At 37.4% G+C, this 50,304-nt stretch carries 41 protein-coding genes and 3 pseudogenes; 22 read left to right on the forward strand and 22 right to left on the reverse strand.

All coding sequences use genetic code 11. The features are described 5' to 3' along the window. Positions 1 to 791: 791 nt before the first annotated feature. The 4 genes from AN486_RS10550 to AN486_RS10565 form a co-directional block, all read right to left on the reverse strand. A complete protein-coding gene (locus tag AN486_RS10550) occupies positions 792 to 2,375 on the reverse strand; it encodes an HlyD family efflux transporter periplasmic adaptor subunit (RefSeq protein WP_053540063.1) in 1,584 nt (527 codons plus the stop codon). A gap of 364 nt (positions 2,376 to 2,739) precedes the next feature. Continuing rightward, entirely contained in the window at positions 2,740 to 5,733 is a 2,994-nt protein-coding gene (locus AN486_RS10555; RefSeq protein ID WP_053540062.1) for a peptidase domain-containing ABC transporter, read from the reverse strand. A gap of 56 nt (positions 5,734 to 5,789) precedes the next feature. Continuing rightward, on the reverse strand, positions 5,790 to 6,494 hold the full coding sequence (locus AN486_RS10560) for a peptidylprolyl isomerase (protein ID WP_039200663.1): 705 nt from the start codon (positions 6,492 to 6,494) through the stop codon (positions 5,790 to 5,792). Between the two features lie 512 nt (positions 6,495 to 7,006). Beyond that, a complete protein-coding gene (locus AN486_RS10565) occupies positions 7,007 to 7,771 on the reverse strand; it encodes a COP23 domain-containing protein (RefSeq protein ID WP_053540061.1) in 765 nt (254 codons plus the stop codon). A 667-nt stretch (positions 7,772 to 8,438) separates the two neighbouring features. On the opposite strand from AN486_RS10565, the gene AN486_RS10570 reads away from it, so the two are divergent. The 3 genes from AN486_RS10570 (at position 8,439) to AN486_RS10580 (ending at position 11,367) form a co-directional block, all read left to right on the forward strand. Further along, on the forward strand, positions 8,439 to 9,254 hold the full coding sequence (locus AN486_RS10570) for a type 1 glutamine amidotransferase (protein ID WP_053541328.1): 816 nt from the start codon (positions 8,439 to 8,441) through the stop codon (positions 9,252 to 9,254). A 179-nt stretch (positions 9,255 to 9,433) separates the two neighbouring features. Beyond that, positions 9,434 to 9,997: a GAF domain-containing protein gene (locus AN486_RS10575; protein WP_053540060.1), complete on the forward strand. Its 564-nt coding sequence runs from the start codon at positions 9,434 to 9,436 to the stop codon at positions 9,995 to 9,997. Positions 9,998 to 10,251: 254 nt separating this feature from the next. Beyond that, complete coding sequence (locus AN486_RS10580) at positions 10,252 to 11,367, forward strand: RRXRR domain-containing protein (protein ID WP_053540059.1); 1,116 nt, start codon at positions 10,252 to 10,254, stop codon at positions 11,365 to 11,367. Between the two features lie 114 nt (positions 11,368 to 11,481). Here the strand turns inward: AN486_RS10580 and AN486_RS10585 are convergent, their stop codons facing one another. The 7 genes from AN486_RS10585 to AN486_RS10615 form a co-directional block, all read right to left on the reverse strand. Further along, positions 11,482 to 14,046 carry an AAA family ATPase gene (locus AN486_RS10585; RefSeq protein WP_053540058.1) on the reverse strand — a complete coding sequence of 855 codons (2,565 nt, stop codon included), beginning with the start codon at positions 14,044 to 14,046 and terminating at the stop codon, positions 11,482 to 11,484. Next, positions 14,046 to 14,438 (reverse strand): hypothetical protein, encoded by a 393-nt coding sequence (locus AN486_RS10590; RefSeq protein ID WP_053540057.1) that lies wholly within the window; start codon positions 14,436 to 14,438, stop codon positions 14,046 to 14,048. The genes AN486_RS10585 and AN486_RS10590 overlap by 1 nt, the downstream gene beginning before the upstream one ends. Before the next feature lie 239 nt (positions 14,439 to 14,677). After that, complete coding sequence (locus AN486_RS10595) at positions 14,678 to 14,848, reverse strand: hypothetical protein (protein WP_168636574.1); 171 nt, start codon at positions 14,846 to 14,848, stop codon at positions 14,678 to 14,680. 290 nt (positions 14,849 to 15,138) lie between these two features. Then, on the reverse strand, positions 15,139 to 17,304 hold the full coding sequence (gene topA / locus AN486_RS10600; RefSeq protein ID WP_290600542.1) for a type I DNA topoisomerase: 2,166 nt from the start codon (positions 17,302 to 17,304) through the stop codon (positions 15,139 to 15,141). A gap of 928 nt (positions 17,305 to 18,232) precedes the next feature. Further along, positions 18,233 to 18,373: a hypothetical protein gene (locus AN486_RS10605; RefSeq protein WP_168636572.1), complete on the reverse strand. Its 141-nt coding sequence runs from the start codon at positions 18,371 to 18,373 to the stop codon at positions 18,233 to 18,235. A 111-nt stretch (positions 18,374 to 18,484) separates the two neighbouring features. Then, the gene (locus AN486_RS10610; RefSeq protein WP_053540055.1) at positions 18,485 to 19,324 is read right to left on the reverse strand and encodes an FAD-binding domain-containing protein; all 840 of its coding nucleotides are present in this window, start codon (positions 19,322 to 19,324) and stop codon (positions 18,485 to 18,487) included. Positions 19,325 to 20,107: 783 nt separating this feature from the next. Then, positions 20,108 to 20,692 (reverse strand): hypothetical protein, encoded by a 585-nt coding sequence (locus AN486_RS10615; RefSeq protein ID WP_168636570.1) that lies wholly within the window; start codon positions 20,690 to 20,692, stop codon positions 20,108 to 20,110. A gap of 693 nt (positions 20,693 to 21,385) precedes the next feature. On the opposite strand from AN486_RS10615, the gene sipA reads away from it, so the two are divergent. The 9 genes from sipA (at position 21,386) to AN486_RS10660 (ending at position 32,478) form a co-directional block, all read left to right on the forward strand. Continuing rightward, positions 21,386 to 21,628, forward strand: a complete 243-nt coding sequence (sipA, locus tag AN486_RS10620) for a regulatory protein SipA (protein WP_039204971.1) — start codon at positions 21,386 to 21,388, stop codon at positions 21,626 to 21,628. Positions 21,629 to 21,680: 52 nt separating this feature from the next. After that, a complete protein-coding gene (locus AN486_RS10625) occupies positions 21,681 to 22,238 on the forward strand; it encodes a peroxiredoxin (protein ID WP_290600545.1) in 558 nt (185 codons plus the stop codon). Between the two features lie 78 nt (positions 22,239 to 22,316). Beyond that, positions 22,317 to 23,186, forward strand: a complete 870-nt coding sequence (locus AN486_RS10630) for a polyphosphate kinase 2 family protein (RefSeq protein ID WP_053540052.1) — start codon at positions 22,317 to 22,319, stop codon at positions 23,184 to 23,186. A 200-nt stretch (positions 23,187 to 23,386) separates the two neighbouring features. Next, positions 23,387 to 23,980, forward strand: a complete 594-nt coding sequence (locus AN486_RS10635; protein ID WP_290600548.1) for a chemotaxis protein CheB — start codon at positions 23,387 to 23,389, stop codon at positions 23,978 to 23,980. A 218-nt stretch (positions 23,981 to 24,198) separates the two neighbouring features. After that, the gene (locus tag AN486_RS10640; protein ID WP_290600550.1) at positions 24,199 to 26,097 is read left to right on the forward strand and encodes a CheR family methyltransferase; all 1,899 of its coding nucleotides are present in this window, start codon (positions 24,199 to 24,201) and stop codon (positions 26,095 to 26,097) included. Positions 26,098 to 26,176: 79 nt separating this feature from the next. Beyond that, on the forward strand, positions 26,177 to 27,562 hold the full coding sequence (locus tag AN486_RS10645) for a cobyrinate a,c-diamide synthase (protein ID WP_290600552.1): 1,386 nt from the start codon (positions 26,177 to 26,179) through the stop codon (positions 27,560 to 27,562). Between the two features lie 175 nt (positions 27,563 to 27,737). Continuing rightward, positions 27,738 to 30,683: a UPF0182 family protein gene (locus tag AN486_RS10650; RefSeq protein ID WP_290600554.1), complete on the forward strand. Its 2,946-nt coding sequence runs from the start codon at positions 27,738 to 27,740 to the stop codon at positions 30,681 to 30,683. A 356-nt stretch (positions 30,684 to 31,039) separates the two neighbouring features. After that, entirely contained in the window at positions 31,040 to 31,360 is a 321-nt protein-coding gene (locus AN486_RS10655; protein ID WP_053540047.1) for a muconolactone Delta-isomerase family protein, read from the forward strand. 722 nt (positions 31,361 to 32,082) lie between these two features. Beyond that, a complete protein-coding gene (locus tag AN486_RS10660; protein WP_053540046.1) occupies positions 32,083 to 32,478 on the forward strand; it encodes a hypothetical protein in 396 nt (131 codons plus the stop codon). Positions 32,479 to 32,626: 148 nt separating this feature from the next. Here AN486_RS10660 and AN486_RS10665 read toward each other — a convergent pair. Beyond that, positions 32,627 to 32,803: pseudogene (locus AN486_RS10665) on the reverse strand (carotene isomerase); the annotation flags it as partial. A 363-nt stretch (positions 32,804 to 33,166) separates the two neighbouring features. On the opposite strand from AN486_RS10665, the gene AN486_RS10670 reads away from it, so the two are divergent. The 3 genes and pseudogenes from AN486_RS10670 to AN486_RS10680 all read left to right on the forward strand — a co-directional run bounded on the left by AN486_RS10670 (position 33,167) and on the right by AN486_RS10680 (position 34,801). Next, positions 33,167 to 33,568 carry a hypothetical protein gene (locus tag AN486_RS10670; protein ID WP_053540045.1) on the forward strand — a complete coding sequence of 134 codons (402 nt, stop codon included), beginning with the start codon at positions 33,167 to 33,169 and terminating at the stop codon, positions 33,566 to 33,568. A gap of 285 nt (positions 33,569 to 33,853) precedes the next feature. Beyond that, positions 33,854 to 34,141: pseudogene (locus AN486_RS10675) on the forward strand (transposase); the annotation flags it as partial. A gap of 321 nt (positions 34,142 to 34,462) precedes the next feature. Then, entirely contained in the window at positions 34,463 to 34,801 is a 339-nt protein-coding gene (locus AN486_RS10680) for a metalloregulator ArsR/SmtB family transcription factor (protein WP_053540043.1), read from the forward strand. Between the two features lie 1,230 nt (positions 34,802 to 36,031). Here the strand turns inward: AN486_RS10680 and AN486_RS10685 are convergent. Together AN486_RS10685 and recR are read right to left on the reverse strand one after the other, a co-directional pair. Further along, positions 36,032 to 36,652, reverse strand: coding sequence for a tetratricopeptide repeat protein (locus AN486_RS10685; RefSeq protein WP_168636563.1), 621 nt, complete (start codon positions 36,650 to 36,652; stop codon positions 36,032 to 36,034). A gap of 23 nt (positions 36,653 to 36,675) precedes the next feature. Further along, complete coding sequence (recR, locus tag AN486_RS10690) at positions 36,676 to 37,275, reverse strand: recombination mediator RecR (protein WP_081424264.1); 600 nt, start codon at positions 37,273 to 37,275, stop codon at positions 36,676 to 36,678. 59 nt (positions 37,276 to 37,334) lie between these two features. Here recR and AN486_RS10695 point away from each other — a divergent pair. Next, positions 37,335 to 37,795 (forward strand): annotated as a pseudogene (locus AN486_RS10695) (DUF4351 domain-containing protein); the annotation flags it as partial. Here AN486_RS10695 and AN486_RS10700 read toward each other — a convergent pair. The 6 genes from AN486_RS10700 to AN486_RS10725 form a co-directional block, all read right to left on the reverse strand. Next, entirely contained in the window at positions 37,792 to 38,391 is a 600-nt protein-coding gene (locus AN486_RS10700; protein WP_039201206.1) for a tRNA isopentenyl-2-thiomethyl-A-37 hydroxylase MiaE, read from the reverse strand. The pseudogene AN486_RS10695 and the gene AN486_RS10700 overlap by 4 nt on opposite strands. An 87-nt stretch (positions 38,392 to 38,478) precedes the next feature. Continuing rightward, on the reverse strand, positions 38,479 to 39,240 hold the full coding sequence (locus AN486_RS10705) for a sterol desaturase family protein (protein WP_290600559.1): 762 nt from the start codon (positions 39,238 to 39,240) through the stop codon (positions 38,479 to 38,481). A 148-nt stretch (positions 39,241 to 39,388) separates the two neighbouring features. Next, positions 39,389 to 40,936, reverse strand: coding sequence for a mercuric reductase (locus AN486_RS10710; protein WP_190384017.1), 1,548 nt, complete (start codon positions 40,934 to 40,936; stop codon positions 39,389 to 39,391). Positions 40,937 to 41,209: 273 nt separating this feature from the next. Continuing rightward, positions 41,210 to 41,890, reverse strand: a complete 681-nt coding sequence (locus AN486_RS10715; protein ID WP_290600562.1) for a TVP38/TMEM64 family protein — start codon at positions 41,888 to 41,890, stop codon at positions 41,210 to 41,212. A gap of 9 nt (positions 41,891 to 41,899) precedes the next feature. Next, on the reverse strand, positions 41,900 to 42,586 hold the full coding sequence (locus AN486_RS10720; RefSeq protein WP_053540037.1) for a TIGR04283 family arsenosugar biosynthesis glycosyltransferase: 687 nt from the start codon (positions 42,584 to 42,586) through the stop codon (positions 41,900 to 41,902). A gap of 273 nt (positions 42,587 to 42,859) precedes the next feature. Further along, entirely contained in the window at positions 42,860 to 43,084 is a 225-nt protein-coding gene (locus AN486_RS10725) for a DUF6737 family protein (protein WP_053540036.1), read from the reverse strand. 289 nt (positions 43,085 to 43,373) lie between these two features. Here AN486_RS10725 and AN486_RS10730 point away from each other — a divergent pair, with 289 nt between their 5' ends. Further along, a complete protein-coding gene (locus AN486_RS10730) occupies positions 43,374 to 44,735 on the forward strand; it encodes an NAD(P)/FAD-dependent oxidoreductase (protein WP_039200825.1) in 1,362 nt (453 codons plus the stop codon). Between the two features lie 122 nt (positions 44,736 to 44,857). Here AN486_RS10730 and AN486_RS10735 read toward each other — a convergent pair whose 3' ends face one another. Next, positions 44,858 to 45,262: a type II toxin-antitoxin system VapC family toxin gene (locus tag AN486_RS10735; RefSeq protein ID WP_290600565.1), complete on the reverse strand. Its 405-nt coding sequence runs from the start codon at positions 45,260 to 45,262 to the stop codon at positions 44,858 to 44,860. A gap of 5 nt (positions 45,263 to 45,267) precedes the next feature. After that, positions 45,268 to 45,564, reverse strand: coding sequence for a hypothetical protein (locus tag AN486_RS10740; protein WP_168636556.1), 297 nt, complete (start codon positions 45,562 to 45,564; stop codon positions 45,268 to 45,270). Between the two features lie 248 nt (positions 45,565 to 45,812). On the opposite strand from AN486_RS10740, the gene AN486_RS10745 reads away from it, so the two are divergent. The 5 genes from AN486_RS10745 to AN486_RS10765 all read left to right on the forward strand — a co-directional run bounded on the left by AN486_RS10745 (position 45,813) and on the right by AN486_RS10765 (position 49,627). Then, positions 45,813 to 46,232: a hypothetical protein gene (locus AN486_RS10745; RefSeq protein WP_234413220.1), complete on the forward strand. Its 420-nt coding sequence runs from the start codon at positions 45,813 to 45,815 to the stop codon at positions 46,230 to 46,232. Between the two features lie 320 nt (positions 46,233 to 46,552). After that, positions 46,553 to 47,902 (forward strand): tetratricopeptide repeat protein, encoded by a 1,350-nt coding sequence (locus AN486_RS10750; RefSeq protein ID WP_290600567.1) that lies wholly within the window; start codon positions 46,553 to 46,555, stop codon positions 47,900 to 47,902. Between the two features lie 72 nt (positions 47,903 to 47,974). Continuing rightward, the gene (locus AN486_RS10755; RefSeq protein ID WP_053540032.1) at positions 47,975 to 48,334 is read left to right on the forward strand and encodes a DUF433 domain-containing protein; all 360 of its coding nucleotides are present in this window, start codon (positions 47,975 to 47,977) and stop codon (positions 48,332 to 48,334) included. 4 nt (positions 48,335 to 48,338) lie between these two features. Further along, a complete protein-coding gene (locus tag AN486_RS10760) occupies positions 48,339 to 48,701 on the forward strand; it encodes a DUF5615 family PIN-like protein (RefSeq protein ID WP_053540031.1) in 363 nt (120 codons plus the stop codon). A gap of 116 nt (positions 48,702 to 48,817) precedes the next feature. Beyond that, positions 48,818 to 49,627 (forward strand): Rpn family recombination-promoting nuclease/putative transposase, encoded by an 810-nt coding sequence (locus tag AN486_RS10765; protein WP_053540030.1) that lies wholly within the window; start codon positions 48,818 to 48,820, stop codon positions 49,625 to 49,627. The last annotated feature ends 677 nt before the right edge of the window (positions 49,628 to 50,304 follow it).

A 50,304-nucleotide genomic window follows, 5' to 3' on the forward strand; every position in this document is an offset into this window, starting at 1 on the left:
TCCATATAAGTATCTGTTACCATGTTCTCATTTTTCTGTTGATTTAAAACGTTTTTTTAGTTTTTTATAGTCATTGAGGATAAAGCTTTCAATGATTCTGGACTAGGTTTTCCATTACAATCACCTCAGAATCAAAATTTCGTACTTAGTCGTTTTATTGACTATATATCTGCTTTAATAGTAATTATTCCTATTTAGCCTCAATAAATTTTAATCACCCCTCACAGGTATTAGTTCTTATGTACTAAATATATCGGTTTTCTTGGGGTGTGACACTTGGGGGTGCGGAATGTGGGTTAGACATCTCCCAAAAAAGATGTAGAGCCGAGAATCCCTACCCATGGAACGTCTCTACAAGGGTTTTAGGTCAATTGGTGTCAACTTAAGCTAAAGATGGCTTATTTGTTGGCTTCCACACCCACCCAGAAATGATAGTGTAGCGTGGCGTTAGCCATATTTCCGGGCTAATAGTGAAAGTATACTCAAAACGGCTTGATTGTTTGATTCTAAACGAGGGGTAAAGCAAGAGCTTCATAGGTGTCAACTTAAGCTCAAATCCCCACCACATCTCGTTCCTAGTCTCTGACTAGGAATGCAGTTGATGAGGCTCTGCCTCTAATATTATTGAAGGCAGAGCCTTCTAGAATTCATTCCCAGTCAGAGACTGGGAATGAGACGAATGAGACAAAAAAGTCCAAGTTTTAACCGTTTTGAGTATAGACATCTCCAAAAAAGATGTAGAGACGTTCCATGGAACGTCTCTACAAGGGTTTTAGGTCTTTTAAAAATCCCTAACGGACTTCGTTCAAACTCTCCACTTGCTTGGTAAACATCTCTGTAAATAAACTCATGACTGTCCGTTCTTCTCGGACTTTAATATTAGCAGTAATAGACATACCGGACTGTAAGGATATCTTTCTATCTTGATTGGTGAGACTTAATTGTTGTCTATCTAACTTGATTTTGGCGGGGAATCTATAAAATTGATGGTTTTGGTCGGGAGGTAAAGCATCTGAACCAATATCAATTACTTTACCCTTGATATCACCAAATTCACTAAAGGGAAAGGAATCAATTCTCACATCTACATTCATACCTTTCCTCACGAAACCAATATCTTTATTGGTGATGAAAACTTCGGCTATGAGGCTATCTTTGGGGACAATTTGTAGTAATTTTTGGGTAGAATTGGCAACAAAACCCGGATTTTTAGCTTGAAGATCAAAAATTACACCTCCTACAGGAGCGCGAAGTTCTTGATATTTAACGTTTAATTGTGTTTGGGAGATTTTACTATTAATATCTGCTAAACGCTGTTCATTTTCTAGAATAATTTTCATGAATTGACTATCAATTTCTGCAATCCGTTGTTTGTTAGCACCGATTTTTTCCAAAATAGTTTTATCAGAACTAGCAACTGTATTGGTTAATTGCTCTTTTCCTTTATCAATATCGAATTGTAGACGTTTTGCCTCTTCTTGTAATTGTGATATTTCTGCGGAAAGCGTTTGTACCTGTTGTTTTTGATTCAGATATTGCAGTTTAGAAATACCACCTTCTTCAGCTAAGGTTTTAAGACTAGCTAAAATCTGACTTTGAATTGCTAAACCATTTTTAGTATCTTGCAGTTTAAATATGGTTTGAGAAAGTTGTTTTCGGGTTTTTTCAACTTCTAAATCTGCGGCTTTAGAACGGGATTTTAATTCTGTTTTAGCAACTGCTAATAATTGTTGTTCATCAATTCCTGTACCTGCTGCTCCCGGTGAATTTCTTAATTGAGAACGTAATAATTCATTTTCTGCTACTAAGGAAGCGCGGCTTTTAAGCAGAAAAGCTGATTCTCCTGGGAGTCTACTGCGTAAAAATGCTATTTCAGCATCTATTCCGGTACTTGCTCCCATTAAGCGACGATAGATATTGTTTTCTTGAATTAAAGCTATCCGAATCTTATTCAATGAATTTAATTCGGCTAGGGTCGCAATGGAATCAAAGGTTAATAATAAATCTCCTGGTTTTACCTCTTTACCATCTTTTACATACAGTGATTTTACAACTCCATTTATAGGAGCTTGTACGTCTTTGACTGTTCCTTCTGGTTTTAATTGTCCTGTGGCGGGAACTACTTGCTCAATTTTCGCTAAACAAGCCCAAATAATCCCAAAACAAGCTAATCCCATGAGGGTGAGCATGATAGTTCTTGACCAAATTGGGGATTGGCGTAAGACTACAGATTGGTCGAAGTTATTAAAATTAAAATCGGGTTTTGGCTGTTTAGGAGCGGGTTTGGGTGGTGTTAATACTTGTGCATCTCTATAAGATCCGTTACCGTTTCCGTTACCGTTACCGTTGCTGTAACTACCATTAAGTTGAGTCATAATAATTTGGGATTTGGGATTTTAGATTGAATATTTAGTGGTGTGTGATTTTAGAGTTTGAAAAGTTTAATGTATTACTGCCTTTTTTCGTTTTCTCGTTCCATACTCTGTACTCTGTATGGGAATGAATTTATAAGAAACTTCAAATTAAAAAAATATCCCAAAATTTCTTGTGATGCAGTCCGAAAAGCCCGCTAATAATGCAAGGACGGGCAAGATGCCCATCCCACAAGATTGGACATTTTTTTTGTGGAGTTCTCTAACGGCTTTAGGCAGAGCCTCTGTAATGGCATTCCCAGTCAGAGACTGGGAACGAGATGAACAGGGTAAAGCATGAGCTAAACCCTTACAAATAACTGACAAATTACAAATTTACTTCCTGTTGTTGATAAAGATAGAAATAATGACCTTTAGCTGCCATGAGTTCTTGATGACTACCTTGTTCTATCATTCTACTGTTATCCATGACGACGATAGTATCGGCATTACTAACAGTATTTAAACGGTGGGTAATGAAGAAGACTGTGTTGCCTTTGAATGCACGAGCTAAGTTCAGACAAATTTGCCTTTCTGTCGGATAATCTAGAGCGCTGGTGGCTTCGTCTAAAACTAAGATTTTAGGTCTTTGTAATACAGAACGAGCGATCGCAATTCTCTGTCTTTGTCCACCAGAAAGGGCTGATCCTCTTTCCCCAACTCGTGTATTATAACCATTGGGTAAGGTCATAATAAATTCATGAGCAACAGCAATTTGAGCCGCTTCAATAATTTCCTCAGTTGTGGCATCAGGATTTGTTAAGGCAATATTTTCTTGAACTGTGCCATCAAATAAGAGCGTATCTTGGGGAACTACACCAATTTGCCGCCGCAGCGAATAAAGTTCGACTTTGGCAATGTCATAACCATCAACTAAAATTCTGCCAGATTCTGCGTCATAAAGTCTGAGCAGTAATTTCATCATTGTACTTTTGCCTGAACCACTTTGTCCGACAATGCCCACAAATTTACCTGCGGCAAATTCGACGCTGACATTGCTGAGTTGTAGTGGTCCGCTGGCAGCAAATCGGAAGGAAACGTTTTCATATTTAACAGCACCGCTAACAGCAGGAAGGGGAATATTATTCCGATCTATTTCTGCTTCTTGTGGTGTGTCCACAATATCACTTAATCGTTCTAAAGATAAACCAGTTTCTTGGAAGTTTTGCCAGATTTGCGCCAACCGTAAGATTGGGGTAGTAACGTAACTAGAAATAATCCGAAAAGCAATTAATTCTCCTAATGTTAATTCTCCTTTCAAAACTAAATAAGCTCCCACCCATAAAACTAGTAAACTGCTAAGTTTACTGAGAAACTGACTGGTTGAATTCGCTAATGTGGAAGTGAGAACAGTTTTAAAACCGGCGGCGACAAACTTGGCATATTTCTTTTGCCAAGAAAACCGGGAGCGTAATTCAATATTTTGGGCTTTAACTGTTTGAATACCTGACATAACCTCAACCAAATATGATTGAGTTTCGGCATTCCGTTCAGCTTTAGTTCTTAATTGTCTACTCACGGTGGGAGCAGCGACTAATGTCACCACCACAAACAGAGGAATTGTCCCTAATCCGACGAGAGTTAGTTGCCAACTGTAAAACAACATGACAACTATATAAACGACGGAAAATAGGGCATCTAACACTACTGTTAAAGCCGTACCGGTGAGAAACTGACGGATATTTTCTAATTCATTAATTCTGGTGGATAGTTCACCAACTGGTCTTTTATCGAAATAGCGCAGTGGTAAGCGTAGCAAGTGGTCAATAATTTGTGACCCCAAACTCATATCAATGCGGTTGGTGGTATCTACAAATAAGTAAGTCCGCAAGGTGGTTAATACTGCTTCAAATACACCCACTGCTAATAGTAATACTCCTAGAATATTCAGGGTACTAATACTATTTTGGACGATGACTTTATCAATAATTAGCTGAATAACTAGAGGATTAGCGAGGGCAGCTAGTTGGACGAAGAAGGAAGCAATAAATACTTCTATCAGTACCCGGCGGTAACGTGATAAGTAAGGAACAAACCAAGATAACCCAAAGCGTTCTTTCGGTGTTTCTTTGGTTGCACTCAGTAATAAAACTCTAACTTGTGGTTGAAGATTAGCGTCATCAGTTTCTAATTCTTCTACCAATTGACTAATTTGGCAGTTGATAATGCCTTGAGATGGTAAACCCAAAACTACTGTTTTTCCATCTACCGCATAGAGGACAGCAAAACTGTCACGATAGCGAATTAATGCTGGTGTAGGAATCCGATTGATGGAAACAGCAGGAACATCAACTAGCTGGGATTTAAGTCCAATTAGTTCTGATAAATAAGCGCAAACTTGAAAAGATATACTCCCTTGACGCTTAATTTGGTCGGTTAAAATCCGCCGCACTACTTCTTTCCGAAAGGGCATTTCTAAATGCTTGGATAGCATTTGAAAACAAGCCAGAGTGGCATCTAATTCTCCTTGTCCCCGGAAAAATGGATAGTTTTGATTTTTAAATTGCTTGTTTGATGTGGTGGGGGGAACAAATTCTGGTTCTTGGGCGTAGGGAATTTCCGAATCTACTCTGCTATCTGATATAGTTTCTAATGTTTCGGATTCAATGGTAACACCATCAAGTAATGATAGGTCTTGAGGATTAATGCCCAATAAGCGGAGAGGAATGTTGCCTTTAACTTCAATTACGTCGGTTTCTAGACGAGAACAGGGTGGGAAATTGGGCAGGGAACTACGACCACTCACAAACCAAATGCGATCGCTATCTAATTCTCTTAAAGCCGTTTTTCCTGGTGATAAATAATGAATTTTTGCTTCTAATTGAGCCTGTTGGGTAATGTCTTTGAGGTTGTGATTTACTAAAGCTTTTTGCGCTACCTGGGAACTCAAAATATCAAATATTTCAATTGGGTGACTTATGTGTTGACGAGCTTGAGCAAAGGCTGGATTGCGGTTGATAAATTGCAAATAATCTGCGGCTTTCCAGGTTAAACAGATGACTTCGGTGGAAGCGATCGCTGTTTCACAAGGAAGTTCACGCAACCAAGCAATTTCGCCAATTGTTGCCCCTGGTTGCAGTAATTTTAATGTAATTGGTAATTGGTTTTGGGGATTATATCCCAATAGTCTGACGTTGCCTTGATAAAGAATGGCGATCCTTTCTGGTAGTTGTTCTTTACCAATAATTTTTTGTCCTATGCGATAACGCAAAGGCTGGAGAATTTGTGACGATAAGAGGTTATTAATTTCCTCTTTCGATAATTGATCAAATCCTTCAATACTGGCAATGAATTCTTCAAAGGTACTCTGAATATAAGTCATATTGATTGAGTTATTTATTTCACTTCATTTTGGCGAAAAGGTTGATATTTGGCGATTTATATGGTCTGAATCTGACATTTTTGTTCTGTCATTTGTGTTTGTAACCACTGATTAAATCGTTCATTTAGTAATCGTTGTCGCATGGGACGATCTAGTTGGGCTGGGAGTATTTTTTCTAATCGGACAATTACTAGGACGTTATTGATTTGAGTCGGTGGTGATAGTTGTTGTGGTTGACTTTTGGAGAGGATATTCACCAATGTGGGATGGAGGGATTGTAAATCTATGGGTCCGACTAAGCCATCTGTTTGGGATTCTGGTCCTTGGGCGTATTCCCGTGCTAATTCCGCAAAAGATTGTTCACCCTCTTGAATACGGAAGTAAATTTCTTGAGCGATACCAAGTTCTGAGGTGGTAATTAGGGAATAAATCACTCTATCTAACTGGGTTTTCCGTTGAAAAAAGTAGGAGTTTAAATCCCCTCCCCAGGTTTCCTCTTTGAACTTTTCTAGTTTTAATTGTCGTACCGCCATGATTTTCAGTTTTTGGAAACTTTCGCTCTGTGGTTCTAGTCCTTGATATTGTTGGGCTAATTGTTCGCAGGCTAGTTGTTCTTCTTCTGGGGTACAGACAATTTCTGCGATCGCTTGATCAATGAATATTTCCTTAATTAATAGCGGTAATAGCTGGTATTCCGACAATAATGATAAAACTTCTGTAGGCTGGAGGGTGCGATCGCCCAATTGTAGAACTTGATTCATATTATTTGTAATCAGGTTTGTCACCATTGTTAATTTCTCTTCAAAAGATAGTAGAACTAGATTGTCACCAAGTTATATTTTGGTTAAATTATACAATTTATGACAACTTTACTCTGCTTTGGTTTCAGTGTAGTATTTAAATACTAATTATTTGCCAATAACCAAAAGTTGATTTCTGGGCATTTAAGTAGTCAGAGTGTTGATATTTGGATATTATCGTACCAACTTACCATAAATTAATAAATTTGTCATATCAAACTTACTTTGTAGGAAATGGGGAATAATGACGAATTAGCAGCCTAAATTAGATAACCAGTCATTGCGGTTATTGCGTATTCTTCACTTACCCACTAATCTTCAAAAACCAATCCATCCTGAGAAATAATTACAACACCTAATAAGTTAATACAGGACAAAATTATATAAAGGGTAAATTTAATTTCTCTAAAAAGGTAAATATAATCACAAAAATACTGTAGGGGCAAACCCCCTGTGGTTGCCCGGAATCATAATTAACGAAATCTGCCCGGATTTAGCCGATTGGGGCTTTGGCGTGTGGTACTACCTTTAATTGCTACTCCATTTCTCAGTTTTCCACCAGTACCACCATCTTTAGGATCAAGGTATGGTTTCAAATTAATCCCACCTTTAGTAGAAGTAACTTGATTCTTGCTACCACCTAAAAGCGTTTGTCCGAGACTGTATAAGCTATTACCATTACTGCTATTACGATTAGTGTAAGTATTGACAGCAATAGTTTGTTGTCCACTATCAGCAGTAGTTAAATTTTGGAATACACTATTGCGAATAGTATAAGGATCTTTGCCACGAGGGACTGTTAAGACAATTCGACAACTGGGTTGGGCTTCGGTGGTGACACAGATAATATTTTCGCTATTTTCTACGGCTATTTGCAGTTCTTGTAATCCATCTGGGCGATATGATTCTAAACGGGTGGCGATCGCTTGACAACGTTTCTGAGCATCCCACCCGCCTCCTAAACTCTGAGGTGCAGCCCAAGCAAAGTATTGTCCTGGTTGACTTTGGGGCTGATACATGACTGTAAACTGTCCATTGTTAGACTGGCAACTAAATCTGGCGCTACTGTCAACTGTGGTGGAAGTTGGGATGGTGGTTGATGAACCTGATGGTACTGTAGTAGATGAACCTGATGGTATTGTAGGAACAACAACTTGAGCAAAAGCCACAGTGTTACCAAAAAATAAAGAACAGCCCAAACTACTCAACAATAAAACCCGAAGTGATTGTAATGACATAAATATAACCTCTGTGAGAAACAGGTAAATAGTTGATATCTCTATTGACGGAGAATATATTTTTTTGATTCATTAACAATACCTATTTTTTTGTTTTTAGTATACATAGCAGAAACCGCTACAAGCTACGAAGGATTATCAGCAGCTTACAGCGGTTTCTTGATTAGGTTGTGGTTCAATACAAAAATAATAGAAGTGGACTTGACAAGCAATCAATTAAATTCGATTTAAACCACGCTTCCCTTATTTCTAATGGGCAGGCACTTCTGGCTGCGAGTTCAACACCTCCAATAACAATTTGGTGAGATTTAGGCGAAAAAACTTTGACAGGAAGCTAAAATCTAAAATTGATTGCCGATACATTAGAGCAGGAGGCACAAACTCTAATGAAAAGTTTGGATTTAAGGTTTGACTTTTAACCTTTTTGTACCATACCCTTAATCTAGCATGAGTTTTTTTATTTGTGTTGTCTGTTTACTAAACTTGAAATTTATTAATATATTGCAACAATTCGGAATGGGCGCAGACCTCACAATTCGGAATGGGCGCAGACCTCACAATTCGGAATGGGCGCAGACCTCGCAATTCGGAATGGGCGCAGACCTCACAATTCGGAATGGGCGCAGACCCTGCGCCCCTACTTGACTCCTGCTATAGTAGAGGTTTTATAAGTTATAAACCGATGGAAATTATTATTGGTTGGCTATATCCCAAGTTGATGAGTACCTATGGCGATCGCGGAAATGTGATCACTATCCAACGTCGCGCTCAATGGCGGGGGTATAATGTCATTGTTTTACCCTTAGACCAAGAGTCCACCACAGAAGATATAAAATCAGTAGATGTGATTGTTGGTGGGGGCGCACAGGATCGTCAGCAAGAAATTGTCATGAGGGATTTGCAAGGGGCAAAAGCTGAGGCAATGCGTGATAAAATCGAACGTGGCACGCCGGGAGTTTTTACCTGTGGTTCTCCCCAACTGCTGGGAAATTATTATGAACCAGCCTTTGGACAAAGAATTGAAGGTTTAGGAATCTTAGATTTAGTTTCTATTCATCCTGGTGAAAATACTAAAAGATGTATTGGTAATTTAGTGATAAAAGTTACAGCTTCCCGGTTAGCGCAAGAACTAGAAGCAATGACAGGGACAAAACCTTATTTGGTCGGGTTTGAAAATCACGGTGGCCGGACTACATTAGGAAAAGTGGAAGCTTTAGGGCGTGTGGTGTATGGTTTGGGGAATAATGGAGAAGATGGAACAGAAGGCGCGTTTTATCAAAATGCGATCGCTACCTATTCTCACGGTCCATTATTACCAAAAAATCCTTTTGTTGCCGACTGGTTAATTCAAACTGCGTTAAAGTTGAAATATCAGCAAGAAATTAAACTTTCACCTTTAGAAGATACTTTGGCAATGCAAGGACGGGAAGCGATATTGAAACGCTTAAAAGTTAATTTGCCCAGTGTGGCTGGAGTTAGGTAATAGGTGATGGGTAATGGGTAATGGGTAAAACATTCTTCCCAATTACCAATTACCAATTACCAATTACCAGCCTAATAAACTACATTATTTCTTTATTAAATAAGAATAATTTTCTGTACAATGTCTGATAAATTTCTATAGAAGCGTGAAATTGTGTAATTAGTTATTATTTTAAATCTGTGCAACTTCCTTTCGACTCCGCTCAAGGTAAACCTTCTTCCCCAGAATTTGAAAATCGCTCAAATTGTCACCCTGATGAGGGGTTGCAAAAATTACTTAATCGCCTTGTTATCAGAATAGAACGCGATGAATTAGTGCGAAAAACGACAAATCACCTGAGAGAATCACTTCAGGCTAATCGTGTAGTATTGTATTATTTCTATGAACAATGGCAAGGGCAGGTAACATTTGAATCATTGAGTGCTGATGAATATTCGATTCTTGGTTTTACCGGACCAAGCGGTTGTTTTAACCATGAATATGCTGCTTTGTACTTAGAAGGAAGAGTAAGAGCGATCGCTGATATAGAATTAGAACCAATTCAGGATTGTCACCGTGATTTTCTTCGCAGTATGCAAGTTCGCGCCAATTTGGTAGTACCAATTCTCATACCGCGAGGATTATGGGGACTATTAGTAGCGCATCATTGTCAAAATTCCCGTAATTGGACATTAACAGATATTGAACTAATGCAAACGGGAGCGCGAACTTTAGCAACAGATTCTAATATTTTAGAAAGTTAATAAATTATAATTGTATTCAAATCGAATACCCTCTAACATTGTCAATAACTCAGCCCTAAAGGGACTGAGCTTGTAAGAAATCAAGACTTACGTGTTTGACTAGCTCATTGAGACGTAATTTGGTACGAACTTCCAGATACTTCCCTAGTCTGGATTATCTTCAAGCTATCTTGTAATAGCGTTGGTTAAAGCCAAGACATCTTGATTGCGTTGAGCAAAGGGACATTAAACTTTACTCGAAGGATTATCTCTTTATGCGAGTACCCGTAATTTCAGTAGACAATACGCCATTAATGCCAACTAAACCAAGTCGAGCAAGACGATGGATCAAAGATGGTAAAGCAATCGGCAAATTCGACAAACTTGGCATTTTCTATGTCCAGTTATTAGCCGAACCAAGTAATACCGAAACGCAAGAAATAGTTATTGGTTTAGATCCTGGTAAACTTTTTTCAGGTATAGCGGTTCAATCCAAAAAGTTCACCTTGCAGATGCTACATTTAGTTTTGCCATTCAAAACAGTCAAAGACCGGATGGAGCAACGATCAATGATGCGACGTAATAGGCGCGGAAGGCGAATCAATAGGAAACTGTCTTTCAATGTCCGTAATCATCGCCAAGCAAGACTTGATAATCGTCGTGGCTCAAAATTGCCTCCAAGTATTAGGGCAAACAAAGATTTAGAATATAGAGTAATTAGTTTACTCCTCCAACTTTATCCAATTAAAACTATTGTTATTGAAGAGGTTGAAGCACGCGGTAATAAAGGCTTTAGTCCCGTTATGGTTGGTCAAAGATACCAAATTAGCCGACTATCAAAACTTACAAATGTCGTTTTGAAGAAGGGCTGGGAAACATCAAACCTTCGTAAGCATCTGGGATTGCATAAAGAAAAATCCGATAAATCTTTGCAAATACCAGAAACGCACGCTGTTGATGCAGTAACGTTAGCTTGCTCTGAATTTGTTAAATACCAGACATGGAAAGGAGCTAAAAATCATGGTGCATCTTGGGTAGGAGGCGTAGATGTCACTGAATCCCAATTCACTATTGTGCGTCGCCCACCAATTAGCCGGAGGCAATTACATTTAATGACCTTTAGTAAAGGTGGTAATCGTCGGAAATATGGTGGATCTACAACTCGTCATGGATTTAGAAAAGGTGACTTTGTGGAAGCAAGTCAGGGCAATAAAACATTCTTTGGTTGGGTTAGTGGAGATACTGAAAAACAAGTCTCTGTCAGTGACGCTAATTGGAAAAGACTAGGACAATGCACTGTTAAAAAAGTTAAGTTGATACGAAGATCAACAGGTCTAATTACCACTGCGGTTAAAACCGCCCGTGTCGCTTCCCTCTCAGCACTAAAGTGACTGAGTTTCCCACTTACCGCGAGGTCTTATGAAATAAATGTTGGGTTGACGTAAGAAAACCCAACCTACTTGCTAACACACTTTTTTAGGGTCTCATTTTTTATGTAGAAGGTTTTAATTACCTGAATCTTTATGAGGATATTTACGATTATATTTCATTCTCAATGATGATTTAAACAAGCGGCCAACTCGTAGTTCGCCAGTATACTTAGGACGATCTTCAAACATTCCCACTCTCTTCATACTCTCAATCGCATTCCTGATTTTTGATTTATCTATCTGTGTTTTTTCAGCTAGTTCAGAAATACATTGATCTAACTTAAAAGGTGTTTTCAGTCCATCAAATGCACTAAGTAAAGACCTAATTTTTTGTTCATTTTCAGACATATGATCTGCAAGATTAATTAGATAGTTTAGTTCAGAACGCAACTGCCCTAAATAATCTTTTGCTGCTGCTTCATGAGCTATAACAATGAGTGAAGGATCGATTTTACCATCTTCAATTTGTTTACCTGTAAAAGAACCTACATCAGTAGATGTGGGATTTGCAATTACTTGAATAAATTTATCGAAAATACGTGGATAGTAACGAAGTTTATCAGTGGTGCTACCTTCTGGTGTTTCGCTGGCACTATCTGCAAAATATGTTTTCAGAAATGTTTTAGTAGCCAGATTATTTCTCCGCAGTTTTTCTGGGAAAGCCATTAATAATAAATTTTCGCATTCTTCAGTAGATAAAACACCTCTCTGAATATCTTCGCGTTTTTCTTCTATTCTTTTTATTAAGTCTGGAAAATTTTGTCGATACCAGTTAATATTACGTATTCGAGATAATATAAAATTAAATATTTTTTGGGTATCCCAATTCAGATAAATTACCTTTCCAAATATTTGTTGCTCAATGTTCTGATAGCCTCTTTCAGCTAAATCAGTTCTTAAGAAAATTTTAAACTGTAAACGATTTGATAGTCTATCATCAGATTCAATAGTTTGAATAAATCTAAAAAGGCTTTCAATATATGTAAAAGTAAGTTTAGCATCAAAAGCAGTTTCTAAGCCATCAAGAAGAAAAGTACGCTTTGGACTTTGATTTAATTGATCAATAATTAAATTTATAATAGTTCCATTAAAATTCTGCTCTAGTTTTCGAGAAAAATTTTCTCTTAACAATTCTCTTGATGTTGTCTTTGTTTCTAGGGCAGCCAAAAGTAAATTCCACCATAAATTCTCAGGCGTATCTCGATAACGCTCAATAGCTGTCGATAGTTCTGGACTAGGAGATTTCAAACCTTTGTCTTCTGCATTATCAGCAGTTACAAGTAATGGTTCACCAATTTCTGCTTTGGCTAGTTCTTTTAATAATCGAGTTTTACCTGTACCTTTTCTACCAAAAATATATGAAATTGAATTGTCAGGTATAAGAAGTTGTTGGAGAGCATCTGTCTGGATCAAATCTCCTTCATCTGTAGCTCCACTTGGGGTAAGTATATTATTTTGAATCTGCTTTTTAGAAGCTATATTTAAAATACTGCGTAGACTATTAAGTTTATCAAAATTTTTGGGTGCTAGTTGATTTTTATCTGGTAATCGGCTATATCTAAAAGCACTGTCATAAGGCCAAATAATCCAATGATCTCTAACTTCAACAGCAGAAAGTTCTGAATCTTCATCCTCTGATTCTTGAGATATTATCTCTGCCAGCATATCTAGTAATGTTTCAATTTGTTGATTATTCCTGTTTATATATGATTCTTCATTCTCATTATCTGGCTGCCAAGAAACAAAAACTCCAGGATTAGAAATATGTGTTCTCAAGACAGATTCTATGAATTGTTTAGCGGGTAGCCATTGATCATCAAGACGAACACATACAACTGTTGGTCCTGGAAGTGTAGTCATCCAGGGTAAAGTTACTGGTGAAAGTCCTGCTCGATGATCGATTAAAATGATATCGTATTTTTCAGCCGCAAATTCAGAGATTCGCCTAGCTGCATTCTCAATTATCATTGGTTCAAGAGCAGAGCGCAGAGCAAATGCCGCAGCATCAATATTAAAATCTGGCGAAGTTGGCCGACAGGCTAATAAATCTACATATCCAGCTAAAGGTATCGACTTAACACGCTCAGGTTTTATTTCTGCAACAGACTGAACTACTCCTAGCAAAGTTCCTGAAATAGAACCGGAAGTTCGTCCATAAATTACGTCTAATGATGGGGCTTCAATGTCACTGTCTATAACAAGAACTTTCCACCCATCTTCAGCTAAAACTGTAGACATGAGTCCAAGTAGAGTGGAACGTGCTTGTCCACCTTTATATCCATAAAAATGGACAATTTTTAGTTCTTTTGAAACCTGATCATTAACAACTGATTTTTGAAATTGCTGTTCGATAAGAGAACTTAACCAATGATGTCCTCTTTCTCGTGGACGATTTTCAGGATATTCTAGTGCAAATTCCTCTGAGGTAAGAAGTCTTAATGATAGCAGGGAATTAAGGAGTGTAGTCCTTAGTTCTGCCACACTTATATTAATATCCTGAGCAAAAGATATTTCACGTTCTTCATCATCAATATTTTGAAACTTGGGAGACAGATAGATAATATGAACGTAAGGAAATCTAAATATGGTTTGTATTTCTCCGAGCTTTTTTGCTTCTTTGAGTAGTTGAGCAGCATTCATTACAGAGATACTCCTTTAGTTCTTAAACTTGTCTTGATGTCTCTAATAGTTTCTAACGCATCTCTAATTTGAGTATCCGTAGAGGTTCCTGGAAAGTCCCCTTCATGTCTAATGTATCTAATACCGGGGTAATTGTCACCGTCCACAGGAACAGCATTTCCGGTTATATCGGTACAACGCAACACACCAAGTTGTGATCGTAGTTGCTGTGCAAGTGAAGTCTCACCTAAATCATTAACCCAAGTAATTATTGTATGCCCCTTTTTCCAGGGTGGATTAAGATGATCTTTAATAGCAAGTTCCAGAGCTACAAGTGAACAATACAACGATAATAGATAATTGCTGCTGTCTGCACCAGTGGTAAATGCGGCTCTGTTATAAGCATGAGTCATATTTGACACTAAGTATTAAATTAAAAAAATAGTTAGGCTGATTGTATCATATGATGTTGATATTAAATTTAACTAAAATAAAGCTCGCATGAGCAAGTAAGTTTTAAAATTCTGGAATTATCTACAACCTATTCCTCAACAGTTAGGGACTTCCAAATAAAAAAATACTCAACCACCTAACGCAAAAATCTCTCAAACCCTTATTCCTCTGTGTCCTCTGCGCCTCTGTGGTTCGTTAATCAGGATAATTTATTTCTTGGAAGTCCCTTACCCTTCTTTGAAACTGGTTGAACTTCCTGTTGTAGTGATTCTAGCAGTGATTGTACCAATTGCCAGCGATAGCGAAGCGCTCCGGAGGAATCGCTCATTGGTAATTTTAGCACTTGTTTTTGCAATTCTTGTAATGTCATGAGAGGATATTAAAATCTATTTCGTCTCAATTATACAGCATATTTTATGTAAGTGAAGTACACCAATAGCATTGTGTTTACAGAATAAATGTTGATTGGATATTGTCAGAATCAGGATATCCAGGATTAAAGGATTTACAGGATTGTGATTTCTAGATTTTCTGTAAATATTTAAAAACAAAAAATGATAATTACAATAACAGTATATTCTCTATCATTCAAAAATCGCTATTTTTCATCAACAATAAAAAATAACATCCTGTACATCCTTAAATCCTGGGAATCCTGATTTAGACATTTAAATTCCCAAATTTAGGACTCCACCATCCTTTGGCAGTATGAAAATAAGCCACATCCTTATGTTTCGTATCCTTCCATGAATCTTGACCAGAACACCGCAGCATAGTTTTATTTTGCCCATCTTTGAGGTAACTGTATTCCTCCAAAGGTTTCTTGCATACAGGACAGGGATATGCAGTGATTTTTGCTGAAGGTTTGGGAGCATTTTCATCTGCAGATGTTTTAGGTTTCGGTGCTTCCCACTTTTTGTTAAAATCACTCCAAAATAGGACAATGTTTTCGCAACCACTCACACATTTAAGAAAGTATTTCTTTTTAACTTTACTGCTGGGAATTTTAGCTAAACACTCCTTACAATCAGGACAACGAGTTTTAGAAGTTTCATATTTTCTTTCAACAAAATTATTATTTTTACCTGTAGTTGATGAATTAGTAACTACAGTTTTAGCTTTGGAAAGTGCAGGAACAAAATAACTTTGATTCCAAGTAGTTAGGTAATGTTGCCAAGAGTTTTTTCCTTCAGAAATTGCATCTAGGGCATCTTCCATTTTAGCAGTAAATTCGGCTTCTAATAAATCGGGTAAAGCCTTTTGTAAAAATTCATCTACTCCTAAACCCAAAGCTGTGGGTTGAAGATTATCTTTTTTCAACTCCACATAATTGCGTTTCTTTAAAGTAGCAATTGTCGGAGCATAGGTACTAGGACGACCAATTCCTTTACGTTCCATTAATTGGACAAGTTTGGGTTCGCTATATCTGGGTGGTGGTTGGGTTTGTTTTTGATCATGTCCCGCTTTGGCTAAATTCAGTTTTTGTCCCTGTTGTAATAAAGGCAAAACTGCATCTTTGCTCAGATTCAGCCAATATTTTGCATAACCGTAAAATTCAATTACCTGCCCTCTAGCTTGCCATAAGATATTACCTGATTTCGTAATTACTAGAGTTTTACGAAGTTGAGCCGGACGACATTGAGAAGCGATCGCTCTTTTCCAAATCATCACATATAGGTTAAACTCATCTTCAGGTAATTCTGCCCGTAATTGCACTGAAGGACGAAAGACATCTGTGGGACGAATGGCTTCATGTGCCTCCTGAGCGGTTTTACTACTGCGCTGCTTGGCTACTTGCTGAGGCACATTTTCAGGGTCATTTTGTTCCAACCATTGACGAGCGCTCGCACAAAATTCAGGACTCAACATGACTGAATCTGTTCGCATATATGTAATTAATCCTGCCTCATATAACTTTTGTGCCACCTGCATGGTTTTATCGGGGGAAAATTTCAACTTTGAACCGGCAGCTTGTTGGAGGGTGGAGGTGGTAAATGGTGGAGGGGGTTGACGATAAACCAGTTTCCCTTCTAGGTGAATAATTTGATGAGGATGACGTTTTGCTTCTTCAACTAATCTGTTTGCTTCTGCTTCCGAAAGAACACGCTGAGATTCGGGTTTTTCTGGGTTGTTACTAGCTGCATCATCGTGAGTTTCCGTTTCTGGTTCTGATGTTTCTTTCTCAGTATTTGCCGTACCTTTGTAAAAAGCCCGAAATCCTTCTTGATAATCTACCCACACACTCCAATAATCTTGGGGGACAAAAGCCAGAATTTCTCTTTCCCGCTGACAAATTAGATGTAATGTGGCGCTTTGAACTCTACCTACACTTTTTGCCCCGTTATTTAATGCCCAAACTAGGGGACTACCTTTGTAACCTACCAGTTTATCAAGACAATCTCGACATAATCCGGCACCGATTAAATTAGTGTCAAGTTTTCTGGGATGGGCGATCGCATTTCGCACTGCTGATGGTGTAATCTCAGTATAAACTACTCGTTTGGGGTCTCTTAATCCTAACGTTTCTTTAAGATGCCAAGCAATGGTTTCTCCTTCTCTGTCTGGGTCTGTAGCTAAAACAACTTCATCAACTTGCCTAACAGCGGCTTTTAATTGTTGAATTGTTTCTTTTGCCCTTTGGTCACGGGGGACATAATTGCAGCTAACAGTATTACCATCCATTGTAAATCCTAGTGAATCATCACCGTCGTTACTGAGTTCGCGGATATGTCCACAACTAGCGCGGACAATCCAATCTGCACCGAGAATTTGACTCAATTTTTTGACTTTTCCGGGAGATTCGACCACTAGGAGGCGTTTAGGCATGGCGCTTGTTTTTGATATGCTTTATCTAGGATAATTGAGAACGAGTGTATTTACCATTCATAGCACAAAGAAAAATTAAGTAATTGGACAAAAATATTTATACTCAACACGGCTTAATAATTTGATTCTGTGGGTAGGGGTAAAGCAAGAGCTTCATTGGTGTCAACTTAAGCTCAAATCCTGATGATATCTCGTTCCCAGTCTCTGACTGGGAATGCTATTACAGAGGCTCTGCCTCTGTTTTCATAGAAGGCAGAGCCTTCTAGAATTCATTCCCATACAGAGTATGGGAACGAGAAATTCATTCCCAGGCGGGCTATGGGTTTTACGTTAATACTATTAGGGACTTCCAAGAAATAAATTATCTTGATTAACGAACCACAGAGGCGCAGAGGACACAGAGGAATAAGGGTTTGAGAGATTTTTGCGTTAGGTGGTTGAGTATTTTTTTATTTGGAAGTCCCTTAGACTGGGAATTCATTCCCAGGCGGGCTATGGGTTTTACGTTAAGTTGACACCAATGAAGCTCTTGCTTTACCCCTACAAATCTAGGTTTTTCGTAATTTTGTAAAAGTCCATGTCTCAACCGTGTTTAGTATACGGTCATTGCGAGCGAAGGGAAGCAATCACAACCCTTGCGATTGCTTCATTTCACTTCGTTCCATATGGCTAACGCCACGCAGCGCTTACGCAATGGCATTGTGTAATTAATTTTGCCTCACTACTTAGAGCCGCTTTAAAATCCTTAAATTATACTGTAAAAAATCAATTGGGAAAGGACTATTTAGCTCATATCACAGCAATTTTCTCATTAAAACAAGGTATAAACATCTAAAAACCCGATCAAGGTTGACCGGGTTCTAATGAATTTGCAGGTTTCAAATGATTAAAGTGAGTAAGTGAATTTAAGTTACTAAGGGTGGACTTTCTAAAACGCAAATACAGCATCTCCACGTCTTTCCGCTCTGGGATTTGGCCTCGCCACCTCATCTAGAGTTTGGCTAGTTGCCACTTCGTCATCAATAACGCTGTAATTGTCGGGCTGATGATAGGGGACACACTGAATCATTTACCCTTTCTTTTAGTTGGTTTTTATTTGCTTGGTGTCCTATGCTTTTAAGATATCATTTGATTTTTGAGATAGGACTTATTCTTTACATTTATTAACAAATTGGTGGGCTTATCTTCGATGATTGCCTTTTTGCCAACTTTGACTATTAGGCTGTTTGCTGAATTTAGCTTGAGGAAAAAGTCGCTGTTCTATTTGTTCATAACTGCCTTCAAAGTCGCATTTACCGAAATGGGGACATTGACGACAATAAACGCCTTTGCTGTAACGTTCTAGATTCTCACGGTTGAAAAAATAGGGTTTATGACTAAATGTACTTGCTACCCATTGCCATGACATATTGTTACTTGCTGGATCACCGTCGAGTAAATGTTGAAGAAACCATTTTGCGCCGGCTTGCCATTGAATATGTCGCCAATGGATAATATAAGCTGCTAACCACATTCTTATATGGTTGTGTAGGTAGCCTGTTTCTCGTAGTTCCTGACTAAAGCTGTCAATGCAAACTAGTCCTGTCGTTCCGGTTGTGATATCTTCAGGTAGTTGGGCTGCGTAGTCTGTTGATTGATAACCGGTTTTGAATTCTTCTTGATTTTGCCAAATCTCGTTTCCTAGTTTGACATATAATCTTTGCCAATAATCACGCCAGCCTAATTCGTTAATTAGTTTATTAGCATCCTCTGGATTCTCAATTCGGTTCAGTATATATTCTCGAACTTCCCGCAAACTCAAGACTCCATGACGAAGGTATGGTGACAATTTGGTAATGTCACCAGTTAGGAAGTTGCGGGTTTTTGCGTAAGCTATGGGGTCAATTTTTTGTAGCGCTTGTTGTGCGGCTTTCCTTCCTCCGGGAATATCGCTAATGTGATCATCTTGTGCTGCGGCTTGGGGGAACTGTTCCTTGAGATATGCGACTAATTCGGCTCGATTTTGGAAATCACGTAACATAAAATTTGTATATGTAGGTGAACACAATAAAACCAAACTGTGTAAAGAAACGTAAAATCGCCCAAACCCTCTTCACTCTTGCCTCTTGCCTCTTGCCTTTTGCCTTGCCATAACGACAATTTTCAACGCCAACCTACTTATGTCAATTTAAGATTTTAAGAATAATTAAACGCAGATAAACGCAAATAAATGCAGATAAGGAAGGATGAGTCAATGTATTTTATGATTCTGTGGAGATTCACGTAAAATTGGTATTAGTAGTTTACAATCAGATGTGGTTTTATCCCCTAACTAATTGGTCTATATCCTAACTCATTTTACCTATTATAGTAGGTTGGCGTTGAAAATTGTCGTTATGGCAAGGCAAAAGGCAAGAGGCAAGAGGCAAGAGTGAAGAGGGTTTAGGCGATTTTACATTTCTTTACACAGTTTGGTTTTATTGTGTTCACCTACTTATACTCAAAACGGCTTGATTGTTTGATTCTAAACGTAGGGGTAAAGCAAGAGCTTCATTGGTGTCAACTTAAGCTCAAATCCCTACCACATCTCGTTCCTAGTCTCTGACTAGGAATGCAGTTGATGAGGCTCTGCCTCTAATATTATTGAAGGCAGAGCCTTCTAGAATTCATTCCCAGTCTCTGACTGGGAATAAGATGAACAGCATTAATATTTAAAATGAGTTCGTAGGGGCGCAGGGCCTGCGCCCAAATAAGGACTGCGCCCAAGCAAGGAATGTACCCAAACAAGGACTGCGCCCAAAATATTATGCGCTCAACATCGTATTTATCTTGAAGATACATTAAAGGAATTTAAAAACCCTTCTATACTCTTAGTTAAAAACTTCTGTCTTTTTTTGGTAGTTTCCGCACTTACTTGATATAACCGGGTTTTAACTAAATATATTCTTAGTTTGACAATGTTTACTCCTGGTTTACTATAGCTAATTTCCCTGCCAAAATAAGAACCTAATCTAATTTTTTGTTCACTAATTAAAGTTCCTTTGGCTTTTTTAACCACATTATTGCGTCCGTTATCTAAAGCCTTTTCAACCAGCTTTTTGCGATTTAATAATTCAATATATTCAGAGGAATAATCAACATAACCAACGGCATAATTAACTTCCTCTTGTTGGCGTTCAACACTAAACAGATTTAATTTAATTTTCCCCGATTTTGTATTTACTGTTTGTTTAGTCTCTCTGGGATTCCCTGGCATTAAAATCCGAAAACTACCGTCAGCAGGAGAAAACAACTTCCAGATAGATTTCGCTACTTTTACCTGTTGGTTAGCGGCTATAGTTGGAGTAATTGTATATCCGCCACATAAAACCACCAGCGCAAGAGAATAATTGAGAAATCTTATTTTCATGATTATCGAATTTAAGTAGGTGAACACAATAAAACCAAACTGTGTAAAGAAACGTAAAATCGCCCAAACCCTCTTGCCTCTTGCCTCTTGCCTTTTGCCTTTTGCCTTGCCATAACGACAATTTTCAACGCCAACCTACTTAATGCTATGAAATTTTATAAGAAAATAGGCTAAAAACCCTTGAGGGCAGGTTTTGGACCTTGGCGGAAAAACTTAACTGTCCTTTAGGGACTTCCAATTAAAAAAATCCGCAAAAGTTTCTTGTGGTGCGGGCATCTTGCCCGCTAATTACCAAGGACAGACAGGATGCCCATCCCACAAAATTGGGTAATTTATTTTTTGGTGATCCCTTAGGCAAGGAATGAAAGCCAATGGAACGAAGTGAAATGAAGCAATTCCAAGGGTTGTGATTGCTTCCCTTCCCTCGCAATGACTGTAAGTAGGTTGGCGTTGAAAATTGTCGTTATGGCAAGGCAAGAGGCAAAAGGCAAAAGGCAAGAGGTAAGAGGGTTTGGGCGATTTTACGTTTCTTTACACAGTTTGGTTTTATTGTGTTCACCTACTTAAATATTTTTGTCCAATTACTTATCGGGGTAGGCACTGGGGCGCTACCCCTACACCTACATTAAATCTAAATCTTTTATATAATTAATTTTGCCTGCCTACTTATTCAAAACTACAAACCATTGCAAAATGTCTTCAGAATTCCCAATTGGTAGTAAAGTCCGTGTGGTATCATTGCCACCATACCTGAAAACGGCTGAACCAATGCCTATGTTACGTCCCCCTGAAGTAATTCATATTGGCGAGGAAGGTATAGTTCTTGACCATCGCCCTGGTGGTTATTGGGGTGTCCGCTTTACTAGAGGCGCTTTTCTCATAGATAGCCAACACATTGAAAGTATCGAAAACCTGTCCGAACCGCAATCAGATTGAAAGAGAACAACAAAAATGTAAACTTATTTAAGTTATTCTTTTGGTTGAGAAAATGGGTTCCCGTCGCACTTTTATTAGCATTTTATTTGCTTCTTGTTTGGCTGTTATTAGTTGGTTTAATCTTACCCCTCCTGCTCAAGCTTTAGGTGGTAAATTACCCACAATTAATCAACCTGCACCTGAGTTTACCTTACCCACTAATACAGGCAATGGTAAAGTTTCTCTAGCTGATTTTCGGGGTAAGTGGGTAGTTCTTTATTTCTACCCCAAAGATTTTACTTCTGGTTGTACTATTGAAGCCCGACGGTTTCAGCAAGATTTACCTAAATATATTCAGAAAAATACTGAGATTATTGGTATCAGTGCTGATGATGTTGATTCTCATGCAGAATTTTGTGACTCGGAGGGGTTAAAATTTCCTTTGTTAGCTGATATTAAGGGTGAAGTTAGTAAGGCTTATGGTTCTTGGATAGGTGTTGTCTCTATGCGCCATAGTTTTATTATTGATCCTCAAGGGATATTACGCGCAACTTTTGTGAAGGTTAATCCTAGTATTCACAGTATGGAAGTTTTGGAAATGTTGGCCAAGTTGCAATCTTCTATTTCTTAGCAAGACGGCGATTAGAAAGATGCCGGAGGCATCTTTCCAATCGCCAGGGATAATTCCATTGGAGGCTAATTTTTTGAGATGAATCATGATCCTTATATTGTTAAACCAGGTGATCAGATTTCTTTGATCAAGGACTATAATCCAGGTTATAGATGCGAGTTTCACCCAAAAACTGATGCGATTAAAAAATTAAAAACAGGTGTTTTACAACTAGCTAAATATCAAGATGTTCTCTATGCCCAAAATAGTTATTCTTTGTTAATTATTTTTCAAGCTATGGATGCTGCTGGTAAGGATAGCACCATTAAGCACGTGATGTCGGGGGTGAATCCCCAAGGGTGTCAGGTATTTAGTTTTAAATCTCCTAGTGAGGAAGAATTAGATCATGATTATTTATGGCGTTCGATGAAGTCTCTCCCGGAAAGGGGTAGAATTGGCATTTTTAATCGTTCATATTACGAGGAATTACTTATAGTTCGTGTCCATCCAGAAATTCTTAAAAAACAACAATTACCCAAGTTTCCTCAAGGTAATCAGATATGGAAACAGCGATTTGAGGAAATTAATAATTTTGAAAAATACTTGGTTAATAATGGGGTAATTGTGCTGAAGTTTTTTCTAAATGTCTCAAAATCGGTGCAAAGAAAGCGGTTTTTAGCACGGATTGATTCACCGGAAAAACATTGGAAATTTTCTGCTAGTGATATCCGAGAAAGGGCTTTTTGGGATGATTATATGGATGCTTATGAGCAAGTTTTTAACAATACAAGTACAGAATTTGCTCCCTGGTATATTGTTCCTGCTGATCGGAAATGGTTTACACGGTTGGTGGTAGCAGATATTATTTGCACAAAGTTACAGGAATTAAATTTGCAATATCCTGAAATTAGTGAGGAAAATAAAAAGCAATTACAGGAAGCTAAAAAAAATCTGGAAGCAGAAAATTAGCTTTGTCAGTGAAATGTGAACAAAAAGATCCCCGACTTCTTTAAGAAAAAAGATCCCCGACTTCTTTAAGAAGTCGGGGATCTAAGCATTTATATGTTTACAAATTAGCTATGATTGATCCATAGGTCTGTAGGTACAGGGAATGAGTTGAAAATTTAGATATCTTAGAGTTGGGAAAGAAGATAATTTTCAGGATAAATATGCTAAATCTTCCTAACTTTGATATTGTGGCTTTAGCGGCTTCTGCTGGTGGATTAACGGCATTAATTGAGGTGCTTTCAAATTTACCTGCAAATTTCCGAGCAGCAATTGTTGTGGTTCAACATTTAGATCCTCGTCATCCATCCCTGATGGCAGAAATTCTCAGTCGTCGGACTCCACTGAAAGTAGTCCAAGCAAAAGCAGGAGATGAACTCACTCCGGGGACTGTTTATATTGCTCCTCCGAATAACCACCTGTTGGTGAATAGTGATGGTACAGCTTCTTTGTCTCAGTCGGAAATGGTGCATTTTCTCCGTCCTTCGGCGGATTTGTTGTTTGAATCCGTGGCAGCAAGTTATAAAGAAAGAGCGATCGCTGTTGTCCTCACAGGAACTGGTAGTGATGGCGCAATGGGAGTGGAAGCAATCAAAAAAATGGGTGGGACGGTAATTGTCCAGGATGACAAAAGTGCTGAATTTCCGGGAATGCCATCTTCAGCAATTAAGACAGGGAATGTAGATTTCATCCTCCCTTTAACAGAAATTTCTTCCGCTTTGATAACTTTGGTTATGTCTCACGCTATTTCGTCATAATCTCCATGCTGTTTTACCATAAAATACCACCAATTTATGTTATTATTAAAGACTGACTATGTATGAACAATAGTTTTGCAAGTTCAATATTCTCGGTTCTTCGGTACTTGTTATGCTCAACCGATAAGTTGAGAAAAGGGAATAGGGAACAGGGGAAGTTTATAATTTGTAATTATCTATGATGTGTATCTATTTCTAGTAAAAACCTAATTGATTTTATGAATGCTCCACACAAGGATCTGGATTTTGAAAATCTCCTCCAATATTTGAGAATCAATCGAGGGTTTGATTTCACAGGTTATAAACGTTCGACTTTAATGCGTCGTGTTATTAAAGAGATGGAGACTTTAAATATAGATAGCTTTGTGAATTATCAAGATTATTTAGAAGTTCATCCAGATGAGTTTAAAAATTTATTTAATACCATTTTAATTAATGTGACTGCTTTTTTTAGAGATAGTTCAGCTTGGGAATATTTAGCCAAAGAAATTATCCCTGATATCATCAAAAATAAACAAAAAGATGAACAGCTTCGGTTCTGGAGTGCTGGTTGTGCGTCTGGACAAGAGGCTTATACTTTAGCAATGGTTCTAGCAGAAATATTGGGAGTAGAAGAGTTTCGTAAGCGGGTAAAAATCTACGCAACAGATGTAGACGAAGAAGCTCTCACCCAAGCTCGTCAAGCTAGTTATTCAGCCAAAAATATCATTGAAGTTCCATCAGAACTGCGCGATAAATATTTTGATTTACTAAATAAAAATTATGTTTTTCGCCAAGATTTGCGTCGTTGCGTGATTTTTGGTCGTCATGATTTACTTCAGGATGCACCAATTTCTCGTTTAGATTTATTGCTTTGTCGCAATACCTTAATGTATTTTAATTCAGAAATACAAGGAAAGATTATCAATCGGTTTCATTTTGCCATTAATGATCATGGCTATCTATTTTTAGGAAAAGCAGAGATGTTAGTCATGCACTCTAATTTATTTATACCTATACATTTAAAAGATCGTGTATTTGCGAAAGTATCTTTGGGAAACATCCGTAATCGTCAACTAGTTATGACAAATTTGCAAAATAAAGAATCCTCTAATAATGTTTATGCTGAAGAACTGCGAATTAGAGATTTGGCTTTTGATACAGCGTCTAGCGCCCAAGTTGTTATTGATAATCATGGTATATTAATTATGATTAATGAAGAAGCTCGACGTTTATTTAACCTGACAAATAAAGATTTAAATCGCCCCTTTCAGGATTTAGAATTATCCTATAGACCTGTAGAGTTACGCTCATTAATCGAGCAAGTATATAATGAACGCCATCCTATTATACTCACAAATGTTGAACGTTATCAGCCAAATTCAGAAGTTCAATATTTAGATGTGCGAATCATTCCTTTACAAGATAATGATCAAACCATTCTCGGTGTCACAATCTCTTTTAATGATGTCACCCGTTATCTGAAACTCCAAACAGCATTACAACGCTCTCGACAGGAATTAGAAACAACCAATGAAGAATTGCAATCTACTAATGAAGAACTAGAAACAACCAATGAAGAATTGCAATCTACTAATGAAGAACTAGAAACAACCAATGAAGAATTGCAATCAACAAATCAAGAAATGGAGACAATGAATGAAGAACTCCAATCTGCTAATGAAGAATTACAAACAATAAATAATGAATTAAGCGATCGCACCACTGAACTTGACAAAACTAATATTTTTCTGTCTTCCATTTTAAGCTCTCTGCAAATGGGAATGGTAGTCTTAGATAATAGTTTTAATATTTTAATTTGGAATCATACAGTTGAGGAAATGTGGGGTTTACGCACTGACGAAGTAATGAATAAATCCTGGTTTAGTTTGGATATCGGTTTACCTGTAGAACAACTGCGAAATTCCCTTCGTGATATTATATCTAGTAAGAAGAAATTACAGGAAATACTTCTGAATGCCACCAATCGTCGCGGTAAAAAAATCCAATGTTATGTTGCCTGTAGTCCTTTACTAAAAGAAACAGTAGAAGGTATTATCATTATGATGACAGATGTGGAAAAAATCAATAGTATGATTTCTCCAGTGGACATTGAAGAAAGACAACGGGAAGGATAATAGCAAGGAGTCAGGAGGTAGGGGCGCAGGGCCTGCGCCCAGTCTTTATTTTTAATTGTTAATTTTTAATTGCTAATCTATGTCTATAATTATTGCTGGAGAACGGAGTGGAGTCGGGAAAACAACAGTTACACTTACCCTATTAGCATCTTTACGTCGTCGTGGTGTAAAAGTGCAATCTTTTAAGGTGGGGCCCGATTATATTGATCCGATGTTTCATCAATATGTTACTGGTCTTCCTTGCCGAAATTTAGATGCTGTGCTAACTTCAGAAAGTTATGTGCAGCAATGTTTTCACCATCATTCTCCCCAGTCTGAATATACTTTAGTTGAAGGGGTAATGGGTTTGTTTGATGGTATTAGCCATTTGTCAAACACAAATGAAAAAACCGACTTTGCAAGTACAGCCCACGTTGCTAGATTATTAGATATACCAATAATATTAGTAATTGATTGTAGTCGTTTATCGGGTTCAGTAGCTGCGATCGCTCACGGTTATTGTTCTTTAGATAGTAGAATTAAAGTTGCTGGATTAGTCTTAAATCGAGTCGGAAGCGATCGGCATTTATCATTATTAAAAGCTGCCCTTTCACCTTTACAATTACCCATACTCGGTGTCTTACGACGACAAGATAATATTACCATTCCTGACCGTCATCTGGGTTTAATTCCCACCGCAGAACTAGCAGAATTAGATCAAATAATTAATAGTTTGGCAGATTTAGGTGATATTTACTTTGATTGGGATAAACTTCTCCCACTTTTAAAATCAGCATCTTCCCCAATTCCCAATTCTCAATTCTCAACTCCCAATTCTGCTGTAAGAATTGCTGTAGCGCGAGATCAAGCCTTTAATTTTTACTATCAAGATAACTTAGATCTACTAGAAGAATTAGGAGCAGAATTAGTATTTTGGAGTCCATTAAATGATGATCAATTACCCAAAGATATCCAAGGAATGTATTTTGGTGGAGGGTTTCCTGAAGTATTCGCACAACAATTATCTAAAAATACCAGCCTAATACAAGCAGTCAAAAACTCAATTTTAGGAGGAATACCCACAATTGCGGAATGTGGAGGATTGATGTATTTGTGTGAAAAAATTATTGATTTTGATGGTAACTCTTGGTCAATGGTAGGAATATTACCCACTTATGCACAAATGGATAAAAGATTAACATTAGGATATCGTCGCGCAGTAGTTTTAGAAAATACTTTTTTACTTGATAGCAATAAAAACATTTTTGGACATGAATTTCATCGTTCTCATGTAATCACTAATTCTCCCCAACCATTATTTAATACCTATCGCTATGATTGTGATGAAAATACAGGTTTTGAAGGTTGGAATTTACCCAATGTTCATGCTTCTTATATTCATCAACACTGGGGAGAAAGTAGAGAAATTCCTCAAAGATTTATCCAGGAATGTTTAAGAGGATGTTTGAAAAGTCGTATCCCGTAATTTTCATCACATTGTTACCCCCCTTTCTTATAAAGGGGGGAAACAATAAAAATCCAGTTCCCTCCCCTTAGTAAGGGGAGGGTTAGGGTGGGGTAAAAAATATTTGATACATCAACCATAACTTTTAAAACACCTTCTAAAATCCTAGTGACAAATGACATTAAATGGTTTAAAAATGAAAACTATTAGAGTTTTTATAGGATGTTTGAGTTTGTGGCTATTCTTATATATAGCTGCTTATTTGGGTGCGGAAATTTTTTGGTTTCAGGAAGTTGGTTATATAGAAGTATTTTTGCAAAGATTGTTAACTCAGGGGAGTTTATGGTTGTTTATTGTGAGTTTGAGCGCCATTTACTTATTAGGAAATCTGACTTTAGCTGAGAGGTTGAAATATCCCCCTTTTTCTCATTCTATTCCGGTACAGGAACTAAAAATTAGTCAAAGATTAACGAGTTTTCTTAGTCCTCAATATCCCAGAAATAATCAATCCCCTCAATGGCAAAATTATACCAGTAAAATTAAATTGCGATCGCTCTTACCTCTAATATTAGGGTTAATTTTTTTACTGTGCCTGATGCTAATACACTATGGAAACATTGCCCTCTCCTATTGGTTAGAGAAAGTTAATCAATCTAGTTTATCAGTACCACTATTATTTCGAGCCGAGATAATTTTACAGTTGGGAAGACAGATAATTTCTCAACCTTGGTCTTTAGGACTATTGGGGGGATTATCTATGGCTATATTAATTTATAGCAAATTGTGCTTCAGAGCGATCGCTATTATTTTTAGTCTTATCTTTGGCTGGATACTATCTCAACATTGGGCAAAAATTCTCTTATCTTTTCATCCTATTTCCTTTGATCATCCTGAACCATTATTTGGCAAGGATATCAGTTTTTATATTTTCCATCTCCCCATTTGGGAACTTTTAGGATTTTGGTTAATAGGATTATCCCTATATGCTTGTATTAGCGTCATTCTCACCTATTTATTATCAGCAAATAGTCTCAGTCAAGCCGTTTTTCCCGGATTTTCTTCTCCACAAATGCGCCATTTATCGGGATTAGTCGGCTGTTTAATGTTAGTCGTATCTTTAAATTATTGGCTCAGTCGTTATCAACTACTTTACTCGGTTCGTGGTGTCAGTTATGGAGCTAGTTATACTGATGTTAAAGCCCAATTACCAGCAGATACAATACTATATATTTTATCAGTAGCTATAGCCTCATACTTATTATGGTTAACCGTATTTTGGCAACAAAAATCTTCACATCATCGCCGGGTAAGTTATGCTTTAGGTATTTATATAACTTTGATATTCATAGGTAATTTTATTATACCTATGGCTGTACAAAGTTTTATTGTTGAGCCAAATGAATTACAAAAAGAACAACCTTATATAATGCGAAATATCGCCCTAACTCGTCAAGCATTTAATTTAGATGTCATTGACTCTCAAATATTTAACCCCACAGGAAAACTCACAGAAGCAGATATCAAAGCCAATGAATTGACAATTAGAAATATTCGGCTTTGGGATCAAGAACCATTATTAAAAACTAACCGTCAGTTACAACAAATTCGCCCTTATTATAAATTTCCCGATGCTGATATTGATAGATATTTAATTAAAAATAACGGTGATCAAGAAAAACAACAGGTACTAATTGCAGCGAGAGAATTAAATTATCCAGATGTTCCCCTCCAAGCACAAACATGGGTAAACCAAAATATGATTTATACTCATGGTTATGGCTTAACTATGAGTCCCGTCAATACTGTTGCTGCTGGTGGATTACCAGAATATTTTGTCAAAGATATTAGCCAAAATAATAGCGTCTTAAATACTTCTAGTCCTAATATTCGTGCCAGTATTCCCATCGGACAACCCCGAATTTATTATGGAGAAATTAGTAATACTCACGTCATGACTGGGACAAAAGTTAAAGAATTAGATTATCCCAGTGGCAGCGATAATGTTTATAATAGTTATGATGGATTAGGGGGTATTCATATCAACTCTCTATGGCGAAGATGGCTATTTTCCATATATTTAAAAGACTGGAAAATGATATTTACCAGAGATTTTTTACCAGAAACTAAAATATTATTACGGCGGAATATTAACCAACGAATTCGCACCATTGCCCCTTTTTTAAAATTTGATAGTGATCCTTATTTAGTTGTAGCAGATGCCCATATAGATGGTCAAAATCAACAATTTCCCGGTAAAGAAAATTATCTTTATTGGATAGTTGATGCTTACACCACAAGCGATCGCTATCCTTACTCAGATACAGGTAAAAATAGTATTAACTATATCCGTAACTCTGTTAAAGTCGTCATTGATGCTAACAACGGTACAGTAAGATTTTACATTGCTGATGCCTCCGATCCATTAATTACGGCTTGGTCAAAAATATTTCCCAAAATGTTTCAACCACTGAATAATTTACCAATCAATCTCCGCAATCATCTCCGCTATCCAGTAGATTATTTCAAAATTCAATCTGAACGCTTAATGATCTACCACATGACAGATACCCAGGTATTTTATAATCGGGAAGATCAATGGCAGATTCCCAATGAAATCTATGGTAACGAAAGCCGTAAAGTTGAACCCTACTATTTAATAACCAGTCTCCCCAACGTTTCCTTTGAAGAATTCATCCTCCTACTTCCCTACACACCCAAACAACGCACCAATTTAATCGCTTGGTTAGCAGCACGTTCCGACGGTGAAAATTATGGGAAATTAGTATTATATAACTTTCCCAAAGAACGTTTAATTTATGGACAAGAACAAATTGAAGCCAGAATAAATCAAGATCCAGTTATTTCTCAACAAATTTCCCTATGGAATCGTCAAGGTTCCAGAGTAATTCAAGGTAATCTGTTAATAGTTCCCATTGAGCAATCATTACTATATGTTGAACCAATTTATTTAGAAGCCACACAAAATAGTTTACCAACATTAGTGAGAGTAGTCGTAGCCTATGAAAATCGCATCATCATGGCACCCACCTTAGAACAAGCACTACAAGGAATCTTTCAACCAGAACTCGCACCACCAGCAACTATTATTCGTCCCCTAGAAGACGAAATACCCCCTGGTTAAATAGCTGATATTTCAACTCAGAATTATACTGATTTTAGTTTAAACTAATAAGTAATTGGACAAAAATATTTACAGTCATTCCGAGGGAAGGGAAGCAATCACAACCCTTGCGATTGCTTTATTTCACTTCGTTCCATATGGCTAACGCCACGCAACGCTTACGCAATGACATTGTGTAATTAATTCTGTCTCACTACTTAAAATAAAAACTTCCAGGAAAATGTAACTAAGTAGGTGAACACAATAAAACCAAACTGTGTAAAGAAACGTAAAATCGCCCAAACCCTCTTCACTCTTGCCTCTTGCCTCTTGCCTTTTGCCTTGCCATAACGACAATTTTCAACGCCAACCTACTTATGCTATATCATTTAGATTTTCATGTTGAATACCCCGATAACATAAATCAACAAGAACTATTTGCCTTATGGAGTGAAGAAGCAGATGTCGCCCTCCAAGCCAAACAAGCCGGAATAGTGGTTGATTTATGGAAATGTGTTGGTACTCGTCGTGTAATTGTCATTGTTGATGTTCCCACTCCAGACACATTAGACCAAATTCTTCTAGACTTGCCTATCATGAAAAAAAACGGACAAAAAGTGCAAATAGAAGTAACACCTTTAAGAAAATATGAAGACTTCGCTGCTGATATCAAAGCTAGATTAAATAACCAGGAATAGCTACAACACCGATTTAATAATCCGTAAAATGGCAATTCTCTCTAGGGGCAATGCCCCCGTGCTTGCCCCAAAACCACAGGGGGATTGCCTCTACAATTAAATTAATGTATCGGTGTTCTAGAAATTCAAAAATTTAAAAAACTATTAGAGTAAGCCGCAAAATAAATGATCCTGTTTTGTCATGCTGAGTGTAGCGTTCGCGGAGCGTGGCGTTAGCCATAGCGAAACGAAGCATCTCAAGAGATTCTTCACTACACTTCCTTTCGTAATGCCTATGGCAGCACGAACAGAATGACATTGGGCATTTCTTTTTGTGGAGTTCTCTTACCAACTGTATTTTTAATATCCACGTACTACTTCAGGTATATATTCACATAATAAAAAACAAAACTATTGACAGAGATAACTAATCTTTACTTTTGATAAACCTATAATCAGAAGCCATATACAGCTTTACTCAAACAAAGCATAGACTTAAATTAAAAGTTTCAAAATCAAACATCAGTCACAATTAAAACAGACTTTATATTGAGGAGCTTGCCACTTGGTTCTGTCACATTTTTTAATTACAGCACTTTCTGATGTTATCAGGTACAGTTTTCTATCGCAAAACCCGTAGGGGCGCAGGGCCTGCGCCCTCCATTATGTCCTTCGCTCTTCATTGTATTCCATGAAAACGAAAATTGTTGTAAGAACCATTATAGATAATTAAGGAAAATAAGATGTATATAGAGCAGGTATTGGGAAATACATTCATGACCGACAATACCAACTTGTCCATTGCTCAAGGTGCAGTTCAACAAGAAAAAGTCCAAGTGCAATATCACAACATCCAAATACCAGATTTAGCACTATCGTTAGCTCCTCTGGGATTTATTTTTGTTTGGGCTATTTTTCTCCTGCTTTTTCATAAAATCCGCACCAATGCAGATGATAAGGTCTGCATAAAAAACAAAATTCTACAAAAAGTCCCCTGTAAAAAATGTCAATTTTTTGCCAATAACCATTATTTAAAATGTGCCGTCAAGCCTGATACTGTTCTTACAGAAGAAGCCATAGACTGTTCTGAATACGTGCCTAAAAAGGTCAGCTTCCCCCCTAAAAACTTATTTCACTAAATATCAGATCCCCGACTTCTTACAGCAAATTGTCATCAAACCCGGAACAAGAACCCCACCCCCAACCCCCTCCCCGCAAGCGATGAGGGGGCTAAGATGTACTTTATATGATTGGAAATCGTTGTGAAGAAGTCGGGGATCTATTTCCGATTGCTCCATAAATGCCATCTATCCATCCTAAAAAGCGTCTGTGAGTACGTGGAGTCCCAATTTCCAAATAATCTAACCCAGTATCTAAACCAGGAAAAATTGCCGCTAATCTGTCAATAATTTGCCATGCTGCTATTTCTTTTTTAGCCGCATACTCCCTTTCTGAAAGTCCTTCAGTCGGTTAAGGAAATGTAGGTTGGGTTGTTCGCTTTAGCGTTGCGGAGCAATCGGAACGAACCCCAACAAAATCCTTAATAATGTTGGGTTATGGCTATACTCAAAACGGCTTGATTGTTTGATTCTAAACGTAGGGGTAAAGCAAGAGCTTCATTGGTGTCAACTTAACGTAAAACCCTTAATAAATAAGGAGGAGAACAAGAGCGATGGCGCGGAATGAACTGCTATAGGCGATTCCTAGGTCGCGCTTTGCGATCGCTCTTGTTCAAGAGGGTGATGTGCCTAGCTCACCGAAGGAATCGCATTTGAACCAAAAAAGAGGATAATAAAATTATGAAAAACACTCACAGGGTCAAAAATTATGACTCAAACAAGAAAAAGAAAAAATGGGAATCCAGATTTGCGTCGTCAGCAACAAACTCCATCGCCATCATTACCACAAATTGAAGAAGAATTAACAAAATATCTACAACCAAGTCTATTTACACAATTAAAATATTTACCAGGAAACAATGATAAACCGATGAGAGATAGATTGCTAAACTTACCAGTAATGGTAGCACTAAGTAGGTTGGCGTTGAAAATTGTCGTTATGGCAGGGCAAGAGGCAAAAGGCAAGAGTAAAGAGGTTTTGGGCGATTTTACGTTTCTTTACACAGTTTGGTTTTATTGTGTTCACCTACTTAATTCTCAGTTTAGTTTATCGACAAATAGCGGGATTATCAGAAGCAGTAAGAGTATTAAAAGAAGAAGGATTAAGTAGGTTGGCGTTGAAAATTGTCGTTATGGCAGGGCAAGAGGCAAGAGGCAAAAGGCAAGAGTAAAGAGGTTTTGGGCGATTTTACGTTTCTTTACACAGTTTGGTTTTATTGTGTTCACCTACTTATTATGGGTATAACCAATAGAAGTTAGCAAACAAGCATTATCAAAAAGATTAAAAATAAGCGAAGATAATTCATCAAAATTAGGTGGGAAAATCATGATAATTGTCGAAGCTTTTACCCAAAATCCCGTCAAATTATGGTATTAACAAAATCCCAAAAGTCATGACCAAAACCGGGGAAAAGATTTGTTAGATAAACTGCCAGAAAGAGGCTTGATAATAGTGGATCTAGGATTTTTCAGCTTTAATTGGTTTGACAAATTAACCGAGAGTAAAAAGTACTTTATTACCAGAATAAAAGAAAAAACAAATTATAAAGTTAAACAAGTATTATCTCAATGCACTTATTATAAAGATGAAATTATCATCATGGGTAAATATCGTTCAAATCCATGTAAATATCCAGTGCGATTAGTATCAGTTTTAATTTGGGAGGCTGTACCGTTAAGTTGACACCAATGATCACCGCTAAACCCCTACCCGCTTAAATCAAATAATTAAGCCGTGTTGAGTATAATTGACGGGTAAATAAATTTTTCCTCTTCCTTCTTCCTTCGCTCTCTTTGCGTCCTTCGTGGTTCATTTCTTCTTTATGTTCTTCCCTCCCCTGCCCTGCCTCTCTTCTCCCCCTGCTTGCCTTCACCCGTCATTTTCGGGTTGACAGACTACTAGGGTTTGCTGAATAAGTTGTCTGTGAGGGCTAGAAGTATGGCTAACGCCACGCTATCAGCAAACCCTATCTAGAAAATCAAATATCATGAGGATGGATACCTAATGCTCTTAAATAAACCACTAACTTTTCCTATTGCCACTCACAATTTAATAGTATCGGGTTTTCATGCCCTATCAGATCCCATTAGAATCAGTGTTATAGAACTTCTGCGTCAGCGTGAACTATGTGTATGTGATTTATGTGATGCTTTAGAAATAAATCAATCAAAACTTTCTTTTCATCTCAAAACCCTCAAAGAAGCAAGTCTAGTAAATTCCCGTCAAGAGGGACGCTGGATTTATTACAGCTTGAATATTTCCCAATTTCAGATTTTAGAAACATATCTGGGGGAATTTCGCGTCAATTCTGGACTTTTATCCCCTCGTTCCTGTGGTGAATAGTTGATTTTTATTTCTCGTTCCCATACTCTGTATAGGAATGAATTACAGAAGGCTCTGCCTTCAACATTGGTGTCAACTTAACGCAAAACCCATAGCCCGACTGGGAATGAATTCCCAGTCTCATAGCAAAACTTGTCTTTTGATGACTAAATAGGGTTTGCTGAAAAAGTTGTCTGTGAGGGCAGGGAACTGGATTTTTATTGTTTCCCTTCTTTATAAGGGGAAAGGGGGGTAAAAAAGCGATGAAAATGACGAAATACCACTTTTAAAACATCCTCTTAGGAACTGACAAGTAAATGCTTGGGCGATCGCTAGTATACTAAACACGGTTGAGAGATGGACTTTTGTAAAATCACGAACAACCCTGATTTGTAGGGGTTTAGCACTGCTAAACCCCTACCTACAGAATCAAATAATTAAGCCGTGTTGAGTATAGTTTTCCCAGTAAAGGTAAAACGTTCAAAGTAAAAGATATTTGTCTATATTTTTTACAACTATAGCAATCCTATTTGATTTGTGAACATTACCAGAGTCAGATCCCCGACTTCTTAGAGAAGTCGGGGATCTTGTTTTTCATAACTAATTTAGGATTACTATATAACTCGGACTTATTTCTGGCTCTTGCGTCTCTTTTATGGTGATTGAGGATTGATGATAACAAAACCCTTACGGGACAAGGGTTATAAACAATTATTTCCATATTTTCAATGAAATGCCTACACAATAGGGCTTTCAATGATTTTGAACCAGGGTTTCCATAAAAATAACCGAAGAACCTTATTTCTTTAATGATATTTTTATCTTACAGCAGTTGCAGGTTGAATGCAACACAATTAAGGGCGCAGACCCTGCGCCCCTACAGGATTGGCGATGAAAGTTTGTACCTCATAACAGCAGGAAGGGCTGTATTTTTTTTGTAAAACCCTTAATCCCCCTGATGCTTTGGGGGGAAACCGGAAAAATTAGTTCCCTCCCCTTGCAAAGAGGAGGGTTAGGGTGGGGTAATTTGAGGAATAATGGTGATTCGATAACTTGTGTGTACACCGTAGCCTTATAAAGGGGAGGGAACTGGATTTTTATTGTTTCCCCCGTTTACAAGGGGAAAAGGGGGTAATAATGTGATGAAAATTACGGGATACCACTTTTCAAACATCCTCTAAAAGCCGACTCACGATTTATTTCTGGGAAGCGATTCGTGAAATTTTATTTCTGGAGATGTATATATTTATATTAATCCCATTCCCGTAATTGCTTATGCACTACTGCTAAATACCACATATAATCATCAAGCTTATACTCATCCGCAGCTTTAACTATATATTCCTGCGCTAACTCTAAATTATTCTCAGCTTCATAATATAAACCCAAATAGAGATGACTGTAAAACTTACCTTTTAATCCTGCCAATTTTCCTACGTTCAAAACATCATCTGTTGTACAATTACCTGCAAATAAATCATAAACAGACTTCATGATTTTTCGCGGATCATTTTTCACAGGTAATAAAGAATTACGAGCTTCTGTAACACCGGATAATCTAGCTATACAAAGATATCTCCAGACAGTTTCTTCCACATCTTGAGCATTAACAGTTAAATCTATTTCAAACTGTTTTGCACCTTCAGCAAATCGTTCTGCATAATAATAAGATAATCCTCGTTGCCACAGATAAGGAGTAATTTGAATATCTAACTTTTCTGCATGATCAAAATCTTGAATTGATTCGGCAATTTTTCCTAATTTAAAATAAACCATACCTCGACGAACATAAGCATTAGCATTATTTGGCTGAGTGTTAATGGTATTATTCCACTCTTGCAGTTGATTTTCTAGGGAGTTGGTAAAAAACATTTTGGTAATCAAATTTGCTACTTTTAATCTAGCTCTCTCCGTCCTTCTAATGCTCTAGCTAAGGTAAGTTCATCAGCATATTCTAAATCACCACCTACAGGTAAACCAAAAGCAATGCGGGTGACTTTTGTAAATGGTTTTAGTAATTGACCTATGTATAATGTTGTGGTTTCTCCTTCGATGCTAGGACTAATAGCTAAAATCACCTCTTGGGGTTTTTGTTCGCTTACCCGTCTGACTAAAGGCTGAATATTTAACTGTTCTGGTCCAATACCATCCATAGGGGAAATTACGCCACCTAAAACATGATATTTACCTTTAAATTCACGGGTTTTTTCCAATGCAATCACATCACGAGAATCTGCAACTACGCAAATAATTGTATTATCTCGCTGAGGATGACGACAAATTTCACAGATTGGATCTGATGAAAGGTGAAAACAAACTTTACACAAACCGATCTGTTTTTTTGCGTCAATAAGTGCTTGAGCTAAAGCCTCTACCTCTGCTTCTGGTCTTTTTAAGATGTGCAAAGCTAATCGTTGGGCGCTTTTTGGACCAACTCCGGGTAGCCGTTGCAATTGTTCGATTAATCTGGCTAGGGGACGTGCGTAAACCGTAATTCTACCTCCGGGGTTTTTTCTATTTTACAGTTAAATTATGTTTCGCGCAAAGGCGCAAAGACGCAAAGTTTGAGGAATTTTAACCAGAACCCATGAGGAGATTGTCACACCATCAAGTCAAGCTATGATGGAGATGATCACGACAATCATGGTCTACAAGTTTGAAAATCTGAGTCGTCGGGAGGTAGAATCAATGTTAGGAATTACACTCAAAGAAACTAGAGTTTATCAAGAAATTAAAGAAGAAGGCAGAGAGGAAGGACTGGAACAAGGCAGAGAAGAAGGACTAGAGGAAGGACTAGAACAAGGCATAGAACAAGGCATAGAACAAGCTACAATTAATTTGGTGATTCGACAATTAACAAAGCGGTTTGGTAAAATATCTCAGAGAAAGATAAAATCTATTTCTGGTTTACCATTGTCTGTGTTAGAAGAATTGAGTGAAGCTCTTTTAGATTTTCAGAGTTTGAATGATTTGCAAACTTGGTTGTTAATCCATACTCCGGCAAAAACTGACTAACTATGTATTCTGGGTTCTGGGTGTAAGGTTGATAATAATTGACTTTCCACCTCTGCTAATTCGTCTAATCTGTCCATGACGATTTTTCGATCATAATAGGTGTCAGCTAAAACCCAATACATCCCAAAATGTCTGGCTTCTGATGCCATTAAACTGCGGTAAAATTGAGCTAGTTCTGGTTCTGGACAGTTAGCAGCTAGGAGTCCTAAGCGTTCATGACTGCGGGCTTCTATTAAGCCGGTGACGAGTAAGGAGTCTAAAAATCTCTGGGGTTCTTGTCCCCGAACTTGGGATTTTAACCCCGCACCGTAGGGGGGTGCGGATAGGGCTGCTAGTTTGATCTGACGGCGTTCTAGCCATTGATTAACAAGTTCAAAGTGTTCGAGTTCTTCACGAGCGATCGCTGTTAACTCCCTCACCATTTTAGCATTAGAGGGATAGCGGAACATCATATTTAATGCTACTCCTGCGGCTTTGCGTTCACAGTGGGAGTGATCTAGTAAAATAATATCAAGGTTAGCGATCGCTTGCTCTACCCAAGCATCACTGGTAGGTTGTTTGAGGGCGTTGATTGTGGGTAAAGGTGAACTCAGCACAGCGAAAAACTCCAAATTTAATAATTAATTTTAATCTAGGAAAAAAGAGATGTTTGCCGAATTATTCCTATAATACAGTAAATTTGATTATTTATTCACAGGCACAAACGGTAATTTTAATAAACTGATAGCATTAAAATTTCTAGTTTCTTCGGGTACACCAAATTGGATGGTTTCTGGTTGGGGTGGATAATAACGAGATTGAAATATTATATCCCAGATAGTTAATAAACTTGTATAATTACTATTTAAATATTTTGTTAGTTGACAATGATGAGCGCGATGATAATTAGGTGTAACAATAAAATAACTCAGGAATTTATCTATTTTGAAAGGTAAAGCAAAATTACTATGATGAAAAACTAAGGATATAGCAAATAAAGATTCATATAATATCCACGCATTTGGGGTAACTCCCAATAGATAAATTAATCCAATTTTGGGAATATTGGAGACAATTACTTCTACCGGATGAAAGCGGTAAGCTGTGGATATATTCATCCATCTATCTGTATGGTGAACTTTGTGAAACCGCCAAGCAAAACCCCAAGTGTGGATTAATCTATGCCACGTATACATATATAAATCTAGCAACAAAAAAGAGAGAATAAAGTGCAACCAGGGTAAATTTAGATCATAAAAAAATCCCTGTGATAAAGTTGGTTTCCAGAGAGATTTTAAGATTAAAATAACTGTGAGGTTAACCAATAAAGAATTTACTAAACCTAAAATTAGATTGTGAATAACTCTTTTAAGTAAAGTTTGATGATATTGAAAAAAGGGAATTAATGTTTCTAAGATTCCAAATATCACAATACTGCTGAAAACAGCCAGAGATTTATATTCCATTTTGTTTGATGTCCTGATAATTCTGCCGTAGGTGGGTCAATTTTTTCTCTCTATTCATGAATTTTACCATGAATATTTTCTTGAGTCTCAAGAACAAAGAACAAGATCCCCAACTTCTTTAAGAAGTCGGGGATCTGAAACTCTTAATTTAAGAAAATTTCCTTAAAAATCCCAATAATTGCTTAGTTTTTGGTGTGAGTAAAGTCTTGCGATAAGCGTCTGCGGCTTTTTTAATGGCTTCTGCTTGGGTGGGGTAAGGATGAATTACACTGCTAAGTTTACTTAAACCAATTTGATGAACAATAGCTGTGGTAATTTCGGAAATCATCTCCCCTGCATGATTAGCAACTATGGTTGCACCCAGAATTTGATCTGAGCCTTTTTTGTGATGAATCTTTAAAAAACCAGATTCTTCATGATCGGCGATCGCTCGATCTATGCGACTATAAGGTATCTTAATAGTTTCTATCTCTATACCCAATTCTTTCGCCTCCTGTGCATACATCCCCACATGGGCAATTTCCGGGCTGGTATATGTCACCCAAGGCATCACTAAACTACTGAGTTTAGATCGTCCCCAACCAAAAGGCGAAAACAGGGTATTTTTAATCACAATTCGGGCTGCCGCATCTGCCGCATGAGTAAATTTCCAATTCATGCAGATATCACCAGCGGCGTAAATTTTCGGATTTGTGGTTTGCAAATAATCATTTACTTTCACACCGAAGGTTTGATCGTATTCTACACCAACTACCTCTAAATTCAAATTTTCCACATTTGGCGCACGTCCCGCACCAACTAATATTTCATCAACTGTCACTGAATCTCTTTCACTATTCACAGAAAAATATAGGCGTTTTCCTTCCGTAACTGTGACAACTTCTTCTAATTGACAATTTAATACTAAACGAATCCCTTCATCAATCAAAACTTTTTGCAAAATTTCCGCTGCTTCTGGATCTTCCTGATTTAAAATATGTGAACCGCGATGAAATAATGTCACCTCACAACCCAAACGCTGAAATGTTTGTGCTAATTCACAACCGACAGGACCACCACCAATTATTGCTAATTTTTCCGGTTTCTGAGTCAGAGAAAAAACAGTTTCATTAGTTAAATAACCTGCCGCTTCAATTCCTCGAATTTTCGGTTTCACAGCCCTAGCACCCGTGGCAATGACAGCTTTTTTAAATTTTAAGGTTTGCTGATCAACTTCTATAGTATTCTGACTTTTAAATTTACCATTACCTAAAAAAACATCAATTCCTAAACTTTTAAATCTTTCCACAGAGTCATGATGACTAATACTCGCCCGAATACGTCTCATTCTCTCCATAACTGTGGCAAAGTCTACATCAAATTTCTGGGAAATATTAATCCCTAAATCTTTGGCTTTTTTGATTTCTTCAACTACACGAGAAGAACGAATTAAACATTTAGAGGGGATACAACCAAAATTTAAACAATCTCCTCCCATGAGATTTTTTTCAATTAATGCTATTTTCAAACCCAAATCTAAACCCGCAGCCCCCGCAGCGACAACTAAACCCGCAGTTCCCCCACCAATAACTACCAAATCATAATAATCAGCCGGTTGGGGATTTAGCCAGTTATCGGGATGAACATTTTTGATTAGTTTTTGATTAAACTCATCCATTGGACGCATTGTGACTCTTGGAGATTCTGAATTTGACATTTTTTTACCTCTGAAGAATCAAGTAAGTAGGTTAGCATTGAAAATCGTCGTTATGGCAAGGCAAGAGGCAAGAGGCAAAAGGCAAGAGTGAAGAGGGTTTGGGCGATTTTACTTTTCTTTACACAGATTGGTTTTATTGTGTTCACCTACTTATCAAGTATGTTTGTGATTAGACAATCTGTTATTTATAGATACATTATAATTAAAATTTTGTCGGTTTGATATTTAACAGATTTTCTCAAGTTTCTGTAAATAAGCAACTAAACTTCGGAATCAAATTTCTTCGTCTAAAGCTTTCTTAGCTATTTTAGTAACATAGATTGTCACAGCAATTGTCGCTATTAACCCAATGATTTTAATTACCCAGGACAAGATGAGATTCACAGGTTGATTATGAGTGCTAATTAAGGCTAAATCTCCTGCTAAATAACCAAAATACACATACATAATTGTTCCAGGAATCATCCCCACTGAACCAATTAAATAGTCTTGAAAAGAAACACTAGTAATTCCGAAAGCATAGTTTAATAAGTTGAAGGGAAAAAGGGGAGAAAGTCGAACTAATAGGACTATTTTTAATCCTTCTTTACTAACGGCTTTATCAATGATGGCAAATTTTTTATAACTAGATATTTTCTCTTTTACCCAACTTTTAGCTAAATAACGTCCTACTAAAAATGCGGCTACTGCACCTAATGTAGCCCCAATAAACACATATAAAGAACCCCAAATTACCCCAAAAAGGACTCCAGCACCTAAAGTGAGAATTGCGGCTGGTAAAAAAGCCAAAGTAGCAATAATGTAGATACCAATAAATACTATTCCCCCCAAAGCACCAAGACTATTAATCCATTGTAAAGTATTTGGTAAAAATGACAGGAAACTGAGAGAAGATACACTAATAGATTCCTGTACTAAAGCTAAATCTATTTCTGGTAAAAATGTCATAACCATAAGAATTATTTACAATTTTGAAGAAGAGTACCAATTACGAATTCGATGGGGGGATATCCCTAGTAAATAAGCGATGACAATAATTTGATTCCAAAGAGTAGTTTGGATAATTCCTTTTTTTAACCATCTGCGAGGTGAGGTAATTACAGGTGTTGGTAATAGATAAATTTTCCCCAGAGTCTTTAATTTTCTCATGAGTTCAAAGTCTTCCATAATTGGCATTTGGGGGAAATTACCAACTTGCTGAAATACATCTTTGGTGAGAAAAATACCTTGATCACCATAGGGCATTTGCCAAAGATGCGATCGCCATTTTACCCCAAATTCGACTAAACGCAACCCCCAATCAGGGGCATTTATCCGTAAAGCGAACGCACCAGCGACAATTCCCGGTTGTGCTAAGGTTGTGCAAATCATCTGCTCGAAATTAGTCGGTAAACGAGTATCAGCATGGAGAAACAGCAAAATCTCCCCACTAGCAGCCATAGCACCTGCATTCATTTGATTAGCACGTCCGGGAGGAGAAATAATCACCTGAACATTTAAGGATTTGGCTATTAATAATGTTTGATCTTGTGAACCACCATCAACCACAATTATTTCTACATTATTACTGGATTGACTGCTAGTAATTGCTTCCTTAATATTACTCGCTTCATTGAGTGTGGGAATAATAATAGAAATTTGAGCATTCATATCATTAGGGCTAGGAGGTAGGGGCGCAGGACCTGCGCCCAGTCAGGAGTCAGGAAGAAGAATTGGAGGATTGATTTATTAAATTAGTTATTCTGTCATTTTGTTTAAGAGGTTGTTTGAAAAATCTAAATTATTACTTATCCTGGCGACTAGAAGTCGCGGCTACACAGACAAAACCCTTGATTTTAATTAGTCCACGGAGGTGGAATTCGTTTGTGTAGTAGCGTATCCCTGACGGGAGCCGGATGCTCTATTATATTCGCCCCAAACTTTTCAAACATCCTCTAAGACTCCACTACGAATCATCATTTGTGGCCAAATTAACAGAAAAAATCCCATCCAAATTAATAATGGAATAGCTACTAAAATTGTCACCCAAAGAATTTTAAATATTAACCAACTACCGCCAATTAATGTGACAGCAGTGAGGATAATTGACCAAGGCTGACACCACCAAGGTTTATATTTCCAAGGACTAATTGTTTGTTGTTCAGACATTTTTAGATGAAAAAACTAGAATTTGCTAAGAGAGAAATCATGGGCAATAGGTGACTTTTTTAATAAAGTGACTACTAACCATTGACACTTGCCGATTTTGATATTTCATTATGTACATGAATATTATATCAGCATTTATCCTCATATTTTTTCATAATCATTTATTCGTAACTTTGACTACTTTTAGTATTTTTTCAAGAGTTCTAAATAGACGGCAAAATATATTATAATATTGTTACATATTTGTTAAGAAAGGTTACATGACTCTTAACAAAAGGAAATATTGTTTATGGTTGTTCCCAATGAGAAGAATGCACCACATGAGATTGTTATCGTTGGTGGTGGCTTTGGTGGACTGTATGCAGCCAAGGCTCTTGCGAACGCGAAGGTAAATGTTACTCTCATTGATAAACGTAATTTCCACCTATTTCAGCCGCTTTTATATCAAGTTGCCACAGGTACGCTATCACCTTCGGATATTTCCGCACCACTACGATCTGTATTCAGCAAAAGCAAAAATACAAAGGTGTTGTTAGGAGAAGTAACTGATATTAATCCTAAAGCGCAACGAGTTATTTTTGGTGATGAATCCATACCTTATGATACATTAATTCTAGCCACTGGTGCTAATCATTCCTATTTTGGTAAGGATAATTGGAAAGAAATTGCCCCTGGTTTGAAAACTGTAGAAGATGCGATAGAAATGCGTCGGCAGATATTTTCAGCATTTGAAGCCGCAGAAAAAGAAAGTGATCCGGCAAAACGTCGGGCTTTGTTAACTTTTGTGATTGTGGGGGGAGGTCCGACTGGTGTAGAATTGTCAGGTGCGATCGCAGAGTTGGCATACCAAACCCTCAAAGAAGATTTTCGTAACATTGACACCACAGAAACGAAAATTTTACTATTACAAGGGGGCGATCGCATTCTCCCACACATTGCCCCAGAATTATCGCAAGTAGCAATAGAATCTTTACAAAAATTGGGTGTGGTTATTCACACTCAAACCAGAGTCACAAATATTGAAAATGACATTGTTACTTTCAAGCAAAACGGTGAATTGACAGAAATTCCCTCAAAAACTATCTTGTGGGCAGCGGGTGTGCAAGGTTCGGCTTTGGGGAAAATCCTCGCAGAACGCACAGATGTAGAGTGCGATTTCTCTGCCAGAGTAATTGTAGAACCTGACTTAACTATCAAGGATTATAAAAACATTTTCGTAATTGGAGATCTAGCTAATTTCTCCCATCAAAATGGTAAACCCTTACCGGGTGTTGCCCCCGTAGCTAAACAACAAGGAGAGTATGTAGGTAAACTCATCAAACGACGGCTTCAAGGTCGTACTTTGCCAGAATTTAAATACAATGATGTAGGTAGTTTGGCAATGATTGGGCAAAATTTAGCCGTTGTAGATTTAGGCTTCATCAAACTCACAGGTTTCATTGCTTGGGTATTTTGGCTAGTAATTCACATCTATTTCTTAATTGAGTTTGACACTAAACTAGTAATAGTAATTCAGTGGGCATGGAATTATATTACTCGGAATCGGCGCTCTCGCTTGATTACAGGTAAAGAGGCTTTTTTAGCAACACAACCTGTTAACAATAGTGGCGATTCCCAACCCAACAAAAATAAGCAGCCAGTCAATCTCTAGTATTTGTGGTTGGCATTAAGTAGCTCAATTAAGAACACTTGACACCCAAATCCTTGACTATTTAGAGAAGTCGGGGATTTATTTTTTTGCATTGAGTTCTTCTCATCAAATACTCACAAAACTTATTCCTGCAACCAATTTTCTAAACTTAATCCCTCAACTCTCAATAAATCGCTATCATTAGAAACCAGAATAAATCCTTTAACAATAGCAGTTGCAGCAATTAAAATATCCTCTGTTTGGATTGGTAATCCTCTTAATCTAAGATTTGCATGAATTTCTGACGCTTTTTCTAAAATCGCTAAATCATCCAAGAAAATGATTTGATAATCCTTACAGAAATTATCAAATCTTTCTAATTGTTTAATTGCTTTTACTGCAAATAAACCTCTTTTAACTTCAAAGAAAGTAATGCAACTGATACTCAATAACCCTTCTTGAGATTGAAATTCTTTTAATCTTTGCTTAATTTTGGGATTATTTTTTAGTTCTAAGGAGATAATATTGGTATCTAATAAATATGCCATGTTCTTTATTTCCGTTTAATCATTTCATCAAAAATTGCTATTTGTTCGGGAGTTAATTCATTTAAAGTTCCTGCTACTGCTTCTGTCACCATGATTCCGCTACAACGGGTTTTTAAGTCCTGATCTTGCATACTATTAAACTCATCAATAGGTAAGTTTTGCTGAAATAGATTATATAACTCGTGAATCATTTTCTCTGCGTTAAGTTCTTCCTTAAATAAAGGACGTTCTTCCATCAAAATATTAACTATTTTCTCAATTCTGCTGATCATGGACTCTTGTTGAAGTTCTGTTGATAACATAATATTTCCTCCTGGGAAATGTAAATGATATTCATGGATGTCATTTATTATAGCATTTTTTAGTTTTGTGATGTCTGTTTATTACTCCAGTGTTAATTTCTTGCTAATGGCTGAATGCTTGAAAATATTAGTTTTTTACAGTGATATTGAATCTATATTTGTAATATTTTTTAGTTTTAACCCTGACTCTGTTAGAAATGCGCTATTATACCTTTGTATAAATAACAGTAGTCAAACCGCATAAATTCATGGATATTGTCACTTCTGTTGCTGCGATCGTTAAGTTAATCGCCCCCTGTATGCCTTTTCTGATGACAATGGGTAATAAAGTCGCAGAAGGTGCATCTCAAAAAGTAGGTGAGGATGTGTGGAATAGGGCGAAAACGATTTGGGCTAAGTTGCAGCCGAAGATAGAAGCCAAGGAAGCAGCAAAGGAAGCAGCGGAGGATGTAGCTAAAAATCCCGATGATGAACTTTCAAAAGCAAGTTTGCAGAACCAACTGAAGAAGATTTTGGAAGCGGATACAGCGCTCGCTGAAGAAATAGCCAAGATTTTACAAGCAGAGATTGATAAACCTGGTGACAATATTCAAATGAGCGCTAATGCTTACGATAACAGCACGGTTAAGCAGGTGGGTAAAATTGAAGCTGATAGTGTAACTTTTTAATCAGTCACATTTCACAGGTAGGGGTTTAGCAATGCTCATTGGTGTCAACTTAACGTAAAACCCATAGCCCGCCTGGGAATGAATTCCCAGTCTAATAGCAAAAGTCATCTAAAGATGACTAAGAATTATCTAAATCCTCAGTTTACTTTAGTAAACTTTAGCTATTAGCCCGGAAATTCATTTCTGGGCGGGTGTGGAAGCCAAACAAATAAGCCATTTGTAGCTTAAGTTAACACCTGATAAATCCCTACAATTTATACAATGTCGCGCCATCTTTCGAGTTCGCAGCTACAACATCCACCATTTACCTGCTGTAAGCTATGACAAATGAATCTAACCCCAATCACCAAAATAATATTGAAATGAATGTTTTTCGTGGGGCGGTAAATAGTAAGGCTGCGGTAGCTGTATGTTTAGGAAGTTCAGAAACCGAGATTGAGAAAGAATTAAGAAATCTTGTCAAGCGTTCTTTTTTATCAGAAAAACTGATTGATGATGGCAGATGGTTTGAGTTTCAGCCTGTGGTTTTGGAATATGTGCGATATAAGGCTGGTGATCAGACAGAAGCACATCAAACAGCTATTAAATATTATCAGTCAATTGCTAAACAACAACCTTGGCAAACCAAAGATGATATTCAGGAATATTTAGAAATCTTTTATCATTTTTACCAATTGGCAGATTATGATTCAGCATTTGAGGCAATTTGGCATTGCAATGATTTTTTGAAATTGCGGGGTTATTATGCTAACCAAGTGGAATTATATGAGCAGTTGGTAAATAAATGGTCGGAAATTGATGATAGACAAAATTGGAATCATCTCGCTTCTCTCATTTCATTAGGCAATGCTTACAAGTCTATGGGGAAGTACGAAAGAGCAATCAAGTTTCTCCAGCAGTCTTTGGATATAGCTATAGAGATAGGTGATCAAACAGGCAAAGGTATTTCCTTAAAGAGCTTGGGTCTTACTTACCACGAATTGAGCCAGTACGAAAGAGCAATTGAGTTCCATCAGCAGTCTTTCAAGATATTTAGAGAGATAGGATATCGCAAAGGCGAAGGTGATTCTTTAAATAATTTGGGTCTTGCTTACTGCTTTCTGGGAGATTCCCAAAAGGCGATTGAGTTTCTCCAAGAGTCTTTGGAGATATGTAAAGAGATAAAAGATCGCCTTGGCGAAGGTTCTACCTTAATCAATTTGGGTCTTGCTTTCAATAAACTGGGACAGCACGAAAGAGCGATTGAGTTCTATCAGCCGTCCTTGAATATAAATAGGGAGATAGGCCATCGCTTAGACGAAAGTATTTCTCTATTGGGTTTAGGTAATGCTTACGGCTCCCTGGGACAGTACGAAAGGGCGATCGCTTTCTACCAGCAATCTTTGGATATCAGCAGGGAAATTGGCGATGTTCTAGGGGAAAGTTTGTCTCTCAACAATTTAGGTGATGCTTACGACTCCCTGGGACTAGATAGGGAACAAGACGCACTGGAGGCTTATCGCAATGCGCGGGAACTATATCAGACAATGGGACTTGATGCCGATGTGCAAGATTGCAATGATAAAATTGAGGGTCTTTCTCAACCTAAAAAACCTGTAGTTTCTCAGCATGGGTTTTGGGGTTGGTTGCGTCGGTTGTGGCGTTGGCTAAGTGGTTGGTTTCGGCGATAAATAAAATCTGTTAAGTTATAATTAATCTAATCTGTTAATTCCCAAATCTTTGAAAATTATAGTTTCAAATTTATGAACAGCCAAACTATTCCTCAAATTATTCCTAAGAAGGATATTACTGAGTATTTCAATTTTCTTTTTCCTGGAGATATTAGACTAAAAAACTCCAGAATAGGAATTGAGACAATACTTTATGAATACATTGATTGTGGACGTTCTCCAGAAGAGATTGCTCAAATATATCAATCACTTTCTTTAGAACAAGTCTATGCCACTATTCTTTACTATTTGCAAAACAAAGAAACTATCAGCGATTACATGAAGAACTGGATAGAACATGGTCATAGAATGAGAGAAGAACAGAGACTTAATCCCCCACCAGTATCAGAAAAACTCCGTCAACTGAGAATAGAAAGACAAGCAAAAGTATAAGGAAATGACCATTAAATATTTGATTGATGAAAATATCAATCCTTTATATCCAAAACAAATTAAACTCAAAGAACCTGATATTGTTGTTCAGGTAATAGGAGAACCAGGAATACCACCGAAAGGGACACTTGATCCTGAAATTCTCTGTTGGTGTGAGGAGAATAATTTCGTATTAGTCACAAATAACCGTACTTCTATGCCTGTACATTTAGCTGATCACATGGCTGTGAATCGTCACATACCAGGAATTTTCATTCTCAATCCTAATTTAAGTGTTGGTGAAAATATAGAAGAATTAATCTTAGTTGCTTTAGCTTCAGAAGATGGTGAATATCAAGATCGTATAGTTTATTTACCCTTACCATAGCTGTTAAAAATATTCAAGAGAAAGTTATTTCTTGGAAAATTTAGGCAATGCTTAGGACTCGCTAGTATAATACAAAAGAGCGCGTAATTAATAAACTATTAAAGTTGTAAAATCCAATGTATGACAACATCTGTAAATATCTCGCCGAAAACTTCCAAGCAGACTTAGCTACATGGTTACTAGGTTCACCAGTCGAATTAACAGAACTGAGTCCAACAGAATTATCAAACGAACCAATTCGCGCCGATTCGTTAATTTTATTACAATCAGAGAACTTAATATTACATATTGAATTTCAGACCGATGGTAATAAAAATATACCCTTTAGGATGTTAGATTATCGAGTTAGAGGTTATCGGCGTTTTCCTGACAAACAGATGCGTCAAGTAGTGATTTATTTGAGAAAAACAGATTCTGAATTAGTCCATGAGAATAGTTTCAGATTAAACAAAACTTACCATGAGTTTGAAGTAATCCGTCTATGGGAACAACCAACAGAACAATTTATGACCGCGCCCGGTTTATTACCATTTGCCGTGCTAAGTCAGACAGAAGATCCTACAATGGTATTGAGCCAGGTAGCACAAGCAGTCGAAAAAATTAAAGATCAACAACAACAAAGGGATATAGCTGCTGCCAGCAGTATTTTAGCCGGGTTGGTGTTAAATAGAAATGTAATCAAGAAAATTTTCAGGAGTGAGATTATGCGCGAATCAGTAATTTATCAAGACATCCTTGAAGAAGGTGAAGCTAAAGGTGAAGCCAGAGGCAAAGCTGAAGGTGAAGCCAAAGGTAAGGCTGAAACAACAAGAAAATTGGCTATAAATTTATTACGAATTGGTATGAATTTAGAGCAAATTGCTGAAGTCACTGAATTATCTGTTGAACAAGTTCGAGATTTACAACAAGAAATTCAATCATTGTAAAACTGAGTATTTGTAGTGATTTTTCAGTAAAGAGTGCGATTCCTACGGAGCGCTTCGCTATCGCTCTCCGTAGGCACAATGTATACATCACAACTAATGAAGATGAGCGATCGCTTTAATCCCCCATCATTATCAGAAAAACTCCGTCAACTTAGAATAGAAAGACAAGCGAAAGTATGAGGAAATGACCATTAAATATTTGATTAGAGAAATCCACAAAAAAGATGATCCTAGTGCTTACGCATTGACAAAGTTTTCTAAATATGTAATTTAGATTTTATCTCTTGTAGGGTGCGTCAGACCCAATAATTTGGTAAAAAACAGATTTCCTCTATCTGACGCACCCTACTCAATATGTAATGTGGATTTTATCTCTTATAGGGTGCGTCAGACCCAATAATTTAGTGAGGGACTTCCAAGAAATAAATTATCCTGATTAACCAACCACGGAGGCGCAGAGGACACAGAGGAATAAGGGTTTGAGAGATTTTTGCGTTAGGTGGTTTATCGGTTGTCAAGAGATTGCTTCCTTTCACTCGCAATGACAACTCATGCAGCACAGGTTTATTAGAGACTTCCAATCAAAAAAATATCCCAAAATTTCTTGTGGTGCGGGACGAATTGCCCGCTAATCATCAAGGACGGGCAAGGATGCCCATCCCACAAAATTGGATCAT

Source organism: Anabaena sp. AL93, from assembly GCF_001672085.1.
In the GTDB taxonomy this organism is placed as follows: Bacteria; Cyanobacteriota; Cyanobacteriia; order Cyanobacteriales; family Nostocaceae; genus Dolichospermum; species Dolichospermum heterosporum.

Coding starts and splice junctions, on each gene's coding strand:
- AN486_RS10585 (WP_053540058.1), bottom strand. CDS start 14,046: ATGAATGCTGCTCAACTACTCAAAGAAGCAAAAAAGCTCGGAGAAATA.
- AN486_RS10725 (WP_053540036.1), bottom strand. CDS start 43,084: ATGTCTGAACAACAAACAATTAGTCCTTGGAAATATAAACCTTGGTGG.
- AN486_RS10625 (WP_290600545.1), top strand. CDS start 21,681: ATGGGTTCCCGTCGCACTTTTATTAGCATTTTATTTGCTTCTTGTTTG.
- AN486_RS10580 (WP_053540059.1), top strand. CDS start 10,252: ATGCGAGTACCCGTAATTTCAGTAGACAATACGCCATTAATGCCAACT.
- AN486_RS10730 (WP_039200825.1), top strand. CDS start 43,374: ATGGTTGTTCCCAATGAGAAGAATGCACCACATGAGATTGTTATCGTT.
- topA (WP_290600542.1), bottom strand. CDS start 17,304: ATGCCTAAACGCCTCCTAGTGGTCGAATCTCCCGGAAAAGTCAAAAAA.
- AN486_RS10760 (WP_053540031.1), top strand. CDS start 48,339: ATGACCATTAAATATTTGATTGATGAAAATATCAATCCTTTATATCCA.
- AN486_RS10745 (WP_234413220.1), top strand. CDS start 45,813: ATGGATATTGTCACTTCTGTTGCTGCGATCGTTAAGTTAATCGCCCCC.
- AN486_RS10560 (WP_039200663.1), bottom strand. CDS start 6,494: ATGAATCAAGTTCTACAATTGGGCGATCGCACCCTCCAGCCTACAGAA.
- AN486_RS10680 (WP_053540043.1), top strand. CDS start 34,463: ATGCTCTTAAATAAACCACTAACTTTTCCTATTGCCACTCACAATTTA.
- AN486_RS10610 (WP_053540055.1), bottom strand. CDS start 19,324: ATGTTACGTGATTTCCAAAATCGAGCCGAATTAGTCGCATATCTCAAG.
- AN486_RS10750 (WP_290600567.1), top strand. CDS start 46,553: ATGACAAATGAATCTAACCCCAATCACCAAAATAATATTGAAATGAAT.
- AN486_RS10720 (WP_053540037.1), bottom strand. CDS start 42,586: ATGAATGCTCAAATTTCTATTATTATTCCCACACTCAATGAAGCGAGT.
- AN486_RS10630 (WP_053540052.1), top strand. CDS start 22,317: ATGAATCATGATCCTTATATTGTTAAACCAGGTGATCAGATTTCTTTG.
- AN486_RS10705 (WP_290600559.1), bottom strand. CDS start 39,240: ATGGAATATAAATCTCTGGCTGTTTTCAGCAGTATTGTGATATTTGGA.
- AN486_RS10555 (WP_053540062.1), bottom strand. CDS start 5,733: ATGACTTATATTCAGAGTACCTTTGAAGAATTCATTGCCAGTATTGAA.
- AN486_RS10710 (WP_190384017.1), bottom strand. CDS start 40,936: ATGTCAAATTCAGAATCTCCAAGAGTCACAATGCGTCCAATGGATGAG.
- AN486_RS10670 (WP_053540045.1), top strand. CDS start 33,167: ATGACTCAAACAAGAAAAAGAAAAAATGGGAATCCAGATTTGCGTCGT.
- AN486_RS10645 (WP_290600552.1), top strand. CDS start 26,177: ATGTCTATAATTATTGCTGGAGAACGGAGTGGAGTCGGGAAAACAACA.
- AN486_RS10615 (WP_168636570.1), bottom strand. CDS start 20,692: ATGAAAATAAGATTTCTCAATTATTCTCTTGCGCTGGTGGTTTTATGT.
- AN486_RS10595 (WP_168636574.1), bottom strand. CDS start 14,848: ATGACATTACAAGAATTGCAAAAACAAGTGCTAAAATTACCAATGAGC.
- AN486_RS10635 (WP_290600548.1), top strand. CDS start 23,387: ATGCTAAATCTTCCTAACTTTGATATTGTGGCTTTAGCGGCTTCTGCT.
- AN486_RS10565 (WP_053540061.1), bottom strand. CDS start 7,771: ATGTCATTACAATCACTTCGGGTTTTATTGTTGAGTAGTTTGGGCTGT.
- AN486_RS10550 (WP_053540063.1), bottom strand. CDS start 2,375: ATGACTCAACTTAATGGTAGTTACAGCAACGGTAACGGTAACGGAAAC.
- sipA (WP_039204971.1), top strand. CDS start 21,386: ATGTCTTCAGAATTCCCAATTGGTAGTAAAGTCCGTGTGGTATCATTG.
- AN486_RS10640 (WP_290600550.1), top strand. CDS start 24,199: ATGAATGCTCCACACAAGGATCTGGATTTTGAAAATCTCCTCCAATAT.
- AN486_RS10660 (WP_053540046.1), top strand. CDS start 32,083: ATGTATATAGAGCAGGTATTGGGAAATACATTCATGACCGACAATACC.
- AN486_RS10590 (WP_053540057.1), bottom strand. CDS start 14,438: ATGACTCATGCTTATAACAGAGCCGCATTTACCACTGGTGCAGACAGC.
- AN486_RS10740 (WP_168636556.1), bottom strand. CDS start 45,564: ATGTTATCAACAGAACTTCAACAAGAGTCCATGATCAGCAGAATTGAG.
- AN486_RS10605 (WP_168636572.1), bottom strand. CDS start 18,373: ATGATTCAGTGTGTCCCCTATCATCAGCCCGACAATTACAGCGTTATT.
- AN486_RS10715 (WP_290600562.1), bottom strand. CDS start 41,890: ATGGTTATGACATTTTTACCAGAAATAGATTTAGCTTTAGTACAGGAA.
- AN486_RS10650 (WP_290600554.1), top strand. CDS start 27,738: ATGAAAACTATTAGAGTTTTTATAGGATGTTTGAGTTTGTGGCTATTC.
- AN486_RS10765 (WP_053540030.1), top strand. CDS start 48,818: ATGTATGACAACATCTGTAAATATCTCGCCGAAAACTTCCAAGCAGAC.
- AN486_RS10755 (WP_053540032.1), top strand. CDS start 47,975: ATGAACAGCCAAACTATTCCTCAAATTATTCCTAAGAAGGATATTACT.
- AN486_RS10735 (WP_290600565.1), bottom strand. CDS start 45,262: ATGGCATATTTATTAGATACCAATATTATCTCCTTAGAACTAAAAAAT.
- AN486_RS10685 (WP_168636563.1), bottom strand. CDS start 36,652: ATGTTTTTTACCAACTCCCTAGAAAATCAACTGCAAGAGTGGAATAAT.
- AN486_RS10655 (WP_053540047.1), top strand. CDS start 31,040: ATGCTATATCATTTAGATTTTCATGTTGAATACCCCGATAACATAAAT.